Annotated in this window: 51 protein-coding genes (1 of these 51 cut by a window edge); 16 read left to right on the top strand and 35 right to left on the bottom strand. The window is 71.1% G+C overall.

Annotation, left to right across the window (positions count from 1 at the left end):
• Nucleotides 1–64 precede the first annotated feature (64 nt).
• The 7 genes from ACFC1K_RS19210 to coaBC form a co-directional block, all read right to left on the bottom strand.
• The gene (locus tag ACFC1K_RS19210) at nt 65–2,986 is read right to left on the bottom strand and encodes a LuxR C-terminal-related transcriptional regulator (RefSeq protein ID WP_375872833.1); all 2,922 of its coding nucleotides are present in this window, start codon (nt 2,984–2,986) and stop codon (nt 65–67) included.
• A gap of 88 nt (nt 2,987–3,074) precedes the next feature.
• Nucleotides 3,075–4,103 carry an ATP-dependent 6-phosphofructokinase gene (locus ACFC1K_RS19215; protein WP_310289757.1) on the bottom strand — a complete coding sequence of 343 codons (1,029 nt, stop codon included), beginning with the start codon at nt 4,101–4,103 and terminating at the stop codon, nt 3,075–3,077.
• A gap of 111 nt (nt 4,104–4,214) precedes the next feature.
• Complete coding sequence (locus ACFC1K_RS19220; RefSeq protein ID WP_375872834.1) at nt 4,215–5,300, bottom strand: hypothetical protein; 1,086 nt, start codon at nt 5,298–5,300, stop codon at nt 4,215–4,217.
• 87 nt (nt 5,301–5,387) lie between these two features.
• Nucleotides 5,388–7,541, bottom strand: a complete 2,154-nt coding sequence (locus ACFC1K_RS19225; protein ID WP_375872835.1) for a DEAD/DEAH box helicase — start codon at nt 7,539–7,541, stop codon at nt 5,388–5,390.
• A 237-nt stretch (nt 7,542–7,778) separates the two neighbouring features.
• Entirely contained in the window at nt 7,779–8,417 is a 639-nt protein-coding gene (locus ACFC1K_RS19230; protein WP_375872836.1) for a hypothetical protein, read from the bottom strand.
• 111 nt (nt 8,418–8,528) lie between these two features.
• Nucleotides 8,529–9,425 (bottom strand): glycerophosphodiester phosphodiesterase, encoded by an 897-nt coding sequence (locus ACFC1K_RS19235; RefSeq protein WP_375872837.1) that lies wholly within the window; start codon nt 9,423–9,425, stop codon nt 8,529–8,531.
• Nucleotides 9,426–9,505: 80 nt separating this feature from the next.
• A complete protein-coding gene (coaBC, locus tag ACFC1K_RS19240; RefSeq protein WP_375872838.1) occupies nt 9,506–10,741 on the bottom strand; it encodes a bifunctional phosphopantothenoylcysteine decarboxylase/phosphopantothenate--cysteine ligase CoaBC in 1,236 nt (411 codons plus the stop codon).
• A gap of 70 nt (nt 10,742–10,811) precedes the next feature.
• On the opposite strand from coaBC, the gene ACFC1K_RS19245 reads away from it, so the two are divergent.
• Nucleotides 10,812–11,528, top strand: coding sequence for an NRDE family protein (locus ACFC1K_RS19245; protein WP_375872839.1), 717 nt, complete (start codon nt 10,812–10,814; stop codon nt 11,526–11,528).
• Nucleotides 11,529–11,576: 48 nt separating this feature from the next.
• Nucleotides 11,577–12,338, top strand: a complete 762-nt coding sequence (locus ACFC1K_RS19250; RefSeq protein WP_375872840.1) for a hypothetical protein — start codon at nt 11,577–11,579, stop codon at nt 12,336–12,338.
• A gap of 75 nt (nt 12,339–12,413) precedes the next feature.
• Here the strand turns inward: ACFC1K_RS19250 and ACFC1K_RS19255 are convergent, their stop codons facing one another.
• The 11 genes from ACFC1K_RS19255 to ACFC1K_RS19305 all read right to left on the bottom strand — a co-directional run bounded on the left by ACFC1K_RS19255 (nt 12,414) and on the right by ACFC1K_RS19305 (nt 21,436).
• Nucleotides 12,414–13,277, bottom strand: coding sequence for an aldehyde dehydrogenase family protein (locus tag ACFC1K_RS19255; RefSeq protein WP_375872841.1), 864 nt, complete (start codon nt 13,275–13,277; stop codon nt 12,414–12,416).
• Entirely contained in the window at nt 13,274–14,770 is a 1,497-nt protein-coding gene (locus tag ACFC1K_RS19260; RefSeq protein WP_310289742.1) for an aldehyde dehydrogenase family protein, read from the bottom strand. Before ACFC1K_RS19260 ends, ACFC1K_RS19255 begins: the two co-directional genes overlap by 4 nt.
• A gap of 14 nt (nt 14,771–14,784) precedes the next feature.
• Entirely contained in the window at nt 14,785–15,792 is a 1,008-nt protein-coding gene (gene deoC / locus ACFC1K_RS19265; RefSeq protein ID WP_375872842.1) for a deoxyribose-phosphate aldolase, read from the bottom strand.
• Between the two features lie 53 nt (nt 15,793–15,845).
• A complete protein-coding gene (locus tag ACFC1K_RS19270) occupies nt 15,846–16,790 on the bottom strand; it encodes a sugar-binding transcriptional regulator (RefSeq protein WP_375872843.1) in 945 nt (314 codons plus the stop codon).
• Nucleotides 16,791–16,885: 95 nt separating this feature from the next.
• Nucleotides 16,886–17,278 (bottom strand): hypothetical protein, encoded by a 393-nt coding sequence (locus ACFC1K_RS19275; RefSeq protein ID WP_310289739.1) that lies wholly within the window; start codon nt 17,276–17,278, stop codon nt 16,886–16,888.
• 84 nt (nt 17,279–17,362) lie between these two features.
• Nucleotides 17,363–18,334, bottom strand: a complete 972-nt coding sequence (locus tag ACFC1K_RS19280; RefSeq protein WP_310289738.1) for a bifunctional riboflavin kinase/FAD synthetase — start codon at nt 18,332–18,334, stop codon at nt 17,363–17,365.
• Nucleotides 18,331–18,750: a hypothetical protein gene (locus ACFC1K_RS19285; RefSeq protein ID WP_310290070.1), complete on the bottom strand. Its 420-nt coding sequence runs from the start codon at nt 18,748–18,750 to the stop codon at nt 18,331–18,333. Before ACFC1K_RS19285 ends, ACFC1K_RS19280 begins: the two co-directional genes overlap by 4 nt.
• A 68-nt stretch (nt 18,751–18,818) precedes the next feature.
• Entirely contained in the window at nt 18,819–19,187 is a 369-nt protein-coding gene (locus tag ACFC1K_RS19290) for a hypothetical protein (RefSeq protein WP_375872844.1), read from the bottom strand.
• Nucleotides 19,184–20,071 carry a tRNA pseudouridine(55) synthase TruB gene (gene truB / locus ACFC1K_RS19295; protein WP_375872845.1) on the bottom strand — a complete coding sequence of 296 codons (888 nt, stop codon included), beginning with the start codon at nt 20,069–20,071 and terminating at the stop codon, nt 19,184–19,186. Before truB ends, ACFC1K_RS19290 begins: the two co-directional genes overlap by 4 nt.
• On the bottom strand, nt 20,071–20,751 hold the full coding sequence (locus ACFC1K_RS19300) for a uridine kinase (RefSeq protein WP_375872846.1): 681 nt from the start codon (nt 20,749–20,751) through the stop codon (nt 20,071–20,073). The genes truB and ACFC1K_RS19300 overlap by 1 nt, the downstream gene beginning before the upstream one ends.
• 43 nt (nt 20,752–20,794) lie before the next feature.
• Entirely contained in the window at nt 20,795–21,436 is a 642-nt protein-coding gene (locus ACFC1K_RS19305; protein ID WP_375872847.1) for a hypothetical protein, read from the bottom strand.
• A 124-nt stretch (nt 21,437–21,560) separates the two neighbouring features.
• On the opposite strand from ACFC1K_RS19305, the gene ACFC1K_RS19310 reads away from it, so the two are divergent.
• The gene (locus tag ACFC1K_RS19310) at nt 21,561–22,427 is read left to right on the top strand and encodes an A/G-specific adenine glycosylase (protein WP_375872848.1); all 867 of its coding nucleotides are present in this window, start codon (nt 21,561–21,563) and stop codon (nt 22,425–22,427) included.
• A 75-nt stretch (nt 22,428–22,502) separates the two neighbouring features.
• Here ACFC1K_RS19310 and rbfA read toward each other — a convergent pair whose 3' ends face one another.
• The 5 genes from rbfA to ACFC1K_RS19335 form a co-directional block, all read right to left on the bottom strand.
• Nucleotides 22,503–22,937, bottom strand: a complete 435-nt coding sequence (gene rbfA, locus ACFC1K_RS19315) for a 30S ribosome-binding factor RbfA (RefSeq protein WP_056370212.1) — start codon at nt 22,935–22,937, stop codon at nt 22,503–22,505.
• A 66-nt stretch (nt 22,938–23,003) separates the two neighbouring features.
• On the bottom strand, nt 23,004–25,826 hold the full coding sequence (gene infB / locus ACFC1K_RS19320; RefSeq protein WP_375872849.1) for a translation initiation factor IF-2: 2,823 nt from the start codon (nt 25,824–25,826) through the stop codon (nt 23,004–23,006).
• Nucleotides 25,827–25,935: 109 nt separating this feature from the next.
• Complete coding sequence (locus ACFC1K_RS19325) at nt 25,936–26,187, bottom strand: YlxR family protein (RefSeq protein WP_310289727.1); 252 nt, start codon at nt 26,185–26,187, stop codon at nt 25,936–25,938.
• Nucleotides 26,188–26,221: 34 nt separating this feature from the next.
• The gene (gene nusA / locus ACFC1K_RS19330) at nt 26,222–27,211 is read right to left on the bottom strand and encodes a transcription termination factor NusA (RefSeq protein WP_116193892.1); all 990 of its coding nucleotides are present in this window, start codon (nt 27,209–27,211) and stop codon (nt 26,222–26,224) included.
• A gap of 132 nt (nt 27,212–27,343) precedes the next feature.
• A complete protein-coding gene (locus ACFC1K_RS19335) occupies nt 27,344–29,203 on the bottom strand; it encodes a lipase family protein (protein WP_375872850.1) in 1,860 nt (619 codons plus the stop codon).
• Nucleotides 29,204–29,333: 130 nt separating this feature from the next.
• Between ACFC1K_RS19335 and ACFC1K_RS19340 the strand changes: the two genes are divergently transcribed.
• From ACFC1K_RS19340 to ACFC1K_RS19350, 3 genes are all read left to right on the top strand, one after another.
• Nucleotides 29,334–30,170, top strand: a complete 837-nt coding sequence (locus ACFC1K_RS19340; RefSeq protein WP_375872851.1) for a DUF1206 domain-containing protein — start codon at nt 29,334–29,336, stop codon at nt 30,168–30,170.
• Nucleotides 30,171–30,255: 85 nt separating this feature from the next.
• Nucleotides 30,256–30,777 (top strand): pyridoxamine 5'-phosphate oxidase family protein, encoded by a 522-nt coding sequence (locus ACFC1K_RS19345; RefSeq protein ID WP_375872852.1) that lies wholly within the window; start codon nt 30,256–30,258, stop codon nt 30,775–30,777.
• Between the two features lie 123 nt (nt 30,778–30,900).
• Nucleotides 30,901–31,542 (top strand): GPR1/FUN34/YaaH family transporter, encoded by a 642-nt coding sequence (locus ACFC1K_RS19350; RefSeq protein ID WP_310289718.1) that lies wholly within the window; start codon nt 30,901–30,903, stop codon nt 31,540–31,542.
• Between the two features lie 65 nt (nt 31,543–31,607).
• Here the strand turns inward: ACFC1K_RS19350 and ACFC1K_RS19355 are convergent, their stop codons facing one another.
• Both ACFC1K_RS19355 and ACFC1K_RS19360 read right to left on the bottom strand, forming a co-directional pair.
• Nucleotides 31,608–33,635, bottom strand: coding sequence for a PhoX family phosphatase (locus ACFC1K_RS19355; RefSeq protein WP_375872908.1), 2,028 nt, complete (start codon nt 33,633–33,635; stop codon nt 31,608–31,610).
• A gap of 204 nt (nt 33,636–33,839) precedes the next feature.
• Entirely contained in the window at nt 33,840–34,889 is a 1,050-nt protein-coding gene (locus ACFC1K_RS19360) for a TIGR00730 family Rossman fold protein (RefSeq protein ID WP_310289717.1), read from the bottom strand.
• A gap of 181 nt (nt 34,890–35,070) precedes the next feature.
• Here ACFC1K_RS19360 and ACFC1K_RS19365 point away from each other — a divergent pair, with 181 nt between their 5' ends.
• Together ACFC1K_RS19365 and ACFC1K_RS19370 are read left to right on the top strand one after the other, a co-directional pair.
• Nucleotides 35,071–36,075, top strand: coding sequence for a hypothetical protein (locus tag ACFC1K_RS19365; protein ID WP_375872853.1), 1,005 nt, complete (start codon nt 35,071–35,073; stop codon nt 36,073–36,075).
• The gene (locus ACFC1K_RS19370) at nt 36,075–36,689 is read left to right on the top strand and encodes a hypothetical protein (protein ID WP_375872854.1); all 615 of its coding nucleotides are present in this window, start codon (nt 36,075–36,077) and stop codon (nt 36,687–36,689) included. Before ACFC1K_RS19365 ends, ACFC1K_RS19370 begins: the two co-directional genes overlap by 1 nt.
• On the opposite strand, the gene ACFC1K_RS19375 is transcribed toward ACFC1K_RS19370, so the two are convergent.
• Entirely contained in the window at nt 36,676–38,475 is a 1,800-nt protein-coding gene (locus tag ACFC1K_RS19375) for a proline--tRNA ligase (RefSeq protein ID WP_310289712.1), read from the bottom strand. The genes ACFC1K_RS19370 and ACFC1K_RS19375 overlap by 14 nt on opposite strands.
• A 90-nt stretch (nt 38,476–38,565) precedes the next feature.
• Between ACFC1K_RS19375 and ACFC1K_RS19380 the strand changes: the two genes are divergently transcribed.
• Nucleotides 38,566–40,008 carry an RNB domain-containing ribonuclease gene (locus tag ACFC1K_RS19380; RefSeq protein ID WP_375872855.1) on the top strand — a complete coding sequence of 481 codons (1,443 nt, stop codon included), beginning with the start codon at nt 38,566–38,568 and terminating at the stop codon, nt 40,006–40,008.
• A 9-nt stretch (nt 40,009–40,017) separates the two neighbouring features.
• Entirely contained in the window at nt 40,018–40,653 is a 636-nt protein-coding gene (pcp, locus tag ACFC1K_RS19385; protein WP_375872856.1) for a pyroglutamyl-peptidase I, read from the top strand.
• Between the two features lie 13 nt (nt 40,654–40,666).
• Here pcp and ACFC1K_RS19390 read toward each other — a convergent pair whose 3' ends face one another.
• Nucleotides 40,667–41,284, bottom strand: coding sequence for a TetR/AcrR family transcriptional regulator (locus tag ACFC1K_RS19390; protein WP_375872857.1), 618 nt, complete (start codon nt 41,282–41,284; stop codon nt 40,667–40,669).
• A 115-nt stretch (nt 41,285–41,399) separates the two neighbouring features.
• On the opposite strand from ACFC1K_RS19390, the gene ACFC1K_RS19395 reads away from it, so the two are divergent.
• Nucleotides 41,400–41,675 (top strand): hypothetical protein, encoded by a 276-nt coding sequence (locus ACFC1K_RS19395; protein WP_375872858.1) that lies wholly within the window; start codon nt 41,400–41,402, stop codon nt 41,673–41,675.
• Between the two features lie 106 nt (nt 41,676–41,781).
• On the opposite strand, the gene ACFC1K_RS19400 is transcribed toward ACFC1K_RS19395, so the two are convergent.
• From ACFC1K_RS19400 to ACFC1K_RS19410, 3 genes are read right to left on the bottom strand one after another with little or no spacing between them, the layout of a single operon-like run.
• Nucleotides 41,782–43,011 carry a benzoate/H(+) symporter BenE family transporter gene (locus tag ACFC1K_RS19400; protein WP_375872859.1) on the bottom strand — a complete coding sequence of 410 codons (1,230 nt, stop codon included), beginning with the start codon at nt 43,009–43,011 and terminating at the stop codon, nt 41,782–41,784.
• 31 nt (nt 43,012–43,042) lie between these two features.
• Nucleotides 43,043–43,666, bottom strand: coding sequence for a hypothetical protein (locus tag ACFC1K_RS19405; protein WP_375872860.1), 624 nt, complete (start codon nt 43,664–43,666; stop codon nt 43,043–43,045).
• A gap of 46 nt (nt 43,667–43,712) precedes the next feature.
• Complete coding sequence (locus ACFC1K_RS19410) at nt 43,713–44,654, bottom strand: phosphotransferase (protein ID WP_375872861.1); 942 nt, start codon at nt 44,652–44,654, stop codon at nt 43,713–43,715.
• 48 nt (nt 44,655–44,702) lie between these two features.
• Between ACFC1K_RS19410 and ACFC1K_RS19415 the strand changes: the two genes are divergently transcribed.
• Nucleotides 44,703–45,305 carry a YdcF family protein gene (locus tag ACFC1K_RS19415; protein WP_375872862.1) on the top strand — a complete coding sequence of 201 codons (603 nt, stop codon included), beginning with the start codon at nt 44,703–44,705 and terminating at the stop codon, nt 45,303–45,305.
• Nucleotides 45,306–45,317: 12 nt separating this feature from the next.
• Here ACFC1K_RS19415 and ispG read toward each other — a convergent pair whose 3' ends face one another.
• Together ispG and nhaA are read right to left on the bottom strand one after the other, a co-directional pair.
• The gene (ispG, locus tag ACFC1K_RS19420) at nt 45,318–46,469 is read right to left on the bottom strand and encodes a flavodoxin-dependent (E)-4-hydroxy-3-methylbut-2-enyl-diphosphate synthase (protein ID WP_375872863.1); all 1,152 of its coding nucleotides are present in this window, start codon (nt 46,467–46,469) and stop codon (nt 45,318–45,320) included.
• 84 nt (nt 46,470–46,553) lie between these two features.
• Entirely contained in the window at nt 46,554–48,455 is a 1,902-nt protein-coding gene (gene nhaA / locus ACFC1K_RS19425) for a Na+/H+ antiporter NhaA (RefSeq protein WP_375872864.1), read from the bottom strand.
• A gap of 233 nt (nt 48,456–48,688) precedes the next feature.
• Here nhaA and ACFC1K_RS19430 point away from each other — a divergent pair, with 233 nt between their 5' ends.
• Nucleotides 48,689–50,623 (top strand): anthranilate synthase family protein, encoded by a 1,935-nt coding sequence (locus ACFC1K_RS19430; protein WP_375872865.1) that lies wholly within the window; start codon nt 48,689–48,691, stop codon nt 50,621–50,623.
• A gap of 124 nt (nt 50,624–50,747) precedes the next feature.
• On the opposite strand, the gene ACFC1K_RS19435 is transcribed toward ACFC1K_RS19430, so the two are convergent.
• The 3 genes from ACFC1K_RS19435 to ACFC1K_RS19445 all read right to left on the bottom strand — a co-directional run bounded on the left by ACFC1K_RS19435 (nt 50,748) and on the right by ACFC1K_RS19445 (nt 53,765).
• On the bottom strand, nt 50,748–52,001 hold the full coding sequence (locus ACFC1K_RS19435; protein WP_375872866.1) for an RNA polymerase sigma factor: 1,254 nt from the start codon (nt 51,999–52,001) through the stop codon (nt 50,748–50,750).
• Nucleotides 52,001–52,366, bottom strand: a complete 366-nt coding sequence (locus tag ACFC1K_RS19440; protein ID WP_310289688.1) for a YciI family protein — start codon at nt 52,364–52,366, stop codon at nt 52,001–52,003. Before ACFC1K_RS19440 ends, ACFC1K_RS19435 begins: the two co-directional genes overlap by 1 nt.
• A gap of 103 nt (nt 52,367–52,469) precedes the next feature.
• Nucleotides 52,470–53,765, bottom strand: a complete 1,296-nt coding sequence (locus ACFC1K_RS19445; RefSeq protein ID WP_375872867.1) for an RIP metalloprotease — start codon at nt 53,763–53,765, stop codon at nt 52,470–52,472.
• 107 nt (nt 53,766–53,872) lie between these two features.
• Here ACFC1K_RS19445 and ACFC1K_RS19450 point away from each other — a divergent pair, with 107 nt between their 5' ends.
• The 3 genes from ACFC1K_RS19450 to ACFC1K_RS19460 form a co-directional block, all read left to right on the top strand.
• Nucleotides 53,873–54,436 carry a hypothetical protein gene (locus tag ACFC1K_RS19450; protein ID WP_375872868.1) on the top strand — a complete coding sequence of 188 codons (564 nt, stop codon included), beginning with the start codon at nt 53,873–53,875 and terminating at the stop codon, nt 54,434–54,436.
• Nucleotides 54,437–54,570: 134 nt separating this feature from the next.
• Entirely contained in the window at nt 54,571–55,293 is a 723-nt protein-coding gene (locus ACFC1K_RS19455) for a YcnI family protein (RefSeq protein ID WP_375872869.1), read from the top strand.
• A 76-nt stretch (nt 55,294–55,369) separates the two neighbouring features.
• On the top strand, nt 55,370–57,019 hold the 5' portion of the coding sequence (locus tag ACFC1K_RS19460; RefSeq protein WP_375872870.1) for a Mur ligase family protein. 15 nt of this gene lie beyond the right edge of the window; the window shows 1,650 of its 1,665 coding nt (coding positions 1–1,650); its start codon is at nt 55,370–55,372; its stop codon lies beyond the right edge, outside the window.

The raw sequence follows: 57,019 nt of genomic DNA on the forward strand, positions 1-57,019 counted from the left end.
GGGGACGACGTCCTCGGTCTCGGCCGGACCTCTCGGGTTCGACGAGCCCGGCGGGCCGGTGCGGTCAGAGGCGAGCCTCGCGGGCGAACGCGGCGGCCTCCGTTCGGTTGGCCACGCCGAGCTTCGTGAGGATCGACGACACGTGGATCGATGCCGTCTTCGGGCTGATGAAGAGCTCGCGGCCGATCTGCGGATTGGTCATGCCGCGCGCGACGAGCTCGAGAACCTGTGACTCGCGTTCGGTGAGGGACGCGATCCTCGTGCCCGGGTCGCCGCCCAGACCGGCACGGGCCGCGAGTTCGTCGGCCCATCGCGCGACGAGCGCGTCGCCCTCGGCGCCCGCGGAATCACCCAGCTGCGCGAGCGTCGCCTCCGCGCCGGCGCGGTCGCCCGACTCGACGAGCACCTCCGCGAGGTGGAGCGTTGCGAGGTGCACGAACGGGACCGCGAGACCTTCGCCCGCGCGCACCTCGGCGAGCACCGCACGCCACGCGGCGAGACGGGGCTCGAAGGCGGCATCCACCCTCAGCGCGGCGGCGACGAAGTCCACGAGCACCGGAACGACGCCGCGAATCGTCGGCGGTGACACCAGCGCCATGACGTCATCCCTGATCTGGGCGATCCCCCGGTCCAGCGACGGGTCGGCAGCGCTCACACGGCGGCCTTCGGCCACCAGCCACGCGCGGAGCGGCAGCGACCACGGCCGCACCCACGGCTGCGTCTCGGCGGCGCGCAGTGCGGACTCCCGCGTGACGCCGGCCCGCACGAGCTCGAGCCTGCGGCGGTCGTCGGGCTCCTCGGCGATGCGGACGAGCGCCTCCAAGAGATCCAGCCGCCGCCATCCGAAGTCCTCGTCAGGTACATCGAGGACGTCGCGCATCTCATCGTCGATCATCCGCCGCTTCTCGGCATAGGCCGCCGGTCGATCGCCCCACAGGTCGCGCTCCGCGAGGATGCGAAGGGCCGCCGAACGGTCGAACGGCACCACCAGGAGCTGCAGGGCGCGATGCGCGTGCGCCTCAGCCTCTTTCAGCCGACCGAGAGGGATCAGCGCATGGCCCAGACCTATCGTCGCGATGGCGCCGTGTCCGCGCTCGCGGCCGGTCTCGAGAGCTTCGCGACGCATCGACTCGAAGACCTCGGCTGCCTCGCGATAGCGTGCCCCGAAGAACCGGATGTTGGCGAGCACCAGCAGGGCGCGATGTCTTCCGCCGGCTCGAGACGTCACCTCGAGCGCCTCTCGGGCGGTGGCGGCGGCGAGCTCGTCCTCCCCGTCGTGGACGAAGCGCACCGCGAGATTGGTCAGACAGATCGCGAGCGTCTCGGCGTCTCCGGCGTCGCGTGCGATGACGACAGCCTCCTCCAGTGCAGCGATGTCGTGCCGGCCGCTGATGCTGCGCACCCGCGCGAGCTGCACCAGTGCGGCCGATTCCGTGCGGCCGGCAAGCAGCGCGTCCGCCTCGGCGAGTGCCTCCTCATCGGCGCGGATGCTGATCCAGCCTTCGCACATCACGAGCCACCACAGTGCCGCTGCGCGTTCGACGGGGTCGCTCGGTCCGGGAAGGTCGAGCGCTGCGGTGACCGCGGACCGCGCCTCGAGGTAGTCGCCGGCGTGCCAGAGGTATTCCGCCGCCCGTCGCAGCACTTCCATGCGTGACGCCCCGCCGACCCGGTCTTGCGCGTCGGGGACGTCATCCCACCAGTCGGCGAGGCGGCGCCAGAGCGCTGCTGTCGTGGACGGCGCGAGTTCGGAGCCGGGTTGAGCGAGACACCGCACCGTGGCGTCGAACGCAGCCGGAACGTCTCCGGCCCTCGCCCGATGCTCCGCGACCGCGGCCAGCGTCGAGAACGACGCGCCGGCGCTCTCGAGCGCATCGGCGTAGACGCGGTGGGCGTCGCGACGCTCGCCGGGCAGCACGTCGCCGTATACCGCCTCGCGCAGCAGGGCGTGGCGGAACCCGTACCCGGTCGCCGTGACCGTGACGAGCCCTCGCTCGAGCGCCTCCCGGACACCATCGTCGAGGACCGTACGATCGCGTCCCGACACCCGCAGGAGGATGTCGTGGTCGACGTCGTCGCCGCCGACGGAGAGCAGCGCGACGATCTGCCGTGCCCCCGGCGAGGCACTGCGATATCGGAGAAGCAGGAGGTCGCGAAGTGCCCCCGGCAGCTCCTCCCCCTCGAGCGAGACGAGCTCCTCGACGAAGAACGGCACCCCGCCGCTGCGTGCGGCGATCGCGTCGGTGCCCGCACCGGAGAACCGGCCCGGCGCGATCGCCTCGATCTGGCTGCCGACCTCCGCGCCGGAGAGCCGCGCGAGCTCCAGGTGCTCGATGTCTCGCCGGGCCTCGAGCGCCACGACACCCGACAGCGCAGGACGGCCCGCGACCTCGTCGGACCGATAGGTCAGGACGACGGTGAGGTGGCGACCACGCAGGGTGATCGCGAGCAGCGTGGCGAAGGATGCGGTGAGGGCGTCCGCCCAGTGCAGGTCCTCGACGACGACCACGACGTGGAACCGCTCGCTGAGGCGCTCCACGACGGTCTCGATCGCATCCGAGACGACGTCGGAGGAAGGTTCGATCGATTCGGGCGCGACCGCCGCCGCGGATTCCGCGAGTTCCGGGACCAGCACGCCCAGAGTGCGCCGCACACCCGGCGATGCCGACGCGATGTCGAGCAGCCCGTCCCCCACGCCTGCCCGCAGATCACGGACCAGTCCCCGCAGCGCGTGGAACGGCGGGGCGCCGTCACCACCGTCGACGCACTGCGCCGTCGCGACGACCACGGGCGGATCGTCGGCCGACGCGTCGGTTCGCAACGACTGGATCGCCTCCTGGACGAGCCGGGTCTTGCCGATCCCCGCCTCGCCGCGGATCACCATCGCGCGCGGAGCTCCGGCTCTGCCGTCCGCGAGCGCGCGGCGCAGCGCCTCGAACTCCCCCTGGCGTCCGATCAGCACGGGACTCACGGCCACCCCAGCCACGACGCCATCGTGGCACGCGTGCGAGCCTGACGTCAGGGGTGCGGACGGATGCCTCGGGCCGAGGCATCCGTCATCCCACCGCGCAGTGTCAGCCGAACAGCGCGGCGGCCTCTTCGTAGCGGTAGAGGGGAACGGTGTTGAGCTCGCCGAGCGCGTCGGCGAACGGGACGCGCACGATGTCGGTGCCGCGCATCGCGACCATCTGACCCCACGCGCCGTCGACGACCGCGTCGGCGGCGTGCAGGCCGAGGCGTGTCGCGAGCACACGATCGAAGCCCGACGGCGAGCCGCCGCGCTGGATGTGGCCGAGCACGGTTGCGCGGGTCTCGATGCCCGTGATGCGCTCGATCTCGGGCGCGAGGATCTCGCTGATGCCGCCGAGGCGCGGGCGGTTGAACGCGTCGAGCCCCTTGTCGCTGTAAGCCTCGTCCATGCCGGTCAGGGTGAAGCCCTCCGACACGACCACGAGCGGCGCGCGGCCGCGGTCGTGGGCCTTCGAGACGAGCGCGGTGATCTCGTCGATCGACATCGGCACCTCGGGGATGCAGATGGCGTGGGCACCCGCAGCCATGCCGGCGTGCAGGGCGATCCAGCCCACGTGGCGGCCCATCACCTCGGCGACCATGCACCGCTGGTGCGAGTCGCCGGTGGTGCGCAGGCGGTCCATCGCGTCCGTCGCGATGTTGACGGCGGTGTCGAAGCCGAACGAGTAGTCGGTGGCGCGCAGGTCGTTGTCGATCGTCTTCGGGACGCCGAGCACGTTGATGCCGTCGTTCGAGAGGCGGTTCGCGGCCGCGAGGGTTCCCTCGCCGCCGATCGCGATGATGCCGTCGAGGCGGTGGCCGTACATCGTCTTGGCGATGTTCTCGGCGCCGCCGCGCGGTCCTTCGTACGGATTCGTGCGCGAGGTGCCGAGGATCGTGCCGCCGACCTTCGACAGGCCCTTCACCTCGTGCCGGGTCAGCGGGAAGAAATCGCCGTCGACCACTCCGCGCCAGCCGTCGCGGATGCCGACGAACTCGAGGTCGTATTTCGTCGTGCCCTTGAGCACCACGCCACGGATCACTGCGTTGAGCCCGGGGCAGTCGCCGCCGCTCGTCAGGATGCCGATCTTCATTGCTGTGTTCCTCGCTGTCGGGTCGGTGAAGAGGGTCGGCGTCGCTGCCTCCCCTGACACTAGTGCCGGATCGCCCGGCCTGCCACACGGGGCCCGCGGGCCCAGGCCGGGTCAGTCCGCGATGCGCTCCCAGGCATCGTTTTCGCGCCGCCACCGCTGCTCGCCCGCCGGGCGCGCCGACGTCCCGCGGAACCAGAACGTCTCTTCGGGGTTCCATCCGGCGAGCACCGACGCGCCTCCACCGTCGACCTCGATGAGCCGTGTGGCGGTCGACAGGTAGCCCGCGACGCTGAGATGGACGGCGTCCGCCTCGGCGGCGACGGCAGCCCAGTCGGGGATGACCCACCTGCGGTCGAGACCGGTGACGCGGAACCAGTCGTGGCGTCGGGAGGCGGTGACATCGAGTGGATGCTGCGCGCACAGCCGCGCCCAGTCCTCCGGGCCGTCGATCTCGACCACGCGCGCCGGGTACACGTCGACGGGCGTCGCCGAGGCGGCGTCCTCGCCGAAGGAGTCCTCGACGAACCAGAGTCCCGCCGGCCCGTCGCCGGCGAGCCCTCGGGTCGTCCGCACCAGAGAGGTCGGCGGAATCGACCACCACGGACCACCCCACGGCGCGGTCGGATCGTCGGGGCGCTCGCGGGCGGCGCGGGCGTTGTCGGCGAGCGTCCGCTCGCGCCACCCGCGCAGGTCCGCCGCGACATCCGAGGACGCGCGACCGGCACCGTCCCAGGGCACGGCCCACTGGTCGCCCTCCGCGACACCGTCACTCCACCACGCGGCGAGGGGCGAGCCGGCGAGGAACGCCGCGACGCGGCGCAGGGCTGCACGGACGTCGTCGGTCGCGCACAGCAGATCACGCCCGTCCGGCTCCTGCCAGTACATCGCCGCCTGCACCGATGCCGCGAGCGCATCGCGCAGCGTCGCGGAAGTCGGCGCGTCGAGCCCGATGGCATCGAGCGCCGCGGCCGCGTCCGCGGGTGATGCCGTCGGCGGGTCGTATCGTGTCCTGTCGCCGCTGGAGCGGAGCACGATCGTGGTGCCGTTCGTCTCGAAGGCGCCGGCGGCCCACCAGATCGTGTTCGCAGCCTCACGGCTCTCGGTCGTCTCGGCCCGGAACGCGCACGCCAGCGCATACTCCAGGCACAGGCGACGGCCGCGCGGGCCCGCCAGCAGGACGTCGGCGTCGACAGACATCCCGCCACCCTAGCGGGCCAGGGATCACGCTCCTGCGGACGACGAAGGGGCGGCGCGAGCCCGCACCGCCCCTCGTCGAGTCGCGGGTTACGCGGCGCCGAGCGCCTGACGCAGCAGGTGCATGAGCGCCGACAGCTGCACCGAGTCGCTCGACTGCGGGTCGACGGCCTCGCCGTCGAGCGCGCGGGCGGCGAGACCCTGCTTGGAGTCGATGAGCTCGGCGATCTTGGTGTCGATCGTGTGGGCGGCGATGATGCGCCACGCGGTCACGGGCTCGTCCTGGCCGATGCGGTGCACGCGGTCGATCGCCTGCGTCTGCTCGGCAGCCGTCCAGGACAGCTCCGCGAGCACGACGTTCGACGACGCCTGCATGTTCACGCCGACGCCTGCCGCGGTGAGCGAGCAGACCGCGATGCCGACCTCGGGGTCGTTGTTGAACGCGTCGATCGCCTGCTGGCGGGCCGTGGTGGCCTGGTCGCCGCGCAGCGACACCGTCTTGAGCCCTGCCGCCGCGAAGTGCGCCTCGGCGGTGTCCATGACGTCGATGTGCTTGGCGAAGAACACGACTTTGCCGACCGAGCGCTGCAGCTGCACGGCGTAATCGGCGGCGAGCTGAGCCTTGGCCTGGCCGATCTTGCGCACCATGGTGAAGACGTTCTCCGAGCCGGTGCCGGCGGCCTTCGACTCCTCGAGCTCGTTGTGCGCCACCAGGCGGACGATGTCCTCGTCGATGTGGCCGGGGCCGTGGCCGCGGTCGCCGCGCGCTTCGATGATGCGGCGGTACTTCGCGGCGAGACGCTCACCGAGCTCGCGCTCGGCCTGGCGGATCGAGCGACCGAACTCGTCGTCGAGCTCCACGGGGAGGTCGGCGATGAGCTTGTCGGGCAGGTCGGCCGCGACATCCTTCTTCTTGCGCCGCACGATGCCCATCGAGATGACCGCGTCGCGCGCCTCGGGATAGAACGACTTGTCGGCGGGCGTGAGCCCGGTCTCGTCGAGCTTCTCCATCAGCACCGGACCGGGCTTCTCGCCGGTGGTCCAGCCGAGGAAGCGCCAGATCGCGTCGAAGTCCTCGACGTCGTTGATCAGCGGCGTACCGGTGAGGGCGAGCAGCAGCGGGTTGGGCGTCTGCTCGCGGATGCGCGTCGCGAGCGCCAGCACGTTCTGCGAGCGCTGCGAGGTGAGGTTCTTGATGAAGTGCGCCTCGTCGACGACCATGCCCTTCAGCCCGATCGAGCTGAGCCACGACAGGTGGCGGTCGAGGATCTCGTAGTTGACGATGAACACGTCAGCGAACGCGTCGATGCCCTCACCGTCGCCGTGGATCACCGTGGCACGGCGGTGGGGCGTCCAGCGCTCCACCTCGCGCGCCCAGTTCATCTTCACGACATTCGGGACGACCGCGAGGAGCGGATACGCACCCGCGACGGATGCTGCGAGCACCGACTCCGCCGTCTTGCCGAGGCCCGGCTCGTCGGCGAGGAGGAACGTCCGGTGGCCGGCGCGCACCGACTCGAGGAACCGCGACTGGTGCGGCATGACCTCGAGGCCCTTCGGCGACAGGCGGTCGAACTCGGGGACCGGCGGGAGGTCCATCGAGGCGGCGGCGCCGCCGGCACCCGTCTCGAACGCCTTGTACAGCGGGCCCATGAGCTCCCAGCTGTCGAGGCGCCGGCGCGGCGTCTGCTTCGGGGCGCGGGCCGTGAGGTCGGGCGCGAGGAACGGGTTGGACTCGCGTCGTGCCTCGACCTGCTGCGGCACGACCTGACGCTCCGCGAGCGCGGCCGGCACGACGGTCGCGACGACCGGGGCGACGTCGGTGATGATGAGCTCGTCGGGCGCCAGCTCGGCACCCGACTCCAAAAGCCAGTCACGGCGCATGCGCCGGGCGACGGGAGAGGTGGCCTGGTCGACCTCGAGCAGCTGGATGAGCGAAGTGTCGCGCGCAGCGGTCTTCGCGAGGATGGTGGCGACGCCGTCGAGCCGCTTCAGCAACTCGGCGCGCGCAGCATCCGTCAGCTCCGTGTCGCCCTTCACACGCGCGCGCTCCTCGCGCACCAGGAACGCGATGACCTGGAACTTGACGCGGTTGGTCGGCCCGAGCTTGCCGCGCTGGGCCTTCGCCTCGACCTCGCGCACCTTGCGGGCGAGGATCGGGATGATGGGGGCCTCGTCGTCGCGGCGCGCGGACGAGGACTTGCGGCGACGCTGCGCCGTCTGGGCGGGTGCCGTGGTCGGCATGCTCCTCCTGAGCGTGAATGCCGGATAGGGGGTCCGGCGGGAATCGGATGACGCCGATGGTTCTGCGTGCTCCCGCGGGCGGCGCGAACGCCGTCGCGAACGCGGGATCAGGGATTCGCCGCCGGCGGTCGCGGGCACTCGCTTCTGCGAGCTGCGACATCGTCAGCGGTTCCCCGCGCACCATTCTAGGGGAACGGACCCCGGAACGGGGCAAACCCGCGCGGGAAAACGCGGGACTCAGCCCCAGAGCGTCGCCACGATGTCTTCGGTGTACCCCTCGGGGGCGAAGTTGATCCACGCCGTCGTCACGAGTCCGCCGCCGCCGACGTAGTGCGTCTCGCCGCGGGTGTACTCCTTGTCGTCGAGCGTCACGCCCTTCTGCTCGATGCGGCACACGGTGCCGTCGCCGAGCACCTCGCAGCCGAAGCCCGCCACGGGCAGCGCCGCGAGCACGGCCTTCTCCTGATCGGCGTCGACCGCGGTCACGTTGGTCGCGAGCCCGAACTCGCTCGGCTGCCCCCACGAGCAGCGCAGCGTCGGCGCTCCGCCGTGGATGATCTCGAGCAGGTCGGCGTTCTCCGTCGAGAGCATCGTCACGCCCGGGTCGTTGAGGGGCGGGTTCGCCGACTGCAGCTGCGCGAGCATCGCAGCGGAGTAGATCTCCTCGCACGCGCCGGGCACCTCGAAATCGGCCTGGGGCTTCTCGGTCTCGACCGGGGTCGCAGACGGATCCGGCGTCTGGTCCTTCATCGTGATCGAGGGACTGCTCGAGGGCGTCGCCTCGGACTCGGGCCGGCATCCGGTGACGACAGCCGCCAGGGCCGTGAGCGCGACGCACCCGATCACGATCCGCGTCAACCGGCTCTGCACGACCATTCCCACGCCACCTCTCGCGCGCCGCGGATGACGGAAGGGCGACGCGCCTTCGACCCTAACGAGACGGGCGGACGGATGCCGCGGGCCACGCCGCGCGCACGAGCACGGGCGTCACGGGCCGGCGTAGGCGCTCTGCCACTCCGACAGCGTGTGCGGGTCGTCGGTGACGATGCCGTCCACGCCGAGGGCCGTGACCTCGTCCCACTGGGAGTCGTCGTTGAGCGTGTAGACGACCACGCGCGCGCCTGCGGCGTGCAGCTCATCGACGATGCCCGGCCGCGCGAGCACCGCCTTGCGGTTCACGACGACACCGCGCGCTCCGGCCTCGGCGACCGCGCTCACGACGTCCGACGGGAGCTGCTTCAGGATGAGCAGCCGCGACAGCACGTCCGAGCCGGCCGCAGCGAGCGCGAGCGTCCGCGCATCGAAGCTCGCGAAGACGATGCGGCGCTCGAGGCCGCGCGCGGCGACCTCGGCGACCGCCGCGTCGACGGCCGCGGCATCCCATTCGCCCTTCAGCTCCACGATCGCGCGCCCGTCGGCGGCGACGAGCGCGTCGAGGAACTCCACGAAGGTGGGGACCGGAGTGCCGGCGAAGCCGCGGTCGAACCAGGCGCCGGCGTCGAGGGCCTTGACCTCGGCCAGGCTCAGGGACGCGAGCCGCCCGTGACCGTCGGTGGTGCGATCGACCGTCTTGTCGTGCATGAGCACCGGCTGCCGGTCGGCGGTGAGCGCGACGTCGACCTCGACGTAGTCGAACCCGGCCGCCAGCGCGGCGGTGATGGCGGGCAGCGTGTTCTCGGGCGCGGTCGCCGCTCCCCCGCGATGGCTGGCGATGAACGCGGCTTCTCCCGGCGTCCGCTCGTCCCCCATCAGCTCGCGCGAACTCACGCGCGCAGGAGTGGCGCCGAGGAAGGCGATCACCAGGCTCGCGATCGCGAGGACGCACATGACGGACAGGGCGTGGATCCGGTCGCGGGCGCGATCGGATGCCGCGGAGTAGGGCATCGGGCATGTCCTCCGGGGGTCGTACCCCACGTCGTCGTCGACGTGGTGCGGACCACTCTACATGCGCCGTTACTTATTCGTTACTTTGTTTTGGCTTGGCTTTCGCGCACCATGCGGACCGCGTCCCAGAGGGCTTCGGCGACGTCTTCTTTGCTCCCTCGCCGGGCACCGATGACCTCGCCGTCGGCGCTGATGATCGTGACGGCGTTGTCGGCGGCCTCGAATCCCTTCGACCAGCCCACCTCGTTCACCGCGAGCAGATCGGCCCCCTTGCGCGCCGCCTTGCGCCGCCCTCGGTCGAGGAGGGTCTCGCCGTCGCCCGGCGTCTCGGCCGCGAATCCGACGATCGTCTGCCCCTCGTGCCGACCCCGGACGAGTCCCGCAAGGATGTCGTCGTTCTCAATGAGGTCGAGCGTGATGCCGCCGACCGGAGCCGACTCCTTGGAACGCTTGAGCGGCGACACCTCGGCCACGCGGTAGTCGGCGACGGCGGCCGCCATCACGATGACATCGGCCGCTCCAGCCTCCGCCGCGACGGCCTCGCCGAGCTCCGCCGCGGTGCCCGCGCGCACGACCCGCAGACCGGGCCGAGCGGATGCCGCGGCCAGCACGCCGTCGTCCACGTGGGCGGCGACGAGCACGACGTCGGCCCCGCGCTCCGCGGCGGAGAGGGCGACGGCGACGCCCTGCCGTCCGCTGGAGCGGTTGCCGATGTAGCGGACGGGATCGATCGGCTCGCGGGTGCCACCGGCGCTCACGACGACGCGCAGTCCGCGCAGGTCGCCGGCGCCGCCCTCGGCCGCGGCGAGCGCGGCTTCGACGATGACCTCGGGCTCCGACATCCGTCCCGGTCCGCTGTCGCCGCCGGTGAGCTCACCGTCCGCCGGGCCGACCACGATGACGCCGCGCTCGCGCAGCACCGCCATGTTGTGGGCCGTCGAGGGGTGTCGCCACATCTCGGTGTGCATCGCGGGCGCCACGACGACCGGTGCCGTGGTGGCGAGTAGGGTCGTTCCCAGGAGGTCGTCCGCGAGCCCCGCGGTCATCTTCGCCAGGGTGTTCGCCGTCGCGGGCGCCACGATCACGAGGTCAGCCGCCTGGCCGAGCGCGACGTGACGAACCCGTGCGACGTCGTCGTGGACGGAGGTCGTCACGGGGTGACGGCTGATCGCCTCCCAGGTCGGCATCCCCACGAAGCGCAGCGCGTCCTCCGTGGGGACGACGTGGACCTCGTGCCCGTCCTTGACGAGCAGGCGCACGAGCTGAACCGTCTTGTAGGCGGCGATGCCACCGGTGACCCCGACCACGACGAACACCCTCCGATCTTGGCACGACTGCCCGAACACCCGGCCCACCCGCCGTACGACCCACCCGAGGAGCGCCGAAATGTGCACCGTCGTGATCCGCGTCCCCGAGTCGCCGGAAGAGCCCACGCGCGTGCTCGCGATCCGCGACGAGGATCCCGAACGGCCGTGGAACCCGCTCGGCCGCTGGTGGCCCGAGGCGCACGACGGCGTCGTCGGCGTGCGCGATGCACGCGCGGGCGGCGCCTGGCTCGCGGCCGATCCGGCGGCCGGCCGCCTCGCGGTGCTCCTCAACCGCGCCGACGAGTCGACGCGCCCCGAATCCGAGCTCGTGTCGCGCGGCGGCATCGTGCTCGACGCGGTCGCGGGCCGCTCCCCCGCCGGCGAGCCCGCGACGCACGGCTTCAATCTCGTCGAGGTCGACGGCGCGCACGCGCGCGTGCTCACGTGGGACGGCGTCGCCCTCCGCACGACGGAACTGGAACCCGGCACGCACATGATCGCGCACGATGACGTCGACGACAGCGGCACACCCCGGATCGCCCGGTGGCTGGGCGAGTTCCAGTCGACGGCGCCTGCCGTGGACGGACGATGGTGGATGCCGTGGGTCGACGTCCTCGAGCGCTCGGCCGAGCTCGCGCCCACCGACGACGGCGCGATCATCCGCGACAACCGCCCGCTCGGCTACCCGACGCTGTCGCTCCTGGCGTGCGTGGCCTCGGTGTCGCAGGGCGACGTCGACGTGCACTACGGCGAGCTGACGCATCCCGGTGAGTGGGGCGGCCTCGAGCTTCGCTGAAGCCCGAACTCTGGCTTTGGGACACCCAGTCCCATTACATTGGTCCGGATGAACCTCGCCGCCAAGATCACGACGGGCGTCGCCGTACTCGTCGTCGGCGGCCTCGTCGCCCTCGCCGTCCCGACCGTCTCGGCCGCGTACGCAGAGGTGTCATCCTGGGCGATCTTCCAGCCGACCGAGGAGCCGACCGTCGAGCCTCCGTCCGACGAGGACGACCCGATCGGGCAGAAGATGATCGAGGAGCTGGGCGACGGCTACGTGTACGTCGGCAACGGCACCGCGATCCCAAAGGACAGTCCTGCCGGGTGCAAGAACCCGGCGTGGATCCACCTCGGCGGAATGAGCGCCAGCCTGAGCGGAGACCTGGTGGACCGGGGCGCACGCGACCTCGCCGCAGGCACCGCCGGCCTGGACAACGACGGCAGGGTCTTGACCTACACTGTCGAGCCCGGTGACGCGCTGTACGCGATCGGTGATCGATTCTGCATCGCGAACGCGCTCACCATCGCGACCCTCAACCACACCCGCACCATCCAGCCCGGCGAGGTGCTGCTGCTCCACCCGGACGGCTCCATCCCGTGGATTCCGTACTTCAACCCCGCCGGGGCGCCTGCCGGCTACCAGCAGATCCCGTACCAGCTCGCGATCGAAGCGATGAGCAGTGCGGCCCAGGCGGGCGACCTCCAGGCCATGCGCGCGATCTTCACGGACCGCCTGTCCGGCCTGTTCCCCAATCCCGCCCACGCCGACCTCATCAAACAGGCGCTCGACGTCGGCGACATCGAAGTGCTGCGCCAGATGTTCGTGTAGCCCACGAAACGCCGAAGGCCCCGCCTCCTCCGCCAGGGAGGGAAGCGGGGCCTTTCGCAGTCGTCGCCTGATCGCTCAGACGAGGCTCTTCGGGTGCCAGACGGTCTTGGTCTCGGTGAACGCGCTGATGCGAGCGAGGCTCGGGGCCGCAGCATCCTCCCCGTTCTCGGGAGGGAGCACGCGCGTCAGCGTCTCGGCCGCGGCGATCTGGAGGTCGATCCAGTCGAGGTCGCCGGCGCCGACGAGGTCGAGCGCGTGCACGTCGGGGTGCGACGCGAGCCACGGGGCGATCTCGGCCGGCGACCCGGTGAGCACGTTGACGACTCCGCCGGGCACGTCACTGGTCGCGAGCACCTCGGCGAGCGAGATCGCCGAGAGGGGATACCGCTGCGACGCGACGACGACGACCGAGTTGCCGGTGACGAGCGCCGGCGCGATGGCCGACACCAGGCCGACGAGCGCGGTGTCCTGCGGGGCGATGACGCCCACGACCCCGGTGGGCTCGGGCACCGAGATGTTGAAGTACGGACCGGCGACGGGGTTGCCGTTGCCGGCGACCTGACCGAACTTGTCGCACCAGCCGGCGTACCAGACCCAGCGGTCGATCGACTCGTCGACCTCGACGCCGGCGACCGCGGCGGAGACGCCCGTCTGCTGCACGATCTCGTCGACGAACTGGGCGCGACGGCCCTCGAGGATCTCGGCGACGCGGTACAGCACCTGGCCACGGTTGTACGCCGTGGCGCCCGACCAGCCCTTGACGGCGCCGCGGGCCGAGACGACGGCATCGCGGGCGTCCTTGCGGGAGGCCAGCGCGGCGTTCGCGAGGAAGTCGCCCTTCGGTGTGGCGACCTCGTAGGTGCGGCCCGACTCGCTGCGCGGGAAGGCGCCGCCGATGTAGAGCTTGTACGTCTTGGGAACGGTCAGTCGCTTGCTCATGCCGAGACCTCCTTCTTCGAACGGCCGGCTTCGACGCGCCGCGCGGCATCGCCGGCCGAGGCTCCCTTGAGGTACGCGGCGAGGCCGTGACGGCCGCCCTCGCGGCCGTAGCCGGACTCCTTGTAACCGCCGAACGGCGACGACGGGTCGAACCGGTTGAACGTGTTCGCCCACACGACGCCCGCCCGCAGCTTGTCGGCGACGGCGAGGATGCGCGACCCCTTCTCGGTCCAGACTCCCGCTGACAGGCCGTACGGTGTGTTGTTCGCCTTCGCGATCGCTTCGTCGGGCGTACGGAAGGTCAGGACCGACAGCACGGGACCGAAGATCTCGTCGCGCGCGATGCGGTGGCTCGACTGGACGTTCGTGAAGATGGTCGGCGCGAACCAGAATCCCTTGTCGGGGATCACGCAATCGGCCGTCCAGCGCTCAGCGCCCTCCTCGTCGCCGATCCGCGAAAGCTCGCGCACGCGATTGAGCTGCTCGAGCGAGTTGATCGCTCCGATGTCGGTGTTCTTGTCGAGCGGGTCACCGAGGCGCAGCGTCGACAGGCGCGCCTTGAGCCGGTCGACGACCTCGTCGTGAATCGACTCCTGGACCACCAGGCGGCTGCCCGCGCAGCACACCTGACCCTGATTGAAGAAGATCCCCGTCACGATGCCGTCGATGGCCTGCTCGATCGGGGCGTCCTCGAAGATGATGTTCGCGGCCTTGCCGCCGAGCTCGAGCGTCACCTTCTTGTCGGTGCCGGCGACGGCCTTGGCGATCTCCCGGCCGACGGCGGTGGATCCCGTGAAGGCCACCTTGTCGATGTCGGGATGCCGCACCAGCGCCGCCCCGGTCGCACCGGCGCCCGTCACGATGTTGACGACGCCCGGCGGAAGATCGGCCTGCTGCAGGATCTCGGCGAACAGGAGCGCGGTGAGCGGCGTCGTCTCGGCGGGCTTGAGCACGACCGTGTTGCCGGCCGCGAGCGCCGGGGCGATCTTCCACGCGAGCATCAGCAGCGGGAAGTTCCAGGGGATCACCTGGCCGGCGACGCCGAGCGGCTTCGGGTCGGAACCCAGGCCGGCGTAGTCGAGCTTGTCCGCCCAGCCGGCGTAGTAGAAGAACCAGGCGGCCACCAGCGGCACGTCGACGTCGCGGCTCTCCTTGATCGGCTTTCCGTTGTCGAGGCTCTCAGCGACGGCGAGCTCGCGTGCCCGCTCTTGGACGAGGCGCGCGATGCGGAACAGGTACTTGCCGCGGTCGCGGCCGCTCATCTTCGACCACGTCTTGTCGTAGGCGCGGCGCGCGGCGGCGACGGCGGCGTCGACATCCGCTTCGTTCGCCGTGGCGATGGTGGCGATGTGCTTCTCGTCGGCGGGCGAGATCGTGACGAACGACTCGCCCGATCCTGCGCGGAAGTCGCCGTCGATGAACAGCCCGTACTCATCGCGCAGATTCAGGATGGCGCGGGACTCGGGCGCCGGTGCGTACTCGAGGAAACTCATGTCTTCTTCCCGGTTCAGTCGATGGTTACGTAGTCGGCGCCGGAGTAGTGCCCGGTCTTCAGCTTCTGACGCTGCAGGAGCACGTCGTTGAGGAGACTGGATGCCCCGTACCGGAACAGGTGCGGCTGCAGCCATTCCTCGCCCGCGATCTCGGCGACGGTGACGAGGTACTTGATGGCGTCCTTCGAGGTGCGGATGCCGCCGGCCGGCTTCACGCCGACCTTCTCGCCGGTGGCACGGTGCCAGTCGCGCACGACCTCGAGCATGAGGAGGGTCGTCGGCAGCGTCGCCGCCGGCTGCACCTTGCCCGTCGACGTCTTGATGAAGTCGCCGCCGGCGAGGATCGCCAGCCACGACGCGCGCTTGATGTTGTCGTAGGTGGTGAGCTCGCCGGTCTCGAGGATCACCTTGAGCGACGCGTACGTGCCGTCGGCACGACGGCACGCCTGCTTCACGCGGGCGATCTGGTCGAACACGAGGCCGTAGCGACCCGCGAGGAATGCCCCGCGGTCGATGACCATGTCGATCTCGTCCGCGCCGTGTGCGACGGCATCTGCGGTGTCGGCGAGCTTGATGTCCAGCGACGCGCGACCGCTCGGGAACGCTGTCGCGACCGCGGCCACGCTCACTCCGCCGTCGTCGGGGTCGCCGTGCGCGGCGCCCAGCGCCTCGACGGCATAAGGCACCATGTCGCCGTACACGCAGACCGCGGCCACGCGCGGGCACGTCGGGTCGGAGGCATCCGGATTCAGCGCCTTCGCGACGAGCGAGCGCACCTTGCCGGGCGTGTCGGCGCCTTCGAGCGTGGTGAGGTCGATGAGCTCGATGATCTTGTCGAGCGCCCACGCCTTCGACGTCGTCTTGATGGAGCGGGTGCCCAGGTCGGCGGCGCGCTGCTCGAGGCCGACGGCGTCGACGCCCGGGAGTCCGTGGAGGTAGCGCCGCAGTGTCGTGTCGTCGGGCTGCCCGCCGAGCAGCTCGACGGCCCTCTCGGGCAGCGTCACGATGGAGGTGCCTGACATGTCATGACCTGGCTTTCATTGGGGTTCGAGAGATGGGATGCTGTCGCCGAAGTTCACCCGTCGAGCAGGTGCTGCGCGGTGGATTCGTCGGTGACGAGCACGGTGCACAGCCCGGACGCCACGACTGCGGAAGCGATCGCCCGCTTGGGCGCGCCCGCGATCGCGGCGATCGCGATGTCGGCACGCCGCAGATCATCGAGCGAGAGGCCGACCGTGCGAGCATCGAGATCGGCGTCGACGATGCGTCCGCCGGCGTCGATGTACCGCCCGACGACGTCGCCGACGGCGCCTGCTGCGACGAGTCGATCGATGTCGGCGGTCGTGAGGTAGCCGCTGTCGACGTGGACGGAGCCGTGGTCGGCGGCGCCCGCGCTGAACAGGTACGCGTTCGCCGAGCGCGCGGCGTCGAGCACTCTGGCCACGACGCGGTCGGCCTCGATCGCCTCCTTCGTCGCCCGCTGCTCGAGGATCGCAGGACTCGGCAGCAGCGCTGCCGTGCCCCCGCCCTTCTGAGCGATGCTGACCGCGGTGGCCGCCGCGGTGCCGGGACGCTGACTCATGCTGACGCCGCCGTTGATCTGCACGACGTCGGTGGCCTGCGACCAGCCGTCGCGCAGGTGGTGTGCGATGTCGGAGAGGGTGCGCCCCCAGCTGACACCGAGCACGCGCGGGCTCGGGCGGAGACCTGCGAGGTGGTCGGCGGCCGCCTGCGCCACACGCTGCTGGAGCTCATCCTCGCTGCGGACGCCCGCGCGCGAGACCACGACGGCGTCGGCGAGGCCGCGCTCGTCGCGGAGGCGACGCTCCAGCTGTGGACGGCGCGCGCGGGAGTGGAGGATCTCGATACGGACGAAACCCTCTTCCTTCGCCTGGGTGAGCAGGCGCCCGACCTTCCAGCGCGTGATCTGGAGATTGCGGCCGATCTCCTCCTGCGTGAGGTTCTCCTCGTAGTAGAGCTCGGCAGCGCGGATCGAGAGAAGTTCGTCGACGGCGTCCACGATCCTCCTTCCGTCGTCTCCTCCAGGCTGACACAGACCGCGGGCGGGCGCCAACATCTGAACAGACTTTGCTCACATGAGCATCGTGCTCCGGATCAGGAGGCGGGACGGATGCCTCCACCGCCAGTCGCCGCCGGCGGCGAGGCGGTGACCTTCGCGTGCCGCAGCAACACGAAGACACCGATGCCCACGACCACGATGAACGCGATCGACAGCGTCGTGAACGCGAACCAGTTGTCATCGAGCGCCAGCACGATGGCCGCCGACACGACCGCGATCGCGGCCGCGATGAGCTTCGACGCGAACTTCATGCCGATGCCCGGTGTCAGCCGCCCCGCCGGCGAGTCACCGCGCGCGAGGATGAGATCCGCGAACGCGTCGAGGGTCGCCAGCAACGATGCGGAGTACGCGACCGCGCACCCCAGCGCACCCCACAGGTTGACGGAATCGGCGGCATCGGCGGCCGCCAGCAGGTCCAGCGCGTGCACGCCTCGATCGTAGGGGCGAGCGGGTGCGCCGGTCTACGGGTCGAGGATGGTGCCGACGAACGGACGGATGCCGCGGCCGGCGCGTCAGGTCAGTTGGCGCCGCACGCGCACGATGTCGTCGCTCATCTGCTTGATGAGCGGCTCGATCCCCTCGAACGCGACCATGCCGCGGATCCGCGACACGAACTCGATCTCGACGACATGTCCGTACAGGTCGAGGTCGGTCTCGTCGAGCACGTACGCCTCGACCTGGCGGACCGTCACATCGTCGAAGGTGGGGTTCGTTCCGATGCTGATCGCCGCCGGGTACCGCACGCTGCTGCGCGGTTCGGATGCTCCGTCCCGAGGCATCCCCTCGTCCACCAGCCAGCCGGCGTAGACGCCCTCGGCGGGTACGAAGCCCTCGAGGTCGGCCGAGAGGTTCGCGGTCGGGAAGCCCAGCTCGCGTCCGCGTTTGAGTCCGTGGACGACTTCCCCGCGCACGGAGTGAGGGCGGCCGAGCAGGCGCGTCGCGCCGCCGACGTCGCCGGCGTCGAGCAGCTCCCGCACCCAGGTCGACGAGACGCGGCGGCCGGCGTCGATGGCGCGCACGTCGTCGACGACGTCCACCTCGAAGCCGAACTCAGGGCCGAGTTCGCGCAGCAGCTCGGGGTTTCCGGCGCCGCCGCGGCCGAATCGGAAGTCCGCGCCGACCATCACGATCCGCACGCCGAGCGCGCCGACGAGCACGTGCTCGACGAACTCCCGCGCGCCGAGGTCGGCGAGTGCCCGATCGAAGGTGAGCATGAGCGTCGCGTCGACGCCCGCGTCCGCCAGCAGGCGGAGCTTCTGCTCCACGCCCACCAGGCTGTCGGGGCAGATCTCGGGGCGCAGGAGCGCCAGCGGGTTGCGGTCGAACGTCACCGCGACGACGCGCGCACCGGAGGCCGCAGCATCCACCCGCGCGCGGTCGATGACCGCGCGATGCCCCGAGTGCACGCCATCGAACTTGCCGATCGCGACGACGGAGGGGCCGAAGCCCGCGGGCACCTCGCTCGGATCGCGGAAGACGATCACGATGCGACCGCCGCGGGTGCGGGGGTCTGCGCCGCGGCCGCGGGGTGGTGCGTCGCGAGCCACCAGATGCCGAGGAACGGCAGCACGAGCGGGACGAAAAGGTAGCCCATGCCGAACCACGACCACACCGTCGGGTGGGCGAAGAGCTCCGGCATGACGAGGCTCAGCGTTCCGATGACCAGCACTCCGACGAGCTCGAACACGATCGCCACCCACGCCACGACGTACCAGCCGCGGCGGCCGGCGAAGACCAGTGCGAGCGTCGCGACGATGTAGACGACCGCGGAGAGCGCCGACAGCGTGTAGGCGACCGGTGCCTCGTCGAAACGCTCGACGATCTGCACGAAGGACCGACCGGTGGCGCCGAGAGCCATGATCGCGTAGACGATCACGAGCACGCGGCCGATGCCGGTCATGCGGGGGCGAGCGGGAGTGGTCGACATAACCAGACGAGTTTAGTTCTTGTCGCCGGGGCCGCGGCTTCTCAGGCCACCTGGACGGTCCAGATGACGTACATGCGCCACACCATGACCGCGATCGACAGTGCGGCGATGCCCATGATCACCGTGCTCCAGCGGCTGCGCTCGAGGAGCGCCCACGCGACCGCGGCGAACGGCAGCAGCACCGCCGAGATGAGATAGACCCAGAACTCGAGCAGGCTCCCCGACGGCGGATTGCCCGCGAGCGGCGCGACGATCGCGATCACGACCTGCACCAGCAGCAGCAGTTCGACGAGCGCCAGCGAGCCGACCGTCCAGTCGCTCGGGCGACGACCCGCGAGGCCGGCGATCACGCAGAACAGCCCGGCTGCGACGGCGACGGCGACCTGCGCGATCGTGAACCACAGGATCATCGGGCGGCCTCCTCGGGCATGTTCATCGCGCTCTTCACGTCGGCGCCGCGGCGCTCGACGATGCCGACCAGCACGCCGTCCGGATCGATCGCGGCGGTCGGATCGGCGGGCAGGCGCTCTGCGGCGCCCAGCAGTCGCTTGCCGTGGCGGAGGTCGCGCGCCTCATCCGCGGTGACGTCGAACCTGCCGAGAACGGCGGTGGCCGCGGCCGCGGGGCCGAGCAGCCGCGCGTCGGCCATCGCGTCGACGGCGGCCGCCTCCGCGATGTCGAACGGGCCGATGCGGGTGCGCCGCAGCGCAGTGAGGTGACCGCCGGCACCGAGTGCCGCGCCGAGGTCGCGCGCGAGCGAGCGGATGTAGGTGCCGCTCGAGCAGTCGACGACCACGTCGAGGTCGACGGCGCCGCCGGACCGCCGCTCTGCGAGGATGTCGAACCGCGACACGGTGACCTCGCGGGCCTTGAGCTGCACGTCCTCCCCCGCCCGCGCGAGGTCGTAGGCGCGGCGCCCGTCGACCTTGATCGCCGAGTAGGTGCTGGGGACCTGCGAGATGCGGCCGGTCAGTGCGGCGATTCCGACGGCGATCTCGGCGGAGTCGAGGGACGAGGCATCCGTCGTCGACACCGTCTGACCCTCGGCGTCGTCGGTGTCGGTCGCGACACCGAGCCGGATGGTCGCTTCGTAGGTCTTGTCGAGCCCGACCACGAAGGTCAGCAGTCTCGTCGCGCCCTCGACGCCGAGGACGAGCAGGCCCGTCGCCATCGGGTCGAGCGTGCCGGCATGGCCGATCTTGCGCGTGCCGAGTGCGCGTCGCGAGCGAGCGACGACGTCGTGCGAGGTGATGCCGCCGGGCTTGTCGACCAGCAGGATTCCGGGTGCCGCCATCAGCTGCGCCCGACGATCCGGGGGTGTGCGAGGTCGGCGTTGTCGACGATGACGGATGCTGCGTCCCGCGGGCGTGCCTCGTTCAGGTAGATCTCCTGTCCCTGCCGGTAACGTGCGTTGGAGGGGGCATCGGGGTCGGGATCGGAGTCGTCACGGAGCGCCATGCGGGCGTAGGCGACGTCGAAGGAGACATCGAGCCAGACCGACCAGTCCCACAGGTCCCGCAGCTCGGGGCGGTGGAGGAAGATGCCGTCGACCACGAGCACCGCGTCGAGCGGGGCGGTCACCCACTGCGATTCGACGGGTGCGTCGCGCGCCACGTCGAACGCGGTCAGCTGGAACCCGGTGGTCCCGGCGGTCTGCGCGCCGTCGCGGAACGGGTCGACGAGCACGCGGCGGAACGTGGCGTAGTCGTACGAGTCCCGGTAGAAGCCCTCCGGGCTGCGCCGCCCGCGCAGATACCGCTCGGCGCGAGGGCGGTGGAAGCCGTCGATCCCCGCACGGAACACGGCGTCGCCGGTCTCGGCGAACACCTCGGCGAGGCCGTCGGCGAACACCGTCTTGCCCGCGCCGTCGAGCCCGTCGATCGCCACGATCACGCGGCCGGCGGGGTAGCGCCGCCGCACACGGTCGCGCAGCTCGCGCCACAGCGTCGTTGTCGGTGTGACGGGCAGGCGCATGGTTCCAGCCTACGGCGCGCGGGGTCACGGCCCCGCCCCGGGGTCAGCCGCAGAACTCCCAGAGGACCTGATCCCATGTGGTCGCGCCGACGGTGACGATCTCCTCAGGGACTCCGCCGTCCTGGTACGGGGATGGGTCGGTCGGGTACATGACATCGGACCGGAATCCGAAAAAGAGGTTTCCGCTGCGCAGGTAGGGCAGGTTTCGGTAGACCACGACTGCGTCCGGGTAGGCGGCGATCACATCGGCCGTCGTGGAGCCGACGCGGATCCCCTCAACGGTGCGTGGTCCGTCAGGATCGCCCGTCATCACGACGAACAGCTTGTCGTCCCGCTCTGCGATCCAGACCTCGCCCTGCCAGATAGCGGGGTCGAACTCGCGAAAGTACGCATATCCGCATGCGTCTTCGAAACCGGAGGCCACCGCCAACGAATCGGCGAACGGCATTCCCAGCTGGTAGGGGCCGACCGCATCGTTCGTGAGAAGCCACGTGGATGGATCGTCGGGATCCGACCCTGCGGGTTGGCCCGGCGCGAGCGACAGGGTGGGCGTGGGAGTGGGCGTCGGCGAAGCTGTCGCCGCGGGAGCTGGCGTCGTCTCGGAGGCCGCGTCCTGGGGCACCGCACAGGCTGCGAGAACAGCTGCGACAAGCAGCAGGGCGATCGTGGATGCCGACCGGCGCATATGACTCCTCGGATTCGTCTGAATGAACAATAGGGGCGACAGGTGGATCCCGGCCTGCCGTGGGCGCGATCGTCATCGTCCCGTGATGAACTGCGGCGGCGCTGCCGCGCCTACGCTGGAAGGCATGCCCGACCTCGCTGCTCCCCTGGTCGAGTGGTACCGCCAGAACGCGCGCGACCTGCCGTGGCGCCGGCCCGGATTCGGGGCGTGGGGCGTGCTTGTGAGCGAGTTCATGCTGCAGCAGACGCCGGTGAACCGCGTCATCCCCCATCTCGAGGCGTGGCTCACGCGATGGCCGACGCCGAGCGATCTGGCGGCAGCCGCCCCCGCGGACGCGGTGCGACAGTGGGCGAACCTCGGCTACCCACGGCGGGCGCTGTGGCTGCAGCGCGCGGCCGTCGAGATCCGCGACCGGCACGACGGGGTCGTCCCGCGCGACGTCGACGCGCTGCTCGCGCTCACCGGCATCGGCGACTACACCGCTCGGGCCGTGGCGGTCTTCGCATACGGCGACCGGCATCCCGTCGTCGACACGAACACGCGGAGGGTGCTCGCCCGCGCCATCGACGGCAGGTCGCAGCCCGGTCCGCCGTCGCGCCGCGACCTCGCGGCGATGGAGGCGATCCTGCCTGCGGACCGCACGACGGCCGCCGTCGTGAACGCGGCGGCGATGGAGCTCGGCGCGACGGTCTGCATCGCGCGCGTCCCGCGCTGCGAAGCGTGTCCCCTCAGCGACCGGTGCGCCTGGCTCGCCGCCGGCCGGCCCGACACGGGCGACGAGCGACGCAAGCAGGCACGGTACGAAGGCAGCGACCGGCAGGCGCGCGGCGCGGTGCTGAAGACGCTGAGGGATGCTGCGACCCACGCGGTGCCGCTCGCCGACGTCGTGCCGGACTGGCCTGACGCGCTGCAGCGCGACCGCGCCATCGACTCGCTCATCGGGGACGGGCTCGCCGAGGCATCCGACGGGATGCTGCGCCTCCCCCTCTGACCGAATCTGCCCGGGTACGCGGAACGCCGCGACCGATCACGTCGGTCGCGGCGTTCCGCGTGCGTTGTGGTGCGCTTACTCGTCGTCGTCGAGTTCGCGCGGCTTGAGGTACGGGTCGGCGTCGCCGGCGTACGTGGCCGAGGCCGCAAGGCCCGCGACCGCGGCATCCCGCTCCTGCGCCTCACGGAGCAGGTCGGCGATGTGCCCGGCGTTCTCGGGGATCGCGTCGGGGATGAACTCGAGCGACGGGGTGAGGCGCACATTGAGGTGCTTGCCCACCTCGGAGCGCAGCATCCCGGTCGCCGCCTTGAGGGCCTTGGCGGAATCCTCGCGCTCCTCGGCGGAGCCGAGCACGGTGTAGAACACCGACGCGTGCTGCAGGTCACCCGTGACGCGCACGTCGGTGATGGTGACGAAGCCCAGGCGCGGGTCGCGCAGACCCTTCTCGAGCCTCTCGGCCAGGATCACGCGGATGCGGTCGCCTAGACGGGCCTGACGTTCCGAAGACATGATGATGCTCCTTTCGAAGCGTGAGGGACGCCCTGACGGATCAGGACGCCCCTCACGCTGCGCTACTTACGCGCGGGGCTTCTCGACCATCTCGGTGGTCTCGATCTCGTCGCCCACCTGGATGTCGTTGTACTTGCCGAGGCCGATACCGCACTCGAAGTCCGTGCGGACCTCGGTGACGTCGTCCTTGAAGCGACGCAGCGACTCGATGGCCAGGCCATCGGCGAGGACCACGCCGTCTCGGATGACGCGCGCCTTTGCGTTGCGCGTGATCGTGCCCGAGCGGACGATGACACCGGCGATGTTGCCGAACTTCGAGGAGCGGAACACCTCGCGGATCTCGGCGACACCCGACTGGACCTCTTCGTACTCCGGCTTGAGCAGGCCCTTGAGCGACTGCTCGACGTCGTCGATCGCGTTGTAGATGACCGAGTAGAACCGGACATCCACACCCTCACGGGCGGCGCGCTCGCGCGCCTTCGTGTCGGGACGGACGTTGAAGCCGATGACGATCGCGTTGTCGATCGTCGCGAGGTTGATGTCGGACTCGGTGATCGCACCGACACCGCGGTGGATGATCCGAAGCTGGACGGAGTCGTCGACCTCGATCTTGAGCAGCGACTCCTCGAGCGCCTCGACGGCACCCGACACGTCACCCTTGATGATGAGGTTGAGCGACTCGACCTTGCCCTCTTCGAGAGCGCGGGTGAAGTCCTCGAGCGAGATGCGCTTGCGGGCCTTGGCCAGCTGGGCGTTGCGCTCGGCCGCTTCACGCTTCTCGGCGATCTGGCGGGCCGTGCGGTCCTCCTCGGTCACGATGAACGTGTCGCCGGCTCGCGGCACCGAGTTGAGACCCTGCACCTGCACCGGACGCGACGGGTAGGCCTCGAGGACCGGGTCGCCGTTCTCGTCCGCCATGGCACGGACGCGGCCGTAAGCCGTGCCCGCGACGATCGCGTCGCCGACGCGCAGCGTTCCGGACTGGATGAGCACCGTGGCGACCGAACCGCGACCCTTGTCGAGCTTGGCCTCGATCGCGACACCGCGCGCGTCCTTGTTCGGGTTGGCCGTGAGGTCCAGGCCCGCGTCAGCCGTGAGCAGCACCGCGTCGAGGAGCTCCTGGATGCCGGTGCCCTGACGAGCCGACACATCCACGAACATGACGTCGCCGCCGTACTCCTCTGCGACCAGGCCGTACTCGGTGAGCTGCTGACGCACCTTGGCCGGGTTGGCGTCGGGCTTGTCGACCTTGTTCACCGCGACCACGATCGGGACGTTCGCCGCCTGCGCGTGGTTCAGGGCCTCGACCGTCTGCGGCATGATGCCGTCGTCGGCCGCGACCACGAGGATCGCGAGGTCGGTCACCTGCGCACCACGGGCACGCATGGCGGTGAACGCCTCGTGACCCGGGGTGTCGATGAAGGTGATCGCACGCTCGATGCCCTCGTGCTCGGTCCAGACCTGGTACGCACCGATGTGCTGCGTGATGCCGCCGGCCTCGCCCGCGACCACGTTGGTCTGGCGGATGGCGTCGAGCAGTCGCGTCTTACCGTGGTCGACGTGACCCATGACGGTCACGACCGGAGGCCGGATCTCGAGGTCTTCCTCGTTCTCCGCCTCCAGCTCGGCCTCGAGGTCGAGACCGAAGCCCTCGAGGAGCTCCTTGTCTTCGTCCTCGGGCGAGACCATCTGGATCTTGTAGCCGAGCTCGGCGCCGAGCACCTCGAACGTCGCCTCGTCCAGCGACTCGGTGGCCGTGGCCATCTCGCCGAGGTTGAAGAGGATCGTCACGAGCGTGCCGGGCTGCACGGTGTAGCCGCGCAGGGCCTCGAGCTTGTCGGCGAAGTCGGCGATCGATGCGCCGCGGCGCAGGCGGATGATCTCGCCGTTGCCCTTCGAGACGTTGACGCCGCCGACGATCGGCGCCGACCGCATCTCGAACTCTTGGCGCTTCGCCCGACGCGACTTGCGCTGCTTCGACTTGCCGCCGCCCTTGCCGAAGGCACCTGCGGTACCACCGCCGGGACCACGGCCACGACCGCCGCCACCGCCGGGACGACCGGCGAAGCCGCCGGGTGCACCCGTACCGGGCGCGCCGCCGGGACGCTGGAAGCCGCCGCCGGCACCGCCGGGACGACCGGGGCCGCCGGGACGCTGCTGGAACGGAGCGCCGGGACGACCGCCGCCACCGGGGCGACCCGCACCACCCGGACGCGGAGCGCCGGGGCGGGGGGCACCCGGGCGCGGAGCCTGGGGACGCGGGATGTTGCCGGGGCTCGGACGCTGGCCCATGCCCTGCGCCGAAGCGAAGGGGTTGTTGCCCGGACGCGGGCCGGCGGGACGCTGGCCCATGCCTTGCGAGGACGCGAAGGGGTTGTTGCCGGGGCGCGGGGTGCCACCCGGACGCGGCGGCTGGGGAGTCGCGGCGGCGGGGCCCGGCTTGGGGGCGCCGGGCGCGGCCGGAGCCTCCGGAGCCTTGGCGGCGGGAGCCGCCTTGGCGGCCGGTGCGGCGGGAGCCGGTGCCGCGGGGGCCTTCGCGGCGGGAGCCGCCGGGGCGGCCTCGGCCGGAGCGGCCTTCGCGGCCGGAGCCGCGGGGGCAGCCGGAGCGGCCGGGCGCGCCGGACCGGGCTTCGCGGCCGGGCCGGGGCGACCGGCGGGTGCGCCGGGCTTCGCCGCCGGCGCGCCGGGAGCCGCAGCCGCGGGCTTCGCCGCAGCGGGCGCCGCGTCAGCGGACTTGGCCGCACCGTCGGCTTCGAGTGCCGCGCGCAGCTTGCGCGCGACGGGGGGTTCGATGGTGGACGAGGGGCTCTTGACGTATTCGCCGAGCGCCTTCAGCTTCTCGAGGGCGACCTTGCTGTCGACTCCGAGCTCGGAAGCAATCTCGTGCACGCGTGGTTTGCCAGCCACAATTCTCCTGTCTAGGGCCTACCCAGACAGGGCAGACCGTTATCGGCGGACGGGTCTCATTTCGAGCCGTTCACTTTGTTTCCATAGCCGTTCAGCCTTTTCGCTGGATGTGCTCTTCGATGGTCTGCGTGTCAAGCGGGCCTGACACACGCAATGCCCGCACGAAGGCGCGGCGCCGAATGGCGGCATCCACGCACTCCGGCGTCTCGTGCACCCACGCGCCTCTTCCGGGCATCGAAGCACGCTCGTCGACGACGAGGTGGGATTCGATGGAGACCACCCTGAGGAGGGTGGTCCGGAGAGCACGCGTGCGGCATCCGACGCACGTTCGTACAGGATCCATGGTACACCCCGGGGCTGGGAGCCAGCGCCGCGGGTCAGCCCTCCTCGAGGATCGAGTCCGGCTGGATGTCGATCTTCGCGCCCGTCAGCTTCGCGGCCAGACGGGCGTTCTGGCCCTCCTTGCCGATCGCGAGCGACAGCTGGTAGTCGGGCACGAGGGCGCGCACGGCCTTGTTCGAGGCATCCAGGATGAAGCTCGACGTCACCTTCGCGGGCGACAGCGCATTCGCGACGAATTTCGCGAGTTCGGGGTCGTAGTCGACGATGTCGATCTTCTCGCCGCCGAGCTCCTCGGTGACGGCGCGCACGCGGCGGCCGAGCTCGCCGATGCAGGCGCCCTTGGCGTTGATCGACGGGTCGTTCGCCTTCACCGCGATCTTGGTGCGGTGGCCGGCCTCGCGCGCGAGCGAGACGATCTCGACGAGCCCCGCGGGAATCTCGGGAACCTCGAGCGCGAACAGCTTGCGGACGAGACCCGGGTGCGTGCGCGAGACGGTGATCTGCGGGCCCTTCGTGCCCTTGGCGACCGACGTCACGTAGACGCGCAGACGCGCGCCGTGCGCGTAGTCCTCGCCGGGCACCTGCTCCTCGGGAGGCAGGATCGCCTCGACGGTGCCGAGGTCGACGTGCACCATGCGCGGGTTCGGGCCCTGCTGCACGATGCCGGCGACGATGTCGCCCTCCTTGCCGCGGAACTCACCCAGCACGGCGTCGTCGGCGATGTCGCGGAGACGCTGGCTGATGACCTGCTTCGCGGCGAACGCGGCGATACGGCCGAAGTCCTCGGGAGTCGACTCCTCCTCGCCGACGACCGCGCCCTCCTCGTCGAGCAGCGGGATGAACACGGCCACGTGACCGGTCTTGCGGTCGAGTTCTGCGCGCGCGCCCTCCGGCAGCTCACCCGTGGGCGAGGTGTGCTTCGCGTACGCGGTCAGGATCGCCTGTTCGATGATGCGCACGAGCTCGTCGAAGGGGATCTCCTTCTCGCGCTCGACAGTCCGCAGCAGTCCGAGATCGATGTCCACAGTGGCCTCCGTATTCAGCTCTCACCAGCACGTCGACGCGCGCCGGAACCCTCCAACATTACCGGATGCCGCGTCCCACGGTTCTGCGAGTCGGCTCCACGCCCTGCGCAACGGCCGGCACCCCCCGTCCCCTCACCTGGCGCAGTCGTCGACGTGGGTGCCGGAGTGGCGGAACCGGGCGTCCGTCCACTCGATGAGCACGGGCACGAAGTGCGATCCGGGCAGCAGCGTGCGCAGATGGTCGTAGCCGCGGTACTCGAGGCTGCGCACCTGGTTCCCGTCCGCACACAGCCGGTCGACGAACTCGCGCTGCAGGTGGGGCGGGATGACCTCGTCCTGGTCCCCCCACGCGACGAGGATCGGCTGCGTCCAGGGACCTGTCGGCGTGTTGTCCTCGAGGCGGCGGCCGAGCGCGCCCGCGGTGAGGTCGCCGACGTAGAGCGGGCGGTCCTCCGAGACGCCGAGCGCGGTCGCGACCGACACGATCACGCCGGGCTCGGACGGGCACCGCTGCGTCATCTCGCGGACGATCGCCTCAGAGCCCGGAGCGATGTAGCGGGTGAGGTCGACGTCATCGTAGGTGTCGGCGTAGGGCACCAGCACCCACGAGATGAGGATCGACAGCAGGGCGTTCGCGTCGCCGCTGGTGAGCTCCTCGGCGAGCGCGACCGGCTCTGCGGCCGGTGCGAGCAGGGCTGTGCCCCGCACATCCAGATCGGGCGCGTAGTCGTCGGCGATCTGCGACGTCCAGAGGGCGGCGTGCCCGCCCTGGGAGTGCCCCCAGACCACGGTGCGGCTCGACAGCGTGACACCGTCGAGCTCGCGCGCGGCGATGACGGCGTCGAGCGACGAGCGCGCCTCGCCGCGGCCGATGAGGTACGGGAACACGCCGGGCGCTCCCTGTCCCGAGTAGTCGGACGCCACGACCACCCAGCCGTTCGCGATCGCCTGGTCCAGTCCGGGGATCGCCCACTTCGTCGCCGACGCATCGCGCAGGCTCGGCGCGCACCCGCGGGCGACGCCGGTGGTGCCGTGGTTCCACACGACGACCGGTCGTGGGCCAGGAGGCGGGTCCTGCGGCACGATGACCAGTGCGCTGGCCACAGCCGGCTGGCCGTTGGCGTCGCGGGTCGTGTAGAGGATGCGGCGGACGTCGGCGCCGGCAGGCTTCTGCCCCGAGAAGTCGTCGCTGCGGATCAGGCGCCCGTGGTCGTACGGCACGATGGCGGGCGGGTCGTAGAACGCGTCCACCACCTGGGCGCCGTCCTCGAACCACGAGTTCGCCCACCACCCGCCGACCGCGAGCACCACCAGCAGCGCCGAGAGAGCGTAGCGCCCCACGGCCAGCCACGCGGCGCGGGCGCGGCGGCGACGCGTCGTGGATTCCGGAGCGGATGCTGCGGGCAGCCCCGTCGCCGGAACGGAACGCCGTCCCTCCACGAAGGCGCGCACGGCGCGGACCAGGAGGGTGGCGCCGAACACGATCGTGCGGACACCGAAGATCACCGCGACGAGGAGGACGGTGACATCGGGCCATGCGTACGACAGCACGCCGAATGCGATCTGGGTACCGCCCCACACCCCGGCGAGCACGCGCTGGCTCACGCTGCCGCGCGACACCGCGTCGTACATGGATGCCAGGCCACCCAGCACGAGGAGCACTGCGATGATCTCGGGCAGCAGCTCGAGCGTGCGGCCGAGACCGAAGAGCACCGCCAGGCCCAGCGCGATCCACAGGCCGCCGAACACCAGTCGGGACCAGAGCGGCGTCTCGGGCGCGGCGATGATGCGTGCAAGACCTGAGAAGACGGCGCTCAGGCCCACGTACACGGTCAGCAGCACGAGGGACGTGAGCGGTCGCGTCACGATGAGCAGCCCGACCAGGAGCGAGAGCGCGCCCACGACGACGAGCACGACGGGAGGAGCTCCACGCACCAGGCGAGGTACGACGCTCCAGCCGGTCGCCGGCGGTCGACGGCCCTCGCGGATCATCCGCCCCATCATAGATCGCGTGCGTATGAGGTCGCGGTGCCCTCGGGCCGCGCGCCCTTCATGGGTTCTCCCGTGCGTGGGCGGCGTCAACCCCCGGCTCCTCGTGTCACCGGGAGTTAGCGTGAGGTGGGTGGGGACCCGCGACGAGGTGAAGGCGGGCGCGAAGCAGCTCGCCCGCGAGGCGGAGTCGAACTCCGTCTTCGAGGTGCTGGCGCGCGCCGGCTACGTCGCCAACGCGCTCATCCATGCGCTGATCGGCGTCATCGTGCTCGTGATCGCGTCGGGCGGCAAGGGCGAGGGCGACCAGGCAGGGGCCATGAAGGCGGTGGCAGGTGCCCCCGCGGGCTTCGTCGTGCTGTGGCTCATCGCGACCGGGCTGTGCGCCCTCGGAGTATGGCACGCCGCAGAAGGACTCCTGGCGCGCGATCGGTCCGACGACACGGAAGGCGCCGTGTGGAAGTGGGGGCGCCGGCTCGCCGAATGGGGGCAAGCCGTCGTCTTCCTCGTGCTCGGTCTGATCTCAGCGGCGGTGGCTGTCGGCGCGCGACCGAACGCCGACCAGACCGCCGAGGACGCCAGCCGCGAGCTGCTCCGCATCCCAGGAGGCTCGATCGTCCTGGCGGTCATCGGCCTCGCGATCGGGATCGCCGGCGTCGTCTTCGTGGTCATGGGCGCGGGCCGCAGCTTCAGCGCCCGCATGCGGATTCCCGATGGCGCGCTGGGACGATGGGTCACCGCGCTGGGGATCCTGGGGTTCGTCGCGAAGGGAGTCGCCCTGACAACCCTCGGCGTGCTCGTCATCGTCGCAGCCTTCGTCACCGACGCGCAGGCGGCGGGCAGTCTCGACGGTGCCATCGATGCGATCCTGGCGCTGCCGCTGGGCCCTGCGCTCGCTTGGACGATCGGCATCGGCTTCTTCGCCTACGCGGCCTTCACCATCGCCCGCGCCCGCTTCGCACGGATGTGACCGGACGATGCGACGGCGGTAGGCCCCAGCATCCTCGGTGTCAATGGTCTGGCGTCCACCGACGACCCCGTCGAGCCTGGGAGGCATGACGCACACAGAGGAAGACCTCGTCACCGGCCCCGAAGCGATCGCGCGGGTCAAGGAACTCGTCGAGGACATCGACTTCACCATGCTGACCACTCGCGACTCCGCGGGGAACCTCGTCAGCCGGCCGATGAGCACACGGCAGATGGATGGGAAGGGCGACATCTGGTTCTTCACGCTCGCCGACACGGCGAAGGTGTCGGAGAGTCAGGCGGATCCGCAGCATGACGTGGGCCTGTCGTACCTCGATGCCAAAGGACACCGCTACGTCTCCGTCGCCGGCCGGGCCCAGGTCGTTCGCGATGCGGCGAAGATGAAGGAGCTGTACTCCCCCAGCCTCGACATCTGGTTCGAGAACGGACTCGAGACGCCCGGCATCGTGCTGCTGCGCGTGACGCCCGTCGAGTGCGAGTTCTGGGAGCCCCGGCACGGCAAGCTCGTCACCGCGGCGGGCATGCTGAAGGCGCTTGTGACGAGGGACACGCCGGACGACACCATGTCGCACGGCAGGGTCAGCTGCTGACGCCCGCCAGGCGTCGGCCGTCACGCCGCTGACCGGCGCGGAACGCCCTCCCGGTCTCCTCCGGTCCGCCATACTGGCCGTGCACGACTCAGGCGGCAGTGGCGATCCACAGGGGGTACGGGCATGACCGACGGCACGACGAACATCGCGATCACCGACGCTCTCCCCGCTCCCCGCGGCGGCGGGCTGCGCGTCGCAGACCCAGGGCTCATCGGCCTGCTGGGCTTCGTGATCGCCACCGTCACGGCGCAGCTCGCGCATCTCGGCCTTCAGGACGACGCGCCCGTGTTCTGGGTGGGTGCCGTGTTCGGCGGCGTGGTACAGGTGACAGCGGGCATGCTGTCGTACTTCGCGGGCGACAACTTCCACTTCATCGTGTACAACGCCTTCGGCTGGTACTGGATCGTGGTCCCGGGATTCCTCCTCGGTGAGGAGCTCGGCTTCTTCGAGGTGACCGCCCAGGCGCGTGGGCTCTTCTCGCTCGTGTTCGCGATCCTGGCGCTGCTGTTCACGCCCGCGGGCGCGGTGCACAACTCCGTGCTGCCGATCACGCTGCTGAGCGTCTCGCTCGGGCTGGGGCTCCAGTCGGTCGCGGCGTTCACCGCGACGGAGGGTCTCGCGATCACCGGCTCGATCCTGCTGATGGTGGCCTCTGCGCTCGCGGCCTACATGCTCGTCGAGAAGTTCTACTGGCGGACCATCGGGCGCCGCGTCGTCCCGCTGGGACCGCCGTGGATCCTCGGCGATCCCAACCCGGAGTCGTGACGCCACGACGAGGACGCCGCCCCGCCTGACGAAGGCGGGGCGGCGTCTCGATCCGGCGTCTGAGCTCAGGCGCGGTAGACCTGCACCACCGATGGGCGAGGCGCGGTGGCGACGGCGCCCGCCGCCGCCGAGCCGTAATCCGGGAAGAGGGACGTCGGCGCGGCGAACGTGCCGCCCTCACCCGGGTGCTGCACGGCGACGAACACCAGGCCGTCCTTGTCGTGGATGACGGGACCGCAGGTCTCGGCCTCGCGCGGCACCGACAGGAACTGCTGAACGTGGCCCCGCTCGGCGCCCTCGAGCGGCACGAGGAACAGGCCGTCGTTGTAGCCGATCGTGCTCGGTGCGCCGTCGGTCGAGATCCAGAGGTTGCCGGCCGAGTCGAACGCGACGTTGTCGGGGCACGAGATCGGCGACACGAGCTCCTTGGGGAAGCCGGCGAAGTACGAGTTGCCGAAGACAGCGGGGTCGCCGCAGAGGAGCAGGATGCTCCAGCCGAACGTGGTGCCCGATTGCCCGGCCGTCTCGGTCAGCTCGACCACGTGGCCATAGCGGTTCCCTGTGACGGGGTTCGCCTCATCGAGGGTCGCCACCGATCGCGCCGAGTTGTTCGTGAGCGCCAGGTACACCTTGCCCGTCTTGGGGCTGGGCTCGACGTCCTCCGGACGGTCCATCTTGGTCGCGCCCACGGCATCCGCCGCCAGCCGCGTGTAGACGAGCACCTGCTCCGTGGTGAATCCCGGGACGACGCTCTCGCCGTTCTGCGTGAGCGGGATCCAGGTGCCCGAGCCGTCGAACTTGCCGTCGGCCGGCAAGGCGCCGGTGCCGGTGATCTGGTTCGCCGGCGAGTTGCCCGAGAACTTGGCGACGTACAGGTCGCCCTCGCTCAGCAGCTGGAGGTTCTTCTTGCGCGATCCCGAGATCTTGTTCTTCGAGACGAACTTGTAGAGGTAGTCGTTGCGCTCGTCGTCGCCCATGTACGCGACCACGCGGCCGTCCTCGGCGACGATGACGTTGGCGCCCTCGTGCTTGAAGCGGCCCATCGCGGTGTGCTTGCGCGGGGTCGAGGTGGGGTCCTGCGGGTCGATCTCGACGATGTAGCCGAAGCGGTTGGGCTCGTTGACGTAGTCGGCGTTGTGCGCGTCGAATCGGGGGTCGTACTTGTCCCAGCCGGTCGACGTCGAGGTCGACGACGAGGACTGGTAGCGCTTCTGCGCGGCGGTGTCGGCGGCCCACGCGAAGTAACCGTTGAAGTTCTCCTCGCCCGACAGGATCGTGCCCCACGGCGTGGTGCCCCCGGCACAGTTGCCGAGGGTGCCGTGCACCCAGCGACCCTCGGGGTCGGCCGCCGTCTTCACGAGGTCGCTGCCCGCGGCGGGTCCGGTCAGCTCGAACACCGTCTCGACCGTGATGCGACGGTTGCGCTTGCCGTCGACGACGTACGACCACGGCTCGCCCGTCCGCTTGCGGGTGATCTCGACGACCGACATGCCCTGCGCCGCCTTGTAGATGTCACCTCGACGCTGCAGTTCGGCGGGGTCGGCGGTCGGCGGAAACATGATCTCGGGGTTGACGTACTCGTGGTTGTTCACGAGCACACCGGTCTTGCCGCTCGGGTCGGCGACGATGTCGAGATAGTCGCTGTTGTAGCCGAACTGCACGGCCTGCGCGGAGGGCGTCTGCGCGTTGATGTCGAAGGCCGGGGCGTTCGAGAAGAGCGGGTCGCCCCACCGGATGATCGGACGCCAGGCGTAACCGGCTGGAACGGTGAACTCGTCGACCAGACGGTTCACCGGCGCGATCGGGTCGAACGGGAGGCTGCCGCCTGCGGGTCGCGCGAATGCGGCGCCCGCTCCCCCGACACCCGACGAGCCCGGGCCCGACAGCGGCGTCTGCCCGCGGAGGCCGCCGACGGCGACGGCCACGGCACCCGCGGCGCCCAGGCCGAGGAGCGCGCGACGCGACAGCGCGGCTGCGGCGACCTCCTGGAAGGTCTCGTTGTGCGACGAGTTGCACTCGGGGCCCAGGCACGCGTTGGCGCACTTGTACTGGCAGGTCACGGCGAGGCGCTTGCCTCGTGCGTGGTCTGCCATGGGCAGGGAACGGCGGAATCCTTCGATGATGCTCACGAGCGTCCTCTCGGCATGCATGGCAACGGGCTGGCGTGGGGTGGCGCCAGCCTCGCCGCGTGCGGCGAAGCTCGCCGGAACCGGAGGTGAACGGCCGGCGACGAGGACATGAGAACGGCCTCATCGAGACGGATGCCGCATCCCCGGGTGTGCGGCGACCTCGAGGAGTCAGCCGGCCGGTGCGGATTCCAGCGAGTTGATCGCCCGGATGAGGCGGTACAGCTCGCCCACGCGGAACTGGTTCAGCCGCAGGACCAGCCGCGGCCACTGCAGCTCGTCGTCGTCCTCGATCTCGACGGTGAGCGGTCCGCGCCGCTCGATGCCTCCCTCGGTGACGAGGTCGCCGAACGCGGCGTTGAGCGCCTCGACCTCGGCATCCGTCGGCTCCGCCTTCACGCGCAGCACGAGCCGCTTGCCGACCCAGCGCAGCGAGTCGTAGTTGCGGTAGAACCCGGTGAGCTCGTCGACCGCGGCCGGCACCGAGTCGGTGATGAGCACCCGATCGAAGTCGCCCTTCGAGATCACGCCGGACGGGATCAGGTGATCGTCGACGAATCGGCGCAGCCCCGTCCAGAATGTGCCGCCAGGCGCGTCGAGCAGGACGATCGGCGTCGGATCGGCCTTGCCGGTCTGCTGCAGCGTCAGCAGCTCGAACATCTCGTCCAGCGTTCCAAACCCTCCGGGAACGCAGACGAAGCCGCTCGACTCCTTCACGAGCATGAGCTTGCGCGTGAAGAAGTACTTCATCGCCACATTGCGGGCGTTCGCACCCACGATCGCGTTCGGCTTCTCCTCGAACGGAAGGCGGATCGACACGCCGAGCGAGTTGTGAGGCCCGGCACCCTCGGCGGCGGCCTGCATGATGCCCGGCCCCGCACCGGTCACCACCAGCCAGCCGCGATCGGCGAGCGCCGTGGCCACATCGGACGCCTGACTGTAGTGGGCGTCCTCGGGCAGCGTGCGCGCCGAGCCGAAGATCGTGACCTTCGGGATTCCGCGGTACGGCGCGAACAGCCGGAACGCGGCGCGCATCTCGCTGAGCGCAGCCGAGGTGATCTTGAGGTCAAGGCGGTCGGTGTCGTCGATCCCCATCCCGATGCCCGTCGCGAGGATGCGTGCCACCAGGTCGGTGCTCTCGGTGATGCCTGCTGCGGCGATGGTCGCGCGCAGCTCCTCGGTCACGGGGTGCGGGATGGTTCCGGTGTCGCTGGGGCCCATGACGCCCAGAGTGCCACGCGGAGCCGCCGTTCGGTGGACGACGCGTGAACGTTCTCGCCACGGGACGGGGCGCGACCGATCGATTCGGATACACCGTTGTATCAAAACGCTTGTCGGGTGCATCATTCTGCCTGGGGACACATGGCATGCGCGAGGGAGCGGATGCCACTGGGGGTGCGACATGAGTGCTGACGAGCCGTGGAGCCGCGGCGGTGACGCCGGTGACGGCGACGTCGGCTACAGCCCCGCACCACGAGCGGCCGCCGAGGGGGTGGTGGTGCAGCAGGAAGCTGCCCCGACTGCATACGTCATCCCCCCGGTCGGTCCGCCGCCGGCCCTCGACAGAGGGTCGGCGGCGCCCGCTCGATCGCGGCTGCCCGCCGTCCTCGCGCTCGCGCTCGGCGCGGCGGCGTTGCTCTCATGCATGGTCCTGCTCTTCGCCGGGTGGGGCCGGACCGCAGGGCCGTCGGTCACCGTGGCTCTCGCCGTCGCTGCAATCGCAGCGGGCGTCGTCGCGCTCGAAGGCCGCGGGCGTCGCTCCGCGGCCGCGGTCGCGGGGGTGGTGATGGCGCTGGTCGCAGGAGTGTTCGGCGTCGCGAGCGCGATCCCGCAGCCCGATCTCGGCGTCCACGTGTACGGCTACGCGGACTGCCAGCTGCTCTCGGGAACGCCGCCGGACGACGTCCCCGCCGACGCCTACTCCTCGGCCTTCTTCGCACCGGACCTGGTGGGAGTCGACACCATCTCCGAACCCTCGTTCCCGTACGGCAGGACGATCACGGTCGCGCCGACCGCAGCGACGGAACCGCGCGACATCGCGACCTTCACGGTGGACGCCCCCGTGGACGTCACCGACAAAGCCGCGGCGCCTCCGCAGAACGGGGTGTATGTCGCCGTGCCCGTCACGATCGAGGCGACGCCCGACGGCGGGCTGGACTGCTTCTCGTGGACGGCGCCTCCGAGCTACTGGTTCGTCTACGACGGCGACTACACGGACTACACGACGGTGTCGATCCCCGGGTATCCGACCATCGACGACGGCGGGCGCGACAACGGCGACGGCACCCTCACGTACTACGACATCTTCGACGTCTCGCAAGAGGACGTCTCGAACGGCGGATACGAGTTCGATCTGCTCGAACCCGACGGGACGATCAAGCCGGTCTTCTGGGCGGAGACACCGTGATGAGCACTCCGATCACCCTGGAACAGTCCGCCGGAGCCGAGCTTCCGCGGCCACGCGCGCCATGGCCCGTGGTCGCGGCGTTCTACCTCTGGTGGGTGCTGATCTTCGTGCAGTCCGTCGGGCTCGCGTGGATGGGGCTCGTCTTCGGTCAGGCCGCAGAGGTCGGCGGTCCGGCCTGGGACATCCTCTTCGTCTACGTGCCGATCGGCCTGCCGACCCTCGCGATCGTCATCGTCGAGGTGGTCTTCGTGCTGCGACTGCGGCGCGCGAGCCGCGTGGCGCGGGTGGTGCTGGCCGTCCTCGCGCTCCCGGCCGCGGGCTTCGCGATGGTGATCGTGTCGAACCAGTGGTGGGCGTGGCAGGCCGCGGCATCGTCGGTGTCGTTCGTCGGCCCCGACGTGGGAGGTGACACGACGTTCTGGGTGGTCGTGGGCGCCCTGGTCCTCACGGCGATCGCCGCGGCGATCCTGCCGTTCCTGCGACCCGTCGGCCACTACTTCCGGAAGAAGCCCCGCTTCACTCCCCCGCCGGTGCCGCCCGTGCCCGTGCCCGAGCACGAGACCGCGCCCGGACTCATCGTGACGGAGGAGCGTCCGCCCTTCAGCGAGCGCTGAGGCGGGCGACGGCGTCGGCGACCGAGACGACCTCACGGTCGCCGGTGCGACGGTCCCAGAGCTCGACCTGGCCCTCGGCGGCACCGCGGCCCACGATGACGATCTTCGGCACGCCGACGAGCTCGGCGTCGCCGAACTTCACGCCGGGCGAGACCTTGGGCCGGTCGTCGTAGAGCACGTCGAGGCCCGCGGCCTCGAGGTCGGCCGACAGCTGCGCGGCCACATCGAACATCACCGGCTCGCGGCCGGCCGCGACGACGTGGACATCGAACGGCGCGACCGACGCGGGCCAGATGAGACCCTTGTCGTCGTTGTTGAGCTCGGCGATGATCGCGAGGATGCGGGTCACGCCGATGCCGTACGAGCCCATCGTGACGGTCACGAGCTTGCCGTTCTCGTCGAGGACCTTGAGGCCCAGCGCGTCGGCGTACTTGCGGCCGAGCTGGAAGACGTGCCCGATCTCCATGCCGCGCGCGAGCTCGACCGGACCCGAACCGTCGGGTGCCGGGTCGCCCGCACGGACGCTGGCGACCTCTACGAATCCGTCGCCGGTGAAGTCGCGGCCCGCGACCAGGGTGTGCACGTGCTTCTGGTCGATGTTGGCGCCGGTGACCCACGCGGTGCCGTCGACGACGCGGGGGTCGAGGAAGAACCGGATGCCGGTCGCGGACTCTTCGCCGAGCACGGCGCCGGTCTCCGACCAGGGGCCTATGTAGCCCTTCACGAGCAGCGGGTGCTTCTCGAAGTCCTCAGGCGTCGCAGGCTCTACCTCGGCCGGCGCGAACGCGACCTCGACGCGCTTGTCGTCGACGTCGCGGTCGCCGGGCACGCCGACGATCACGAGCTCGCGCGTGCCGTCGAGGTGGGTGAGCGCCAGCACGACGTTCTTCAGGGTGTGCGCGGCCGTCCACTCGGTGACGCCGTCGGTGGCGGGGCCGGCGATCCCTGAAGCGGGTGCCTCCAGGTGCGCGTTCGAGTGGTCGACGAGCGTCTGGATCGTCGGCGTGTTCGGCGAGTCGAAGATCACCGGACCACCGAGCCCGTCGAGGGCGATCGGCTCCGGCGCGACGGTCGTGAACGCCTCGACATTGGCCGCGTACCCGCCGGCCGAGCGCACGAACGTGTCTTCGCCGACGGCGGTCGGGTGCAGGAACTCTTCGGAGCGCGAACCACCCATCGCTCCCGCATCCGCCTGCACGATGACGTATTCGAGTCCGAGGCGCTGGAAGATGCGCTCGTATGCGTCGCGCTGCAGCATGTAGCTCGCGTCGAGGCCGGCGTCCGACGAGTCGAACGAATACGCGTCCTTCATGGTGAACTCGCGGCCGCGCAGGAGGCCTGCGCGGGGGCGCGCCTCGTCGCGGTACTTGTCCTGGATCTGGTAGATCGTGAGCGGCAGGTCCTTGTACGACGAGTACAGGTCCTTCACGAGGAGCGTGAAGACCTCTTCGTGCGTGGGCGCCAGCAGGTAGTCGGCATCCTTGCGGTCCTTGAGGCGGAAGATGCCGTCGCCGTACTCCTCCCACCGATTGGTGATCTCGTAGGGCTCGCGCGGCAGCAGCGCCGGGAAGTGCACCTCGTACGCTCCCGCGTTCGTCATCTCCTCACGGACGACCTGTTCGACCTTCGCCTTCACGCGCAGACCCAGCGGGAGCCACGCGAAGATGCCTGGCGCCTGGCGCCGGATGTAGCCGGCGCGCACGAGCAGCTTGTGGCTCGTGACCTCGGCGTCAGCGGGGTCTTCACGGAGCGTGCGGAGGAAGAAGTGCGACAGACGGGTGACCACGAGGGTCAAGTTTAGGGCGAATGGATGCTGCGCCCCCGCGCCGATGTCAATCCTGGTCGTCGCACGCGCACCGGTGCCTACACTGATCGGGTGCCCGCACGCCGACCTCGACTCGCTCCCGCGCAGGCCCACGACGAGCTCGTCGAGTCGCTCGCGCACCTGCGCGAGGAGCTGGAGCTTCCGGCCGGCTTCCCCGCTGACGTGGAGGCCGAGGCACAGCGCGCCGCAGGCGCGGTCCCTGCCGATCCGGCGACGGCGGAGCTCGATGACCTGCGCGACATCGAGTTCCTGACGATCGATCCCGCGGGCTCCACTGACCTCGACCAGGCCCTCCACCTCGAGCGCACGGCGACGGGGGCGGTGCTGCACTATGCGATCGCCGACCTTCCCGCCTTCGTGACCCCGGGCGGGCCGATCGACGCGGAGGCGCGGCTGCGCGGTCAGACCCTGTACGCGGCGGATGGTCGGATCCCGCTGCATCCCGTCGTCATCAGCGAGGACGCGGCGTCGCTGCTGCCGGATCAGGACCGTCGGGCGTTCGTCTGGAGGTTCGTCCTCGACGACGGGGCTCGCCCCGTCGAGACGACGCTGCGACGCGCCGTGATCCGGTCGCGGGCGCAGTGGACCTACGTCGACGCCCAGGCCGCGATCGACGCCGGCAGCGCTCCGCCGAACCTCGAGGCGCTCCACTGGTTCGGCCAGGAGCGGCTCGCTCGCGAGGCCGAGCGCGGCGGTGCGAGCCTGAACGTGCCCGAGACCCGCATCGTCGCCGACGACGGTGGTCACCGCCTCGAACGCGACGCTCCGCTCGTCCTCGAGGATTGGAACGCCCAGGTCTCGCTCCTCACCGGAATGGCCGCCGCCGACATCATGCTGAAGGGCCGCGTGGGCATCCTGCGGACGATGCCTGCTGCCGAGGCCGACGACGTCGCCGGGTTCCGAGCGCAGACGGTGGCGCTCGGCATCCCGTGGCCGGCCGACGTCTCGTACGGCGACTACCTGCGCGGTCTCGAGCGCGATTCGCCCGCCGCGCTCGCGATCCTGGATGCCGCCGCGGGCCTCTTCCGCGGTGCGGGGTACGCGGCGTTCGACGGCGCACCGCCCGCCGACCCGCTGCAGGCGGCGATCGGCGCGCCCTATGCTCACACCACGGCGCCGCTGCGGCGGCTCGTCGATCGCTGGTCGCTCGTGATCTGTGAGGCGCTCGCGAACGGGCGGGAGGTGCCCGTGTGGGCGCGGGAGAGCCTTGCGTCGCTGCCGAAGATCATGGCGCGCAGCGACGGCGTGGCGAATCGTCTCGGGGCGGCGACCGTCGATCGGGTCGAAGCGGCCCTCCTGTCCGGCCACGAAGGCCAGGTCTTCGAAGCCGTGGTGCTGGGCCTGCGCGGCGACGGCGCCCGCGTGCAGCTCATGGATCCGCCGGTCACCGCGAAGGTCGCGGGGCTCGACGCGGCGGCGGGGGCGACCGTGCGACTGCGCCTCAGGTCCGTCGACATCGGCTCGGGCACCGTCGTGCTCGAGCACAGCGAATAGCGTGGTCGCATGACGACAGTGCTGCTCACCGGGTTCGAGCCGTTCGGCGGCGACTCCTCCAACCCGTCGGGAGCCGCCGTGAATCTCGTTGCCTCACGCTGGGAAGGGCCGGAAGCGCTGGTCACCGCCGTGCTGCCGGTGACGTTCGCGGGCGCAGCGGAGCGGATGCGCGCACTGCTGGCAGAGCACCGGCCCGACATCGTGATCGCCGCCGGGCTCGCGGGCGGTCGCGCCGCGATCGGCGTCGAGCGCGTGGCAGTGAACCTCGTCGATGCGCGCATCCCCGACAACGACGGCGACCAGCCCGTCGACGTGCCGAGCGTTCCCGGTGCCGCAACCGCCCATTTCGCGACGCTTCCCGTGAAGGAGATCGCACGGCGCATCGCCGGCGCCGGGATCCCCGCCCAGGTGTCGTACTCGGCCGGCACGTTCGTGTGCAACCACGTGTTCTTCACGGCCCTTGAGGCGGCGGCATCCGGAACCCGTGCCGGATTCGTGCACGTGCCCTGGGCGGCCGAGCACGCGCCGACGACGGGGTCTGCCGCCCTGCCCCTCTCCGACATCGCCCGTGCGCTCGAGATCGCGGTGCAGACCAGCCTTGACGTGACCGCGGACACCACCGTGCACGGCGGCACGCTGCACTGACCGCGCTCGGGCGTCAGCGGGCGGCGGGCTCGGCCGAAGCGGACGCCGCCACCGCAGTCGCGGCAGCCGTCACCGTGGCGACGATCGCGGCGCGTCGTGCCGCGATGCGCGTGGCGCCGTCGCCGGCCTGGGGCACGATGAGGGCGTCGAGCTGCGGCAGCACCGGCCAGGCGTTGACGAGGCTCACGAGGGTGAGCAGCAGCTCCCCCGCCTCGACGCGACCGACACCCGGCAGCATGCGCTGGATGCGCGTGACCTTCTCGGCGTGGAACTCGGCTCGCACCGGACTGTCGGCCGCCGCGATGCCGCGTTCGAGTCCTTCCCAGTAGACGAGGCGGGGGATGTGGCCATTCGCCATGTGGTGGTCGAACAGCCGCGCGGCGTAGTCGCCCACCGCCTCGGGCCCGGTGCCCTCGACCTGCACCGCCTGCAACGCGGCCTGGAGCGCTTCGGCGAGCACGGTGGCGAAGAGCTCGTCCTTCTTGCCGAAGTACTGGTAGATGCGCTCCTTGTTCACGCCGGCCGCGGCGGCGATGCGATCCACGCGGGCTCCGGCGAGCCCGTGCTCGCTGAACTCCACCGTCGCCGCTTCGAGCAGCAGCCGCCTCGTGCGCTCGGTATCCCACGCCATGCGCCCATGGTAACGAAGAACTCCAACTAAGTGGTTGCGGAATAGTCTGCGCGGTGATTCACTTACAACCAGCCAGTTGCAACCATTCAGTTGGCTTTTCGGAAGGATGCCGCACATGTCCGCTTCTTCGAGCACCGAGCCCGTTCGCGTGGCTGCCCCCGCTCCCGCGCCGTCCGTCCATGTCCGCGCCGTGATCACATGGCTGGCGATCTTCCCTCTCGTGTCGGTGGGGATGCTGCTGCTCGGACCCGTGTCGGAGTCGTGGCATCCCATCCTCCGCGCGCTGGTGCTCACCGCCGTCGTCGTGCCGCTCGCGGTCTACGTGGTCGTGCCGCGCCTTCTCGGCGCCTACACGTCGCTTCTCCGGCGCCGCGCGCCCCGCGAGGGCTGACGTCGCCGCGTCCTGGGCGGAGGGGATGTGAGGAGCGGAGGCAGGTGTCGGCGGATTCGACCCTCCGCTCCTCGCATCTCCTCCGCTCGTTGCGGATGCGGCGCGATCACCGCGAGCGGCGGCCGAAGTGGAGCACTTCACGCACGACGAGACCTGCGACCAGGGCCCAGAACGCGGCGCTCACGCCCGCGATCGCCACGCCCGACGCGGCCACGAGGAACGTCACCACCGCCGGCAGCCGCTCCCCCGGGTCGTCGATCGCCTGCTGCACGGCGGAGCCGAAGGCGCCGAACAGCGCGATGCCGGCGACCGCCGGGATGACAGCCTTCGGCGCCACCACGACCAGTGCGACGAGCGCCGCCGACAGCCCGCCGAGCACGATGCCGCTGGCGCCCGTCGACACACCCGCGACCCAGCGCCGCTTCGGGTCGGGATCAGCGTCCGGTGCCGCGGCGAGCGCCGCGCTGATCGCGGCGAGGTTGATCGCGTGTCCGCCGGCGGTCGCACCGAGCGCGGTGCCGACGCCGGTCACGAGCATCGCCGGCCGCCACGGCACCTGGTAGCCGAAGCTGCGCATGATCGCGATGCCGGGCACGTTCTGCGACGCCATCGTCACCAGGAACAGCGGCAGCGCGAGTCCGACGACGGCGCCGAAGGTGAGCGTCGGCGCGGTGAACTCCAGTCGGGGAACCAGCAGCGCCGGGTCGATCGTCGCGCCTGTGACCGCGACATCCACCGCCACGACGACGGATGCCGCGACGAACGCGAGCGGCACCGCCCACCGCGGCGCGAGACGCACGAACACGAGCCACGTGACGAGGACCGGCACGACCCCCCACGGGTTCAGCACCAGCCCGGAGACCGGGGCGAGACACAGCGGGAGCAGCACTCCGGCGAGCATCGCCTGCGCGATCGACGGCGGGATCCGCGCGATGAGCCGGCCGAGCTGCGGCCAGAGCGCCGTCAGCAGGATGAGGCCGGCGGTCACGAGGAACGCGCCGACCGCCGCGGGCCAGCCGCCCTCGACGGCTCCGGTGGCGGCGAGCACCGCGGCGCCGGGCGTGGACCACGCGACGGTGATCGGCATGCGGTAGCGCCACGCCAGCAGAATCGCCGACGCCCCCATCGTGAGGCAGAGCACGAGGAGGCCGCTCGCGGCCTGCGCGCGCGATGCCCCGACGGCGTCGAGGCCCGTGAGCACCACGGCGAAAGAGCTCGTGACGCCGACGAGGGAGGTCACGATGCCCGCGACGATGGGCCGCGACAGCGGTGCGGTCCCGGGCGGAGCGGGCGAAGGATCCGGCACCGTGGCGCCGGTCGAGGAGTCCTCAGTCATCCCTCGTGCCGTCGCGATCGGCGAGAGGGGCTCATGATGCGCCTCCGGCGATGCCGACGACCGCGAGGACCACGACCAGGCAGGTCACGGCGATCACGATCACGTTGACGCGACGAACGGCATCGGCCGGAGGATCGGCGACGCCGACCTGCGCCGCACCGGCCGCAGCGAGTCTGCGCGCGATCGACGCCGCGACCTGGCCCGCGGGCGTGGTCGCGGTGCCGACCGTCAGCTCGGAGACCCGCCTGACGGGCTGGAACCCGCTCGCATGCGCGTCCGCGGAACGCATCGCCTCGATGGCGAGGTTCTGCTGGCCGGGCACCGCCCATGCGCGCACACGCCGACCCCCGCGGAGAAGGAAGTCGAGCGTGAAGCCCGATGCCACGCCGTCGAGCGCGGAGAACGCGAACCTCGTGGTCGTGAACGTGTTCCGCACGAGCACCGCGTCGGTCTCGACGGTCACGCGCGGCCACACCGCAAACGCCCAGAGCAGCCACAGCACGAGCCCCAGCCCGGCCGAGAACGCGAGGTAACGCAGGTCGAACACCGGCAGCGCCGCGAGGACGACACCCGCGGCCGCGGCCCCGACGGTCAGCGGCACGAAACGCAGGCGCTCGTACACCTCGACATCGCCGGCCCTGCGCAAGTGCACCATGCGCTCACAGTAACGGAGCCGTCGCGCGGCTCCGCGCGGCCCGGCCTCAGTGCGTCTCGTACTCCGCGAGCACGTCCGCGATCATGCGATGCCCCTGCGCCTCGAACTCGGCGTCGCCGACCTGATGCGCCCAGCAGGCCGTTCCGATGGCCTCGCGCGCTCGCATGAGGATCCAGTGGGACGGTCCCCACGCCTCTCCCCGCATCGCTTCGCGCTGCGCGGAGCCTCGGGCGCGTGGGCCCAGCCGGGGGTCCTGGCCGTAGCCATCGAGGAACGCCACCTCACAGGCGGGGTTCTCACGCCATTCCTGCGCGGCGAGGCGCACGAAGTCCGTGGCGGCGGGGCGGAATGCGAACCGCCCGAAGTCGATGACGCGTACCTCGTCGCCGTCGACCAGCCAGTTGCGCGGCTGCCAGTCTCCGTGGGTCGGAACGAGGTCGTCCTCGATCGGGGGCAGCGCGGCGAGCATGGCTCGCAAGCGGCGCTCGACGTCCGGCGCGATGGCGTGGGGCGCGTCCAGCCAGGCGATCGCGCGGCGGGTGGCGGCAGCATCCATCCCCTCCGACGGCCGCGTCGCCTGCGCGTGGAACCGCCGCAGCAGGGTGCCCGCACGACGATGGACCTCGGGGTCGACGCCCGCAGCCGTGCGGTACGCCAGCCCGCCGGGAAGCCAGTCGAGCGCCAGGAGGCGGGCCTCACGATCGGCCCATCGCAGCCTCGCCGCGTGACCGCGCTCCGCCCACGGAGAGACGTAACCGCCCTCGTGCGCGTCGAGCTCGCGGCCGAGGTGGTGGTCGGTGTCGCCTCCCGCCTTGACGATGAGCGTGCGATCATCCTGGCGCACCTGCAGCACGACCGTCTCGACCTGGTTCCAGCTGAGGTCGGCGATGACCTCAGCGCCGGGGAGCCACGCGGCGACGAGGGCACGCTGCGGCGGCGACAGACGGCCGAGGCCGGCGTCGACAGGCGGCGTCGAGGGGTGGTGCACCCTCGGATCCTGCCATGCACGCCGTGACCGTGCCCGTAGGGTCGGGGTGTGCGACGACTCATCCCCCCGCTCGCGGTCGCCGCGACAGCGGCCGGCCTGAGCCTGCTCGCGTGGGCGGAGTACGTGAACTGGCGCGCCTCGCACCGCGCGCTCGGCGTCAGCACCGGCACGGACGGCATCGAGGCGGTGGTGGTCCTGGGCTACCGCGATCGCGGGCCGAAGGCGAACTTCGTCAACCGGTACCGCGTTCGCGTCGGGCTCCGTTCGCAAAGTTCTCGGGCACGCGAGAGCGTGCTGGTGCTGTGCGGCGGCAGCGTCGGCGGCGACATCCCTGAAGCCGAGCTGATGGCGCGCTACGCCCGGAGTCGCGGTTACGCCGGGCGGATCCTGCTCGACTCGACGAGCACGACCACGCAGGAGAACATCAAGAACGCGATCGCGCTCGTGGAGGACGCGGATGCCATCAAGGTCGTGTCGAACCCGCCGCACGCCGCGGTCGGACGTCAGTACCTCCGCAGCCTGAGGCCCGACCTCGCCGACCGTCTGGCGCGCGGCGCCGACTACCGGTTCGGCGAGGCGCCGCTGCTCAAGGTCGCGGCGGCGGTCATCGCAGGCCGGTACCACGCGCGGCGGCGGGCCGAACTGCGATGACGGGCGCCCGCGCTAGGACGTGACGACCTGGGCGGTGCCGATCGGCGCGTCGGGGCCCATCTCGTCGGCGATGCGGTTCGCCTCTTCGATGAGGGTCGCGACGATGTCGGCCTCGGGCACCGTCTTGATGACCTGGCCCTTCACGAAGATCTGCCCCTTGCCGTTGCCCGACGCGACGCCGAGGTCGGCCTCGCGGGCCTCGCCCGGGCCGTTCACGACGCAGCCCATGACCGCGACGCGCAGCGGGACGGTCATGTCCTTGAGGCCCTCGGTCACGTTGTCGGCCAGCGTGTACACGTCGACCTGGGCGCGGCCGCACGACGGGCACGAGACGATCTCGAGCTTGCGCTCGCGCAGGTTGAGCGACTGCAGGATCTGGTGGCCGACCTTGACCTCTTCGGCCGGCGGGGCCGACAGCGAGACGCGGATCGTGTCGCCGATGCCTTCCGCGAGGAGGATGCCGAAAGCCGTGGCGCTCTTGATCGTCCCCTGGAACGCCGGGCCTGCCTCGGTGACGCCGAGGTGGAGGGGCCAGTCGCCCCGCTCGGAGAGGAGGCGGTACGCCTTCACCATGACGATCGGGTCGTTGTGCTTGACCGAGATCTTGAAGTCGTGGAAGTCGTGCTCCTCGAAGAGGGATGCCTCCCACACGGCGCTCTCGACGAGCGCTTCGGGCGTCGCCTTGCCGTACTTCTCGAGCAGGCGCTTGTCGAGCGAGCCGGCGTTCACGCCGATCCGCAGCGACACTCCGGCCGCCTTCGCGGCGGCCGCGATCGCGCCGACCTGGTCGTCGAACTTGCGGATGTTGCCGGGGTTCACGCGCACCGCGCCGCACCCGGCATCGATCGCCTGGAAGACGTACTTCGGCTGGAAGTGGATGTCGGCGATCACCGGGATCTGGCTCTTCGCCGCGATGATGTGCAGCACGTCGGCGTCGTCCTGCGAGGGGACGGCGACCCGGACGATCTCGCAGCCCGAGGCGGTGAGCTCGGCGATCTGCTGGAGGGTCGCGTTGATGTTGGTCGTCGGAGTCGTCGTCATCGACTGGACGCTCACGGGGGCATCGCCACCGACCAGCACTTTTCCCACCTTGATCTGGCGGGTCTTGCGACGGGGGGCGAGCGTTTCGGGGACCTTGGGCATCCCGATGTTGACGGCTGGCACGTCTGACAGCCTACGCGCAGCGAGTGAGGCCCTGCCGCTTGCGGACGGGGCCGAGCGAGCAAGCGTGGAGCGCCGCAGGCGCGACTACGCGTCGGCGCGGGGCGGGGGCCGGGTGCCGGTCCCTTCCGCCTCCGAGCCCGTGAGGGCGCGCACGAGCGTGCGTGCGTCGTACGGCCCTACGTGCCGCACGCCGTTGATGAAGAACGTCGGCACCGACGTGATGTCCATCGCCTCGGCATCCAGCATGTCGTCGCGCACCCGCTCGGTCACCTTCGGCGAGCTGAGATCCTCCTCGAAGCGCTCGACGTCGAGACCGAGCTCGCGGGCGCGCCGGATGATGTCGGACGGCAGCTGGTGGTCCTGATCGGCGAACAGGCTGCGTGAGAACTCCGGCAGCTTGCCCTGCAGATTCGCGGCTTCGGCGGCCTCCGCCGCGGCGAGCGCGTTGGGATGCTGCCGCTCGAGCGGGGCGTGCCGCCAGACGTAGCGCAGCCGGTCGCCGAGCTCGCGGCGCACCTCCTCGATCGATCCGGAAGCCTTGAGGCAGAACGGGCACTGGAAGTCGCCGTACTCGACGATCGTGAGCGGGGCGTTCACGTCGCCGTAGATGTGGTCGCGCTTGGGGTCGACCGCACGCACCAGGGTGCGTCCGCCGTCGTCGTCGGGCCGTCGCGCATCCGAGATGCGGAACACGATCGTCGCGAGGATGAACGCGAGGACGGATGCTGCGAGCACGCCGACGCGCGCCTCGTTCTGCACGCCGGGGTCGTCGATCGCGAGATCGATGATGAAGAGCGAGATCGTGAACCCGATGCCGCACAGCATCGCGCCGCCGGCGATGCGGTCGAGGGTGAGCCCGAGTCCGAACTCGCCGAGCTTGAACACCTTCATGATCGCGGCCGCGCCGAAGACGCCGACGAACTTGCCGACCACGAGCCCGACGATGATGGCCCACGTGACCGGCGACTGCACCGCCGCCGCGAGGATGGGCCCCGAGATCTCGACGCCCGCGTTGGCGAGCGCGAACAGCGGAAGGATGACGTACGCCACATACGGGGAGTACGCCGACTGCAGCCGCTCGTTGATGGAGATCGACTCACGCAGGCTGTTCGCCGCCTGGCGGGCGTACTCGGTGTTGGGCGACTGACGGAACACCCGGGCGAGCTCGAGCGCCTGCTCCACGTCGCGGCGATTCGGCCGGTAGACCGGGATCAGCAGGGCGATGGCGACACCGGCGAGCGTCGGATGCACGCCGGACGCGAGGAACGCCAGCCACACGATGATCGACAGGGTCGCGTAGATGGGGCCGCGGCCGCGGCGCACGTAGCGGGTGAAGTAGATGCCCGCGAGCCCGACCGCCGCGACGACGAGCGGCAACGGCGTGAAGTTCTCGGTGTAGAAGAGCGCGATGATGCTCAGCGCCCCGATGTCGTCCACGACCGCGAGCGCGAGCAGGAAGACGCGCAATCGGCCGGAGGCGCGAGGTCCGATGAGGGCGAGCGCGCCGACGAGGAACGCGGTGTCGGTCGAGATCACGACGCCCCACGCGTGTTCGCTGCCCGATCCGGCGGCGATCGCGAGGAAGAGCCCGGCCGGCACGAGCAGCCCCGCGATGGCGGCCATGACGGGGATCATCGCGCGCGACCAGCTCGTGAGCTCGCCGATCGCGAACTCCCGGCGCACCTCGAGCCCGACGGTGAAGAAGAAGATCGCCATGAGCGCGTCGTTGACGAGCGCATGCAGCGTGAACTCGAGGTGGATGTCGCCGAACCCGACGGTCAGCTCCGTCTCCCAGAAGTCGTGGTAGGACGTCGCGGAGATGTTCGCCCACACGATCGCGACGAGCGTCGCGAGCACCAGCAGCAGCGCGCCGGTGCGCTGCTCCCCCATGTTGCGGATGCGGTCGGCGATCGACGGACCGCGGCGGCGCGAGCGCGCCGGCCGCTCGGGTTCAGGCGAGCGCTCGGTGATGGTCAGCTGGGTCATGGCGTACCTCCGCGGCGCGGGGATGGGAGGAGACGGGCTCGCCTCAGTATGGTGCGTAACGCGGGGCCGGTGGGCCGATGGCCGGATCGGGCGTGTGGTAGGTTCGGCGCATGTCCGCGCACCTCTCCTGGTGGCTCACCGCATAGGCGGTGGGTTTCGCGCGACCACAGACCGCCCACGGGGCGGTCTTCTTTTTCGTACGGGACTCCGCCCCACGACGAAAGACGACGCACATGTCCGGGCCCGCTTCCCCGTCCCTTCCCGACCTCGCTGCGAGCGGTCTCCCGTTCGCGCTCATCGCGCGTGACGACCGCACCGTCGAGGTGCTGACCGGCAGCGTCGTCGACGTCGACCTCCTCGCCGACATCCCGCTGACGGGAGCCTCCGGCGCACCGAACGAGGTGCTCGCCCTGGTCCCGTTCCGTCAGGTGCGCGAGCGCGGGTTCGAGTGCCACGACGACGGTGCGCCGCTGCGCTGCCTCATCGTCGAGAATCGCGCCTCGCTCCCCCGCGACGAGGCCCTCTCCCAGCTGCCGACCTCCGCGGTCCCCCTCGACGGCCCCGGCTTCGACATCGCCGACGAGGAGTATGCCGACATCGTGCGGCGCGTGATCTCCGACGAGATCGGTCGCGGCGAGGGCGCCAACTTCGTCATCCGTCGCGACTTCACCGCGGGCGTGTCGACGGATGCCGCCACCGCCGCCCTGACGTGGTTCCGGGCTCTCCTCGAACACGAGCGGGGCGCGTACTGGACCTTCGCGGTGGTCACCCCCGGCCATGTCGCGGTGGGCGCGAGCCCCGAGGCGCACGTGAGCGCACGCGACGGCGTCGTGACGATGAACCCGATCTCCGGCACGTTCCGCCACCCCGCGGGAGGGGCGACCCCCGAGACGCTCAGCGAGTTCCTCCGCTCGACGAAGGAGACCGAGGAGCTCTTCATGGTCGTCGACGAGGAGCTCAAGATGATGAGCGCCGTCTGCTCGGACGGCGGCCGCATCACGGGGCCCCACCTCAAGGAGATGTCGCGGCTCACCCACACCGAGTACGTGCTGCGGGGCCGCAGCAAGCTCGACCCGCGCGACATCCTGCGCGAGACGATGTTCGCGCCGACGGTGACCGGCTCGCCGATGCAGAACGCGTGCACGGTCATCACTCGTCACGAGACGACCCCCCGCGGCTACTACTCGGGCGTCGCGGCGCTCTTCACTCCCCGTGAGACGCTCGCGGCGGGCGAAGCGACCCACGACCTCGACGCGCCGATCCTCATCCGCACCGCCTACCTGCAGGACGGCCGGCTGCGCGTGCCGGTCGGGGCCACGCTCGTGCGCCACTCCGACCCGTACGGCGAGGTCGGCGAGACCCACGGCAAGGCCGCCGGCGTGCTCGGCGCGATCGGCGCCGTTCCCCGCGACACCGAAGCCGAGTCCGCGGCAGCGCGCAGCGAGGTCATCGACGAGGACGCCCCCGCGGCGGCACCCCGACGCCTCGCCGACGACCCTGCGATCGCCGAGCTGCTGGCGTCGCGCAACGGCCGCCTCGCCGAGTTCTGGCTGAACCCGCAGGGCTCGGGCGAACCCGGATCCTTCCAGGGGCGGTCGGCGCTCGTCGTCGACGCCGAGGACCGCTTCACCACGATGCTCGCCCACCAACTGCGCCACCTCGGGCTCGAGGTCGAGATCTCGCCGTGGAGCGAGGTCACCGACGCGCAGATCGATGCGGCGGAGCTCCTCGTGACCGGCCCGGGGCCGGGTGACCCTCGCGACGCGTCGAGCCCGCGCATCCGTCGCATGCGCGAGGTCGTCGCACGTCGCCGCGCTGCCGGCCGGCCGCTCCTCGCGGTGTGCCTGAGCCACCAGATCCTCGCCGACACGTTCGGCATCGACCTCGCTCCGCTCGACGCGCCGCACCAGGGCCTGCAGAAGTCGGTCGACGTGTTCGGTGTGCCGGCATCGATCGGCTTCTACAACACCTTCACCGCACGCGTCCCCGCCGGAACGACGCGCGTGCGCGAAGCGGAGGTCGCAGCCGACGCCTCGGGCGATGTGTACGCGCTGCGAGGCCCCGGATTCGCGTCCGTGCAGGGTCACCTCGAGTCGATCCTGTCGCGCGACGGCATGACGACGCTCCAGCGCCTCGTCGAACAGGCGCTGGCGCCCGTCCCCGCCTGACTCCGCGCCTCCTTCCACCCCGTCTTCGGGTTCGGGGCGCGTCCCGGACGTTCGGGGCGCACGTCGCGCGCCCCGAACGCACGCCGTACGCCCCGAACCCGAAGGGGACGACGGATGCTGCGGCTCAGCGCGCGGTGCGGGCGGCGAGCAGGCGGCGCTCGGCCTCGTTGGCCGTGAGCTCCAGCGCACGGAGGTCCGCGGCGAGCGCCTCGTCGTCGCGTCCCAGGTCGTGCAGCAGCGACGCCCGCACCGCGTGCCACAGATGCGATCGCACGAGCGGATCTTCGAGTGCGTCCACCTCGGCGAGCGCGGCCGCGGCGCCGTCGACCCTCGCGAGCGCGACCGCGCGGTTCAGCCGCACCACCGGCGACCGGTCGTACGCGAGCAGCATGTCGTAGAGCGTCAGCACCTGCAGCCAGTCGGTGGACGCCGCATCGGCGGCATCCGCGTGGCACGCCGCGATCGCCGCGTGCAGCTGCCAGCGCCCAGGCCGCCGCAGTCGCGCCGCACGCCCGAGTGCGTCGCGCGCGCCGGCGAGCAGCGTTGCGTCCCACCGTGTGCGGTCCTGTTCCGCGAGCAGCACGAGCTCGCCGTCGACGGACCGTGCCGACTCGCGGGCCCGGTGGAACCGCAGCAGCGACAGCAGTCCCCACGCCTCCGCGGCGCGAGGAAGCGCCTCGGCGACCACGCGGGCGAGCCACAGCGCATCGTCGGCGAGGTCGCGGTCTGCCGCGGCATCCGCCCCCGCCACGAAGTGGGCCTCGCTGTACATCACCGACACGATCGTGAGCACCAGGTCGAGGCGCGCGGCGGCGTCCGCACCCTCGGGAACGCGCAGGGGAATGCCGCTGTCGGCGATCTTGCGCTTGGCCCGCGAGATCCGCTGTCCGGTGGCGGGCTCGTTCGAGAACGTGGCCCGGGCGATCTGCGCGGTCGTGAGGCCGCACACCGCCCGCAGCGTGAGGGCGAGCTGGGCGTCGGGCGCGAGCGCGGGGTGGCAGCATCCGAAAAGGAGCGGGAGCCGCTCGTCCGCCGGCGCGCCGTCGACCGACGGCTCCGGTTGGAGCAGCGCGACCTTGTCTCGGAGCACGCGCTCGCGCCGCACCCGGTCGAGGGCGTTGTGCCGCGCGGCCTGCATGAGCCACGCGCCGGGCTTCGGCGGGATCCCCCGGCCGCGCCACTCGCGCAGCGCCTCCTCCACCGCTTCGGCGACCGCCTCCTCGGCGACGTCGAAGCTTCCGAACGAGACGGTCAGCGCCGCTGTGATGCGCGCGGACTCCTCGCGCACCACTCCGGCGAGGAGGCGATCGGATGCCGCGGCCCCGGCGTCGCCCCGGTGTTCCGGGTCGCGCGGGGTCGCGGCATCCGTTCCGGACATCACTCGAACTGGCTGTAGTCCGTCACCATCGGGCGGATCTCGATGGCGATGCCGGGGAACTCCATCGACGGCCACGTCTTGACGAGACCGATCGCGGCGTCGAGGTCGGGCACGTCGAGCACGCTGAACCCGCCGACGACCTCCTTGGCCTCGGAGAACGGCCCGTCGACCACGACGGGGCCGTCGGGTCCGTACTTCACCGTGGTCGCGGTGGAGAGGGGCATCAGCTCGGCGCCCCCATCGGAGATCTGTTCCGAGTTGGTCTGGAACCACTCGTAGATCCGCCCGTAGACCTCCTGGCGTCGCTCATCCGGGACGGCGGCGTCGAGCTCGGGGGTCGAGGTGAACATGATCACGTACTTCACGGTCGTGTCCTTTCGTCAGTGGAACCGTTGCATCCCTACAGCGAACGGACAAGACCGATTTCGACACGACCGACCAACATTGTCCGCGGCCGGTGCGCGGGCGTCAGAAGAGCGTGACGGGGTTGAAGAGGTCGGCGAGGATGAGGATGCCGCCCATCACGAGCAGCGCCACGAAGACGGCGAACGTGAGCGGCACGAGCTTGGTCGCATCCACCGGCTTCGGCGGCGGGCGTCGGAACAGCTTCGCCCACACCCGCTTGATGCCCTCCCAGAGGGCCACCGCGATGTGGCCGCCGTCCAGCGGCAGCAGCGGGATGAGGTTGAACACGAACAGGGCGATGTTCAGCGACGCGAGCAGCGACAGGAATCCCGCGACGCGGTTGAGCACGGGCGAGTCCGCGGCGGCGACCTCACCGGAGAGCCGGCCCGCGCCGACGATGCTCAGCGGCCCGTTCGGATCGCGCGGCTGCCCCGTGACGAGGTCGACGCCGGTCTGCCACACCTTCGCCGGCAGCTGCCAGATGATGCCCGCGACCGCGCCGACGTTCTGGACAGCCATCTGGGGCCCTGCCCAGATCGGCTGCTGCACATACTCGACGGTCGGGCCGATGCCCACGAACCCGACCTCCTGGGTGGTGGTCGTGCCATCGGCGGCCGTCACCTCGGTCTGGATCGTGGCCGGGGTGATCTGCAGCGTCTGCTCGCTGCCGTCGCGTTCGACGACGAAGGTCAGCTGCTCGCCGGGCGACGAGCGGATGATGGCGGATGCCTCGGCGAAGTCCGCGACCGACTCTCCGTCGATCGACACGATGACGTCGCCGGGCTGGATGCCGGCCGCCTCGGCCGGAGCGGCGGCAGACGCGTCGGTGCACTCGGTCGAGCTCGTCGTGGGGACGCACTCCGACAGACGCGCGACCTCGGTCGTCGCGGTCTGCACGCCGATGCCGGTGAGCAGGATCGAGAACAGCACGATCGCGAAGAAGAAGTTCATCAGCGGCCCGCCGAGCATCACGACGATGCGCTTGTGGATCGGGAGGCGATAGAACACGTGCGTGTCGTCATCGCCGTGCAGCGTCTCGTCGTTCGCGTCCCGGGCGTCCTGGACCATGGTCGCGAAGAAGCCCCCGGCAGCGCGGCCGTCGCGTCTCGCCGCCTGCGGTGAGGGCGGGTACATGCCGGCCATCGAGATGTAGCCGCCGAGCGGGATCGCCTTGAACCCGTACTCGGTGCCGCGCCACCGCTTCGACCACAGCGTCGGGCCGAACCCGATCATGTACTGGCCGACGCGCACACCGAACTTCTTGGCGGGCCACAGGTGGCCGAGCTCGTGCAGCGCGATCGAGACGGCGAGGCCCACGACCATGAGGGCGACACCGATGACGAACGCGAGGATCTCCACACGCTCACGGTACCCGCGCCAGCCTTTGAGTTGGGTGTGACGACGGACCACCGCGGGCGCGCCGGAGGCGCCTCGCTCCTCCCGTAGGCTCGACACGAGGAGGAGCCGTGACCCCACGCCACGTGCGCGCGCTGCGCGGCACCGCTGCCGCGTGGGTCGCGACCGTCGTCGCCGCCACGGCGCACACCCTCGGCGGGGGCGGCGCACCGTCTCCCGCCTTCGTCGCGGCGGTCGGCATCCTCGCCGCTCCCTTCGCGGTCGCCCTCATCGGCCGGCGGCTCGCCGCGTGGCGCGTCGGAGCCACCGTTCTCGCGAGCCAGGCCCTGTTCCACCTCGCGTTCGCCGTGACCGCCGACGCCGATCCCGCGGCGCTCCACGGCCACCACGTGACGCATCTCGGCGGCGACCTCAGCGCCGTCGTCCTCCCCGATGCCCCCATGCTCGCCGCGCACGTGCTCGCGGCGATCGCGACCGTCGCCGCACTGTACGGCGGGGAACGGATGCTGCGCGCCCTGGGCCGCGGCATCCGTTCGCTCTTCTCGCGCGCCCGCGCGATCGCGCCGCGGCCGACGATGCCGCGGTTCGTGCCGGTACCTGCCGGCAGTGCGCTCGTCGCGGCGCGCGTCGTCCTGTCCGACGTCTCGCGGCGCGGTCCTCCCGCACTCGTCTGAGCGGCGCCGCGCGCCGCACCGTCGCCGGCCCGCGCCCGATGCGCGCGCCGGAACCCTCTCGCGCGTCCGGCTCCCGCCGCGCGCCCCGCTCGGCGATCCCGCCGACGGCCCAGACGAAAGACGACAGCACAGCCATGACCGATTCCACCTCCCGTTCCTCCCGCACCCGCCGCGCCGTGATCGGCGTCACCGCCGGCCTCGCACTCGCGATCGGCGCGCCGCTCGCCGCATCCGCCCACGTCCACGTCACCCCCGAGACGGCGGCGGCGGGCGGCACCGAAACGCTCACCTTCTCGTTCTCGCATGGCTGCGACGGCTCGCCGACGACAGCCGTCGCGGTCGACATCCCCGCAGGCGTCGGCAACGCGACGCCCGTCGTGCAGGGCGGCTGGACCATCACGCGCGAACTCGGCACCGACGGCGTGCCGACCCGCGTCGTGTACACCGCCGACACCCCGGTCGAGGACGGGTTCAAAGCAGCCGTCTCGATGGACGTGCTCTTCACCGAGGGCACGGCCGACACGACCCTCGCGTTTCCTGTGACGCAGACGTGTGCTGTGGGCGAGACCGCCTGGACCCAGATCGCTGAGGACGGCGAGGACCCGCACGACCTCGACGCACCCGCGCCACTGGTCGCGGTGGGCGACGTGGCGGACGCGGGCACGGACGCGGGACACGGTGACGCCGAAGGCTCCGGCCATGCGTCGGACGACGCAGCCGCGGCCGCCGCAGATGCTGACGCTGCGGCATCCGTCCCCTCCGCCGACCCGGTCGCGCGCTGGCTGGCGGCCGGCGGACTCGCCGCCGGGATCGCGGCGCTCGTGGTCGTACTCGTGCGCGGACGCCGCAAGGCCTGACCCGAGGCCACGCCGGTCATCGGGCGAGCGCACCCCGCCGCTCGATGACCGGCCCCCATGCGAAGATGGATGCGCCATGCCGACCGACGCGCCTTCGAACCTGCCCCCGGTACTCCGTCCCGACGCGCCGCCGACACACTCGCTCGCAGACCTCGCGGCACGCTTCGCCGTCGACGTCCGCGGTGACGTCGCCGACGCCACGCTGACGGGCCTCACCCTCGCGACCGCCGATCTCCGCCCCGGCGACGTGTTCGTCGCGGTGCAGGGCGTCAACCGCCACGGCGCCGAGTTCTCCGCCACGGCCGCCGAGAAGGGTGCCGTCGCGGTGGTGACGGATGCCGCCGGAGCCGACGCCGCGGCCGCGAGCGGGCTGCCCGTGGTGCTCGTCGAGAACCCTCGAGCGGTCCTGGGCGAGCTGTCGGCCTGGGTCTACAGCACGGGCCGCGACGACGACCTCCCCACGCTGTTCGGCACCACCGGCACCAACGGCAAGACGAGCGTCTCGCACCTGCTCGAGGGCATCCTCGGGCAGCTCGGCGTGACGACCGGCCTGTCGTCGACCGCCGAGCGCCACATCGCCGGGCATGTCGTCGTGTCGCGCCTCACGACCCCCGAGGCGTACGAGATGCACGCGCTCCTCGCGCTCATGCGCGAGCGCGGCGTGGAAGCGGTCGCCGTCGAGGTGAGCGCGCAGGCGCTCAGCCGGCGCCGTGTCGACGGCATCGTGTTCGACGTCGCCGGCTTCACGAACCTCACCCACGACCACCTCGACGACTACGCCGACATGCGCGAGTACTTCGAGGCGAAGCTGCCGTTGTTCCGCACCGACCGTGCGCGCCGCGCCGTCGTCTGCGTCGACTCCGAGCCCGGGGCCGAGGTCGTCGCGCGCAGCGAGGTGCCGACGGTCACCGTGGGCACGCCTGCCCTCGCGTCGGATCCGGATGCCGCAGCCGCCGCCGACTGGGTGGTCGAGATCCTCGACGAGCGCCAGGTCGGCACCGAGTTCCGCCTCACCGCCCGCGACGGGCGCACGCTGACCACGCTCGTCCCCGTGATCGGCCGGCACATGGCGGCCAACGCCGGGCTCGCGATCGTGATGATCCACGAGGGCGGCTACACCTGGGAGCGCCTGGTGGAGGCCCTCGACGGCGGCCGGATCGAGGCCTACCTGCCCGGTCGCACCGAGCTCGTCTCGGGCGAGACCGGCCCCGCGGTGTACGTCGACTTCGGCCACTCCCCTGACGCCTTCGAGAAGACGCTCTCGGCGGTGCGCCGCGTCACGCCGGGCAAGGTCGTCATGCTGTTCGGCGCCGACGGCGACCGCGACGCCACGAAGCGCCACGACATGGGCCGCACCGGCGTCGAGGGCAGCGACATCCTCGTCATCACCGACCACCACCCTCGCCACGAGGACCCGGACTCGATCCGCGCGACCCTGGTCGAAGGCGCGCGTCGCGCGCAGCCGGATGCCGAGATCCACGAGTTCTCGCCGCCCGAGCGCGCGATCATCGAGGCCGTCGCGCTCGTCGGCGACGGCGACGCGATCCTGTGGGCCGGCCCCGGTCACCAGGATTACCGTGACATCCGCGGCGTCCGCACGCCCTATTCGGCGCGCGAGCTCGCCCGCCGCGCGCTGCGCGAGGCCGGCTGGCCCGTGCCCGAGCCGCACTGGCCGGTGCCGTACCCGGAGCATGAGACCCCGGCATCCGACCCCCTGCGGCCTGTC

It is taken from the genome of Microbacterium sp. NPDC056057 (assembly GCF_042266945.1).
GTDB lineage: Bacteria > Actinomycetota > Actinomycetes > Actinomycetales > Microbacteriaceae > Microbacterium > Microbacterium trichothecenolyticum_C.

Coding starts and splice junctions, on each gene's coding strand:
- ACFC1K_RS19215 (WP_310289757.1), bottom strand. CDS start 4,103: ATGAAGATCGGCATCCTGACGAGCGGCGGCGACTGCCCCGGGCTCAAC.
- ACFC1K_RS19220 (WP_375872834.1), bottom strand. CDS start 5,300: ATGTCTGTCGACGCCGACGTCCTGCTGGCGGGCCCGCGCGGCCGTCGC.
- ACFC1K_RS19225 (WP_375872835.1), bottom strand. CDS start 7,541: ATGCCGACCACGGCACCCGCCCAGACGGCGCAGCGTCGCCGCAAGTCC.
- ACFC1K_RS19230 (WP_375872836.1), bottom strand. CDS start 8,417: ATGGTCGTGCAGAGCCGGTTGACGCGGATCGTGATCGGGTGCGTCGCG.
- ACFC1K_RS19235 (WP_375872837.1), bottom strand. CDS start 9,425: ATGCCCTACTCCGCGGCATCCGATCGCGCCCGCGACCGGATCCACGCC.
- ACFC1K_RS19245 (WP_375872839.1), top strand. CDS start 10,812: ATGTGCACCGTCGTGATCCGCGTCCCCGAGTCGCCGGAAGAGCCCACG.
- ACFC1K_RS19250 (WP_375872840.1), top strand. CDS start 11,577: ATGAACCTCGCCGCCAAGATCACGACGGGCGTCGCCGTACTCGTCGTC.
- ACFC1K_RS19255 (WP_375872841.1), bottom strand. CDS start 13,277: ATGAGCAAGCGACTGACCGTTCCCAAGACGTACAAGCTCTACATCGGC.
- ACFC1K_RS19260 (WP_310289742.1), bottom strand. CDS start 14,770: ATGAGTTTCCTCGAGTACGCACCGGCGCCCGAGTCCCGCGCCATCCTG.
- deoC (WP_375872842.1), bottom strand. CDS start 15,792: ATGTCAGGCACCTCCATCGTGACGCTGCCCGAGAGGGCCGTCGAGCTG.
- ACFC1K_RS19285 (WP_310290070.1), bottom strand. CDS start 18,750: ATGACCGGCATCGGCCGCGTGCTCGTGATCGTCTACGCGATCATGGCT.
- ACFC1K_RS19290 (WP_375872844.1), bottom strand. CDS start 19,187: ATGATCCTGTGGTTCACGATCGCGCAGGTCGCCGTCGCCGTCGCAGCC.
- truB (WP_375872845.1), bottom strand. CDS start 20,071: ATGGCGGCACCCGGAATCCTGCTGGTCGACAAGCCCGGCGGCATCACC.
- ACFC1K_RS19300 (WP_375872846.1), bottom strand. CDS start 20,751: ATGCGCCTGCCCGTCACACCGACAACGACGCTGTGGCGCGAGCTGCGC.
- ACFC1K_RS19305 (WP_375872847.1), bottom strand. CDS start 21,436: ATGCGCCGGTCGGCATCCACGATCGCCCTGCTGCTTGTCGCAGCTGTT.
- ACFC1K_RS19310 (WP_375872848.1), top strand. CDS start 21,561: ATGCCCGACCTCGCTGCTCCCCTGGTCGAGTGGTACCGCCAGAACGCG.
- rbfA (WP_056370212.1), bottom strand. CDS start 22,937: ATGTCTTCGGAACGTCAGGCCCGTCTAGGCGACCGCATCCGCGTGATC.
- ACFC1K_RS19325 (WP_310289727.1), bottom strand. CDS start 26,187: ATGGATCCTGTACGAACGTGCGTCGGATGCCGCACGCGTGCTCTCCGG.
- ACFC1K_RS19335 (WP_375872850.1), bottom strand. CDS start 29,203: ATGATCCGCGAGGGCCGTCGACCGCCGGCGACCGGCTGGAGCGTCGTA.
- ACFC1K_RS19345 (WP_375872852.1), top strand. CDS start 30,256: ATGACGCACACAGAGGAAGACCTCGTCACCGGCCCCGAAGCGATCGCG.
- ACFC1K_RS19350 (WP_310289718.1), top strand. CDS start 30,901: ATGACCGACGGCACGACGAACATCGCGATCACCGACGCTCTCCCCGCT.
- ACFC1K_RS19355 (WP_375872908.1), bottom strand. CDS start 33,635: ATGGCAGACCACGCACGAGGCAAGCGCCTCGCCGTGACCTGCCAGTAC.
- ACFC1K_RS19360 (WP_310289717.1), bottom strand. CDS start 34,889: ATGGGCCCCAGCGACACCGGAACCATCCCGCACCCCGTGACCGAGGAG.
- ACFC1K_RS19365 (WP_375872853.1), top strand. CDS start 35,071: ATGAGTGCTGACGAGCCGTGGAGCCGCGGCGGTGACGCCGGTGACGGC.
- ACFC1K_RS19370 (WP_375872854.1), top strand. CDS start 36,075: ATGAGCACTCCGATCACCCTGGAACAGTCCGCCGGAGCCGAGCTTCCG.
- pcp (WP_375872856.1), top strand. CDS start 40,018: ATGACGACAGTGCTGCTCACCGGGTTCGAGCCGTTCGGCGGCGACTCC.
- ACFC1K_RS19390 (WP_375872857.1), bottom strand. CDS start 41,284: ATGGCGTGGGATACCGAGCGCACGAGGCGGCTGCTGCTCGAAGCGGCG.
- ACFC1K_RS19395 (WP_375872858.1), top strand. CDS start 41,400: ATGTCCGCTTCTTCGAGCACCGAGCCCGTTCGCGTGGCTGCCCCCGCT.
- ACFC1K_RS19400 (WP_375872859.1), bottom strand. CDS start 43,011: ATGACTGAGGACTCCTCGACCGGCGCCACGGTGCCGGATCCTTCGCCC.
- ACFC1K_RS19405 (WP_375872860.1), bottom strand. CDS start 43,666: ATGGTGCACTTGCGCAGGGCCGGCGATGTCGAGGTGTACGAGCGCCTG.
- nhaA (WP_375872864.1), bottom strand. CDS start 48,455: ATGACCCAGCTGACCATCACCGAGCGCTCGCCTGAACCCGAGCGGCCG.
- ACFC1K_RS19430 (WP_375872865.1), top strand. CDS start 48,689: ATGTCCGGGCCCGCTTCCCCGTCCCTTCCCGACCTCGCTGCGAGCGGT.
- ACFC1K_RS19435 (WP_375872866.1), bottom strand. CDS start 52,001: ATGTCCGGAACGGATGCCGCGACCCCGCGCGACCCGGAACACCGGGGC.
- ACFC1K_RS19455 (WP_375872869.1), top strand. CDS start 54,571: ATGACCGATTCCACCTCCCGTTCCTCCCGCACCCGCCGCGCCGTGATC.